Genomic DNA, 50,177 nt, shown 5'->3' with positions numbered 1-50,177 from the left:
TCCTATAACTTCTGATGGAGGGGGAACTCCTCCTTCCGTTATATCTATATAGATTTATTAGATTGGACTTTGTAACTGTTAACCAGTAGTCGTTCTTGACTACACCATTATTATACTAGGAGGAAAAGGTTCTATGAAGAAAAAAATGTTGGCCTTGCTGTTATCCGCATGTATGGTAATAAGCATGGCAGGATGTTCATCCGGGGGGGAAGAAACCGCTGCAGGCAATACCGGAGGAGGCGGAGGGGAAGGCTCAAATGCAGCATCTGCTGAGGCGGGGGATACCTCCTTACCGGAAGGCTTTAACGCTACCGGCATGCCGATCATGAATGAGAAAATCACACTGAAGGTATGGATTGAAGGCGGGGCGGATATTGATTGGGAACAAAACCGGTTTGTAAAAGAGATCGAAGAAAAATCTAATATCAAGCTTCAGATTATTTCAACTCCTCTTTCCGATGCGCTCCAGAAGAGAAATCTGATGCTGGCCAGCGGAGATTATCCGGATCTTATTCTGACTGACTGGCCGACAGTATTTACAAAGTCGGATATTATGCAGTATGGGGTGAAGGAAGGGGTTCTGCTTCCCATTACGGATTATATTGATAAGTATGGCAACAATATGAAGCGTATTTTTGAGTATAATCCCAGCTACAGGGACAGATGTGTTGCACCGGATGGAGAAATTTATGGATTTGCACGTTTCTCAGAGTGCTACCACTGCAGCGCATATCCCAAGATTTATCTGCGTCAGGACTGGATGGATAAGCTGGGGCTGAAAATGCCTGAAACTACCGAAGAGCTGAGAGAAGTATTAAGGGCTTTCGTAAATGATGATCCCAATGGAAACGGAAAGAAAGACGAAATCGGAATGCTCGGTGCAACTACCTGGAATACGATGGTTGAATACGCATTGATGGGTATGTCTTTCCAGACAGTAAAACCTGATTTCTGGCTCAGCCTGGGCGCTGATGGAAAATCTGTGGAATTTTCTCCTTCTACAGATGCTTACCGTGAAGGTCTGCGTTATATTAAGAGCCTTTATGATGAAGGACTGATTGATGGCGCTTCCTTTACCCAGAAGGAGGATCAGCTGGCACAGACAGTCAGGACAGAACCCCATGTGGTTGGAATGTATGTCTGCGATCATGCAGGTATGGGTTATGACAATAATGATCCTGTAGAAGCAGAAAATTATCAGATTCTGATTCCTGTGGCAGGGCCGGACGGCTTCAGACGTCAGGGACAGAATGCGAATGAAGGTGAAGTACAGGGATTCCATGCGGTAATTACAGATGTCTGTAAGTATCCGGAAGCAGCTTTCCGTTTGATCGATGAGTTCTTCTATGATGATGATTATAATATGGAACGTAAGTATGGGGAAAGAGGTCTTGGCTGGGATTATTGTCCTGAAGGAACCAAGAACGTATTTGGCGGTGATGCCAGGTATATTGTAAACTCTCTTACAGAAGATCAGAATGCAGAGATTGGTAAGGGCACGATGATGGTAGGACCGCAGGCTGACCTGGCTCCTTTCCGTCTTTCCATGCTTCCCGAGGTGGATGATATTTATCAGCCCGGAAACTATGAACAGCGTATTACTCTTGATACCCAGAAGGTAGAACAGTATATTCCTAAGGAAAGGCTTGATTATACGGTATTTATTCCTCTGGACATGGCAGATGACTATGCTGAGATTCAGACGAACTTGAATAGCTTTGTCCGTATGGCTACCGTTCAGTTTATTACAGGTGAGCGTGACATCGAAACCGGTTGGGATCAGTATCTGAGTGAACTCGATTCTTACAGAGTTGATCGCTATATTGAAATATATAAGGCGGCTGCCGGCAGATAAAAACGGATAAAACGGTCAGGCTTCCGGGAAACTTCGGAGCCTGGCTGTTTTTTAGTTACGGATATTTGTTCTTAGATTTAGGGAAGGAAGGGACATAGATTATGGAATTATGGTACAAAGAACCGGCGTCTTATTGGGAGGAAGCTCTTCCGCTGGGAAATGGAAGACTGGGGGCAATGGTATGGTCAGGGGCAAAGCAGGAGAAAATTTCGTTAAATGAGGATTCCCTGTGGTCAGGTTATCCCCAGAACCACGATATTCCCGGAGCAAGGGAATACTACAGGCAGGCACGCCGGCTGGCCATGGAAAAGAAATATGAAGAGGCGCAGGCGCTCCTTGAACAGAATGTGCTTGGGGAATTCACACAGAGCTATCTGCCGTTGGGTGAACTGACCTTGGATATGGTCCATCCTGAGGGTGAGATCCAAAACTACCGTCGGTTATTGGATCTTGGGAAGGCGCTTTCCAGACTGCAGTATTCGGCAGGGAAGGTAAATTACGTTCGGGAAATGTTCGTCAGTGCGCCGGATCAGGTTATGGTGATGCGCATTTCAGCCGACAGGCCCGGCATGGTTTCCCTGAAAGCAGGTTTTTCCTGCCAGCTTCGGGCAGAAGTATCCACGGAAGAAAACAGAATGATCCTGGACGGAATCGCTCCCTCGCAGGTGGATCCATCCTATGTTGATTCTCCGGATCCGGTTATTTATGAGGAAGCTCCGGAAAAGAAAGGAATGCTGTTTTGTGCGGTATTAGCGATTGAGCCTGTGGGCGGGGAAGTAAAAAGGCTGCCGGAGGGACTGGAAGTAAGCAATGCGGACAGCGTTACACTGTTTCTGGCCGCCCGGACAAGCTTTAACGGTCCGTTCAGGCATCCGTTCCTGGAGGGAAAACCTTATAAAGAACCTTGTTTCAGGGAACTGCTTGCCGCACAGAAGTCAGGGTATGACAGGCTTCTGGAACGGCATGTGAAGGAATACCAGCAGTATTTTAACAGAGTCTGCCTTGACCTGGGGCCGGGAAGAGAGGACCTGCCGATTCCACAACGGCTCGCCGACTGGGAAAAGGATGTGGATCCCGGGCGATATGCCCTGCTTTTCCAGTATGGGCGTTACCTTTTGATTTCAAGTTCCCGGCCGGGAACGCAGCCGGCAAATCTCCAGGGAATCTGGAATCAGCATATGCGCGCCCCATGGAGTTCCAATTATACAATTAATATCAATACGGAAATGAACTATTGGGGAGCGGAAACGGTGAATCTGCCGGAAATGCATGAGCCTTTAATGGATCTGATTAATAACCTGAGGGTCAGCGGAGGAAAAACAGCCGAAATCCATTATAATGCCAGAGGGTTTGTATCGCATCATAACAGTGATATATGGTGTCTTTCCACTCCGGTGGGAAACCGGGGAAAGGGTACGGCAGTGTATGCCTTCTGGCCTCTGTCGGCAGGCTGGTTAAGCGCGCATGTTTACGATCATTACCTTTTTTCGGGAGATTTGGATTTCCTGCGCCAGACAGGTTATCCCATCATCCGGGATGCGGCGCGGTTTTTCCTGGATGTCCTTGTTGAAAATGAGGATGGTAAACTGATTTTTGCACCTTCCACCTCGCCGGAGAATCAGTTTATCTATCATGGCAAACCATGCGCGGTCAGTCAGACGACCACGATGACGATGGCAATTATCCGGGAAACATTGGGGAATGCTGCGGCCTGCTGCCGGTTATTGGGGACAGATCAGGAATTTCTTGCAGAAATGGAAGCGGCGCTTGAACGTCTTCCGGAGTATCGGATAGGATCACGCGGCGAATTACTTGAATGGAATGAAGAGTTGGAGGAAAACGAGCCGACACACAGGCATTCTTCCCATCTTTACCCTCTTTATCCCGGCAGGCAGATTTCCGTGGAGAAAACGCCTGAACTGGCAGAGGCCTGCCGCCGGACGCTTGAACTGAGAGGGGATGAAAGCACCGGATGGGCGCTGGCCTGGAGGGTGGCGCTGTGGGCCCATCTGCACAATGGGGAAAAGGCTTACAGTATACTGAAAAAGCAATTGCGTCCTGTGGACGGAAGCGATCCCATGAATTACCGGCAGGGGGGAGGGTGTTATCCCAATATGTTCGGCGCACATCCTCCGTTCCAGATTGATTCCAATTTCGGTTCCTGCGCAGGCATTGCGGAAATGCTGATGCAAAGCACAGAAAATGAAATTGCTCTGCTTCCGGCGCTTCCCAGGGCTTTGGGAACAGGCATGGTTTCCGGACTGCGTACGCGCGCCGGGGTAACTGTTGCCGTAAACTTCAGGGAGGGCAGGCTTGAAAAAGCAGAGCTGAAGGGAACAAGACCGAAGGAAAGGGAGATGACTGTCTGTTATAAGGGCAGGAAGAAAAAAGTCATCCTCAAAGAGGGAATGTCAGTCAGTTTAACGGAGGCGGATTTTTGACAAATATGCGTAAGGTTTTTATATGCTTCTTTTCCATGCTTTTGTGGTTTGGCCTTTCCGGATGTGAAGAAGCTGAACCTGAACAGCCGGAAAATGTGGAAATACATTTTTTTTATAATCAGCCCTGTGCTTCCTGCGACGGAACAAAAGAGCTTTTTGAAATAGTATCGGAGGAACTGGATGATGTTTCCGAACTGTATCCTTATATGGTGTCCGTTTATAATGTATTTCGCAAAGAAGATGCGCAGATAAGGGATTCTGAACTTAAAAAACTGGGGTTTCAGGAAGAACTTGCAGGATCTCTCACTTACCCGATTATGACTGTAAATGGAAATATTTATTTTGGAACAGATTCCATTCGTTCATCCATCCGGGAAGCCTATCTGACTGCGGGCGAGGATTTATTTGTTTATGGCAGAGGCGTCTATGATCCCACCAAAAATGAGACGTTAAAACAGCAGCTTGAGGATTATAAGCTGGAAAAAGGCAGTTCGTCTGTTGTCTATTTCTATCGGACCGTATGTGAGGAGTGTATCAGGACCAGCGGGGAGGTTCTGGATTTATTTCCGGAAACTGTTGTGGTGGACGGCGTTTCCTATCCGCAGCAGATAATCAGGATCAACACCAGGTCGGGAAGAAATACGGAAATCCTTCAGGCATTTTTTGAAATGTATGAGGTGCCTTTGGAGGATCAGATGGTTCCGATTGTTTTTACCGCCCGGGGATATTTGGCAGGCTATGAAGCGATTTCTTCCGGGCTGTATACGGAAATGGAACAAGGGGCCGGGCTTGGGATGAAATATCCGTCGGAAAAAGGTATTTTTAAATGATTGTGTAATGTAAGGCGCTGCGGTGAAGAAATTCCGCAAGTATGTTTGAGAACAAAAGATCGCAGTTTCTGTCCGTTAATGTTATAATTTTTTTCAGCGGGTGTACCATATTGTTTCTTATCAGCCAATTATACAGTGTTTTGCAGGTATCATTAATTATGAAGGGGGCCGGTTCCGTATTGTTGCTAAGCTCGGTAATGACTGCAATGGTGGTGCCGAGGATTTTTCTGCTGCCGGTTGCGGGATTTTTGACGGATAAGGCGGGGGTATCCAGGACGCTTACGGGCGGGACCGGGATATTGGGAATTTTGCTGGTTTCCCTGGTTGTTGTGAATCAGGTAAATGCGGTAAATAAATATACTGTTTTTATATATGCGGTTTTGTTTGGAGGAATCAGCGCGGCTATCCTGCCGACGCTTTATTCTGCGGTTCCAGGGCTGGTAAGCGGGGAAAATCTGCAGAAGGCAAATTCAGTGATGCAGTTCATCAGCCAGGGGTCATTGCTGGCCGGGCCTCTTTTTGCCGGAATTGTGATTGGAAAAATGAGCGATCTTATATCAGGGGGAAGCATTATTCTTATTACAATAGTTATATTAGAGTAAGGAAGAGATCTTTTTCGGGCTGGCGGAGCATTGGGATGAGCTGACGGAGAATCCTTCTCTTAAGGATGCGCTGAGCCGGGTTATTACCGATAATATGTCTTTGGCGGAAAAATTAATCTGTGTCTGGGATGAAAGTGTAAAGCAATGGACGCAGGAGGATCTGGTTTTTGCGCGGATTAATTCATATTTTGCCGCCGGAGAGGGAAATGGCGGGGATCAGGGATATTATACTGCATATGTGCAGATATTTTGATGAGCAGGATTAAAAAAGTATGAAAAACTGCGCGGCCGGGAACGGAGCGTATAAATAAAAACAGGAAGCGCCGTATATTGTAAAAAAATACGGCGCTTCCTGTGATACAGGGCTTTACGGTATACAGGCTTTCAGTATAAAATCTCCGGCTTCTTTAAAAGCCCCTGTTCGTAGAGGACGTAGGAATCGGTCCAGCAGGGAGGTTCTGTAATGAAGGAGGCGGGGGAGTAGGAGTATTGGCACTTTTCAGGGTGGTGCAGGAGGCGAAGGTATTCCGGCGGGTGAGTAACAGCCGGATGGCGTTCAGGTCCCGGATGAGAGCCTTGTGAGGGGGAAAGGCCAGGGGCACTTCTTCTTTTCCGGAAAGCTTCAGGAGGGCGCCTTACCTGATACCAGGGCTGGAGCATTTCTCCGCCGCGGTAGGGCGGCGCGGTCGGCTTTGAGCACTTCCATGGGGGCAGGCTGAGGCCGGTTTTGCCGGTGACGGCTGCCATGTCTAGGACGCAGATGTTTGGTTCGGACAGGGTGTAGCGGAAGATGTCGGGGAGGGGGAAGGTTCTGGTTCCCCGAAAGGCTTCCTGTTTCGGCAGGCTGCGTTTCCTTGCGGGAATGCGGTAGAGGCGCTCCCCTCCGGCTTCCGGATCAATGGTGAGATGGCCGTTGATCACCTGGTATTCGGGTTCGGTGATTTTACCGGTACGGGGATCCCATTGTTCCAGGTATTTTCCGGTCCCCAGACAGAGGGCTGCGTTGGCGCGGCCTTTTTTTCGATCCGTATTTAAGAGCAGGATCATGCGGCCGCCTTCTGTCCGGTAGGAGCGGGCGAACAGCAGGGAGGCGTTTTCAGTATCTATTTTTATTTCCCGGCCGTTTGAGCAGGCTTCTGTCAGCGCTTTTTCCTCCAGCGGGATGGTGGTGCAGGCGGAGGCGAGGGCTTTGGCCTCCCCAGAGGGGAGAGCGTCTACGAAGGAGGGGGGATTTCCTGCAAAAATCAGGGCGCCTCCCTGGGCGGCATAGTCTGTCAGGAGCCGTAGGGTGCTGCTGCGCAGGGTATCCACGCCGGCGACCAGGACTTTGCCGTAGGCGCAGCTTCCGATGTGGAGGGTTCCGTTTTCCGCGTGTGCGTGGCGGGCCATGATATCTTCTTCCCCGTAGTCGAAGTCGATGCGGTTTCCGGTGAGCATGTGGAAGACGGAGGCATATTGCTCTTCCAGACGCCGTATTTCGGGATCGGTTCCCGTAAGGCCGTCAAAAGCGCCGCTGTAGGCTCTGGCCCATACGCTTTCGATAGGGCTGATGACCAGCAGGGCGGCGTCCGCTTTTGCTCCGTGCAGGAGCGTTTTTCAAATTCTTCGAAAAGGCCGGGGGTGTAGGGGGCGGCGTTTACCTCTCCTTCCGCGAAGCTGGTGAAAACACCTCCGCGGTGGGGCTCGTCCGTAAAAATCCCCTGGATTTTGTATGCGGCGCGTCTGAACCTGAATGCCGTCCGCTTCTGGATGTCCCAGGAGGAATGGGAAAAGAATCCGGAGGCCTATGAGAAAATGCTGTTTGATTTTACAGACAGCTGTGAGGAAAAGGGAATCGGCATCATGCCTATTTTTTGGAACGGCAATTTTATTGAGGATTATACGGAAGCCGGCGAAGAGGAATGGAAGAAAAAAAGAAGCTATGCTGAAGCGATTATTCGTCTGTTAAAGCCAAAGAAAGGGCTCCTGATGTGGGATGTTTTCAATGAACCGTTTTGCAATACCTATCTGGGAAGCGCCTCCCCGGAGGACTATCCCCGGAAAAAGGAAAAACTTACAAAGGACTTAAGGAAGCACTGTGAACTGATCAGAGAATTGGATCCGGACACACCGATTACGGTAGGCCACGAACTGTCATCCCATATGGATTCCACGTCCGATCTGGTTGACGTACTCAGCTTCCATGACTACATGCCTACCAGAAGCAGGATGGAGCCGCTTATCAGACTGCCGTTCAGTTATCGGAAGCAGAAGGCGGCAAGCCGATCCTGAACACGGAAACCGGCTGTATCGGCAGGGCCAACCCCTATGACCTGGAGCTGGAAGAGGATATCCGTTTAAAGGGCGGCCATTTTACCGGAGGGGATGTGGGGCATCCTTATATCCTGCATGTGAATTCTAAATTTAAAAATACAAAAAGGCATGGCGCCGGAGTCATGCCTTTTTATATGGAACTTTCAATTGCCTCCTATCCCTTTACCCCGGAAGCCACAATACTCTGCTTCAGCTGCTTTGAAAACAGGATAGATAACAGGATAACAGGCGCTATGGTCACCACGGAAAGCCCCATGATGGCGTTCTGCTTCGTGCCCATGTTATTGGAAATATTGTAAAGCGCCACGTTCAGCGTCCACAGCTTCTGGTCCTCCGTAACCAGCCAGGCCCAGAAGAAATCGTTCCAGTTGCCGATGAAGGTCTGCAGGGCGATGAGGGAAATGATGGGCTTGGACAGCGGCATGCAGATTTTGCTGTACAGATAAAGGTTGCTTGCGCCGTCAATGGAAGCCGCTTCAAAATAACTGCCAGGTATCTGGTCGAAAAAGCCCTTGTACAGATACACATAAAAGCCGTAAGGATAAAGGAAAGGCAGCAGCAGGGCGGCGTAATTGTTGTAAGCGCCCAGCTGGCGGTACATGATCAGCTGCGGCAGCATGATGCTGGCGAAGGGCACCATCATGGCACCCATGAAGAACAGCAGCACGAAATTCCCGGCCTTCCTTGTGAGCAGGCGGCTGATGACATAGGCGCAGATGGAGCAGAGAATCACCTGGGAAATCATGGCGAAGCCGATGACGATGATACTGTTCATGACAAAGGTCATGAAGCCGAACCGGACGATCATCTGGCTTTCCGGGTAAATATAGCTTGGCATCTGCAGATAATATTTGAAGCTTTCCAGGTTCAGCAGATTATTGACCTTATGGCTGACGCCGGTCAGCGTGCCGGTAAGGGCATATTTTTCTGCCAGGATGCCGGATACCTGATCGAACAGGCCAGGTTCCTGTGCGGGGACGATCTCGGTTCCGATGCCGTCCGCCCGGAAGGTATAGCCGATGGAATCACAGGCCCGTATGTAACGATCCCCGTGGAGAAGCACTTCTTTTTTTACAGCGGAGCTTTTGTAGATACCATAGTCTCGCTCCATCTGCAGCTTCATCTGGTGTGCCCTGGAATGGAAAATGGTCTTTCCGTCCCGTGTGGCATAGACATGGATTTCCATAATGGACTGATCCGCCATCTTGTAGTTGATGCCGAACATTGCGAGAATGCTGTCCTGCATTACCGCATCCTTCAGCGCGGCCTCATCTGCAAAATCCATGCCGGTATAGTCAATGGTCAGGGTCAGGCTGTTGGCACGGTTGGGGAGCAGCCTGGGCGGAATTTCATAAATCTGGCTGTTGTCCTTCATGGAGCTGGAAATGGAAAAAACCAGCGGATAGAGCATGAGGACCGTGAACAGCAGTGATATCACAACAGCGCATATTTTCAGACGGCGTTCGGAGCCGCTTACTTGGATTTTTCTTTTTCTGTCGGACTTGTTTTTCTTCATATCTGTTTCACACTCCTATTCTTTTTCCGCTTTTTCAAAATGCATCTGAAGCATGGTCAGGGCTGCGATGACAAGCAGCAGGATGACGGAAGCGGCGGAGCCTCTGCCGTAATTGAGATCCTGGTTGAAGGAATTATAAATGAATATGCCCTGGGTGGTGGAAGCGCCGCTGGGGCCTCCTGACGCATACATATATGGGGCGTCCAGAAGCTGCATCGTGGTGATGACGGCCATGATGAGCTGGATAAAAATCATAAAGGAGATGTTGGGCAGGATAATATGAAGTATTTTTCCAAAACCGGTGCAACCGTCCAGGGAGGCGGATTCCATGATGTCCGGGGAAACGCCCTGGATGGCTGAGAGGTACAAAAGCACGGTAAGCCCACCGCCGAGGACGCCGGGGAAGATAATGCAGAATTTTACCAGCGCCGGGTCGCTCAGCCATGCCTGCGGCTGTCCGCCGAAAAACTTTACGATTTGATTTGCCACGCCGTAATCGGGATGCCAGATCCATTTCCATATAATTACATTTACCGAGGTGGGAATCAGGGCGGGCAGGATATATAATGTAGTCAGACACTTCTGCAGCCGGATCAGTTCATTTAGCAAAAGCGCCTGGATGAGCGGGATGAAAAAGCACATGGAAATCTGCAGAAGAAGGAAGATAAACGTATTCTTCCAGGCATCCCAGTAATGCTGCATGCCGAACATGCCGATATAGTTCTGCAGCCCTGCAAACTGTCCCGGCGGATTGATGGGATCATAACGGAACAGGGAAATAAAAAAGGCGCTGAAGATAGGATAGTACTTCAGCCATATGGTAAAAGCCATGGGCAGTGCAAGGATACACCAGGGAGTTATTTTCTTCCGGAACATATAACCGCCCGGTATTTTAAGGGAACTGTTCTTTTTCATGGGAAACCTCCGGTTCTATATATTTGCAATAGCGTCAGTTTCATTATAAAAAAGAAGCCTGCCGCTGGAAATAAGCGTATTACACCGTAAGTTCACTTTTCTTAAGATAGTTGGAAAAAAGAAATTATACCTTAAAAAAGGTGACCTTCCTGTTTGAAACCCGTTAGTTTTGGATCATTTTCAGCAAAGAATGAATTTGTTATGATAACTGTAACGAAAACAAGTCATATTTATTGACAAGAAGGAGGGCTTCATGAAAAAGAAAATAATTGCAGCTTTTATTTGTCTGTGCATGGGCGCATCGGCGCTGGCCGGCTGCGGCAGCAGTCCCGCAGCAACGGAAAATACGGCGCCGGCCGTAAAGGAATCGCAGGAACAGACGACGCCGGCGGAAGAAAGCAAGACGCAGGAAACCACGGCAAAGGAAACCACATCAGAGGAAAAGGAGCCGGTGGAGCTGACACTGTGGGTGACAAGCCGTAATTCAGACGACTGGTCTACGGAAATGGAAAACAAGTTCCTAGAGGAGCATCCATGGATTACCTTAAATAAGGTAGTAAAGGAAGGGGATCCCGGAAATGAATTCTATCAGGCAGTGGCGGCGGGCACCGCTCCGGATCTGGTAAACTGTTCCTTCACCATGATGAATTCCTTTATGGCGGCGGGCATTCTGGAGCCGCTGAACCAGTACACTGACAACTGGGATGAATGGGGAAATTTCACTAAAGAGTATACCGATATGTTTACCAAAGACGGAACACTGTATGGTCTGCCTTCATCAGTAGCGCCCATGCTTTTTGGTTATAACAAGGCTCTGTTTAAGGAAGCCGGCATCAGCGAACCTCCCAAAACCTGGGACGAAGCAATCGAAGACGCCAAGCTTATAAATAATCCCGACAAACAGATTACCGGTTATGCAACACTGGCGGCGGAATGGACGGAATGGTTCTTCCAGTATTATGTATGGCAGGCGGGCGGCGATCTCACCAAGGAAAATGAAGACGGCACCGCAGAACTGACATTTACTGACCCGGCAGTAATTGAAGCGGCAAAATATTACCAGAGACTGAGGAGCGAAGGCGTTCTCCAGAGCGACCTTACCCTGAAATTCAGCGACCTTGTAACCAACTTCGGCCTTGGCAAAATCGGTATGATGCCGTTTGCAGGAGACTGGGTGTCCGAGGCTGCGGCTAACGGCATCGACCCGGATGATATCGGGCTGTCTCTGCCTCCGGCAGGACCTTCCGAAGACCGTACCACAGCAATTGCAGGAATCTGTTATGTCATCAATGCGAAAATAGACCAGGCGAAAAAGGATGCTGCCTGGGAGTACATCAAATATTACTGCAGCAAGGAATACCTGTCCTCTTACTTTGAAAACCTGGCAACCAAGGGCGCTCCCAACCCGGTTATCATTCCCAGGGATGATATGAGCGTTACCGATTTCTATGATTTCCCGGAGGAATACAAAACCGTCCTGGAAGAAGCAAAATCCGTGGGACGCCTGGAATTCTACGGAAAAGCAGACTTCGGCTCTTATGTAGACCGTGCGGTACAGAAGATACTGGTTGACCCCAATGCTGACCCTGAAAAGGAATTTGCGGAAGCACAGAAACAGTGCGAAAGCGAAGCGCTGCCGGCCTTTAACGAAGCAAATAAAAGATAATGGACAGCTTTTAGCGCAGTCCCTCTGGAAAAGTGCAGGAATTTATTCTTGCGCTTTTCCTGTTTGAAGGGGATATGCTATAATCATTCCATAACAGGCAGGGGAGGGAATCTATGAAGATACTGCAGGGTATCCGGGCCGGTAAGAGGCGCTGCGATAACGGGATCAAAATAATACTGCGCAGGGTGAGCATTTTTAAAAGGCTTAATTTCTCCTTTCTGCTGCTGATTCTCACAACAGCTATTTTTCTCACGTTCTTCAGCTTCTATAAATATTCGGATGAAATCAGCGATAATATAGACCGTTATGCCTCCCTTCTCGTACAAAATGTGAAGATGAAAATTCAGGACAGCCTTGAGGCGTATGAAACCGAAGCTCTTGCCTTTTATGATAATTCCCAGGTGATTGCGGCGCTGCAGGAAAATGCCGTGCTTGCACGGGAGGGCGTCGATCCGGAAAATGACCGGTATGCCAGAAACCGGTACAGCGTTGAAAACCGGCTTTATAACATGCGCAGGAATCAGAGATATATTGTGAATATCCAGTTTGTTTCCCCGACGGAGCAGTATCGTATGGTGGAGGGCAGCGGTTTTACCCGGGGCGGGCTCATCAAAGACATGGAGAAATTCTATCAGTCCGATTTTTATCTGCTTCCACAGGAGAAGAAGGGGTATCCTGTCTGGATTGATTCCCAGGAACAGACCTGGACTTTTTATAAAAATGAGCAGAGCATCTATGGGCTGGGCAATATCGTTACATTATGTGTGGCGGTCTATGGTCCGATTGATAAGGATTTTCTGGGTGTTCTTATTATGAATATCGACCTGAAGGCGTTTTCCGGGGCAATGGAAGGGTACGAGTCCTACCGGGATGGGAATGCGTTCCTGGTTGGAAGGGACGGCGTGCTGCTAAGCTACAATCCCAGTATTCAGGCGCCCGCCTTTCCGAAGGAAAGCCATCTGTATGAATTGATGGAAAAGGAGAAGAGCGGTATCACAGAGGAAAAAATTGACGGGAAAAAGGTGCTGATTGCTTTTGAACGGGTATCAGGCACCGGGATGTTTGTTACCTATTTTGCGGACATGGATGTTTTGTTTGCGGGAACACATCATATCAGGAACCTTTGTATCCTTGTACTGCTGATTACTGTGGTTGCCTGTTTTGTAATTTCCTATTATGTGACAGTCAGCATATCCGATCCGGTGAAGGAGCTGGTGGAGGTCATGCAGGAAACGGGAGGCGGGAAATGGACGGCCCGGTATCCCAATTCCGGAAATGACGAGCTTACGGTACTGGGAGAACGGTTTAACGAAATGACCGATAAAACGGATCAGCTGATAGAGCAGGTATACCGGTCGGAAATCCGCAGGCAGGAGATTTCGATCAGCTGGAAGAATGCGCAGCTGAGCGCGCTGCTGATGCAGATCAATCCTCATTTTCTGTATAATACGCTGGACATCATCCGCTGGGAGGCGATGTACGAGGCGGGCGGAGAGAGCCGGGTGACACAGATGATAGAGAAGTTCAGCCAGCTGTGCAGGATGGGCATGTGCGCCGGGGGCAATACCATCACCCTGAAGGAGGGGATTGAGCACGCGAAAACCTATTTGGAGGTGCTTAATTTCAGGCATACCGAAAAGATTGGGCTGGAAATCGAGTGTGAGGCGCAGGAGAACAGGCTTTATATGCCCCAGTTTATACTGCAGCCTATTATGGAAAACTCGGTAATCCATGGTTTTGAGGATGGAAGCCATGGTTTTTCCATCCGCATCCGCGCCTTCTGCAGGGAAGGGAAGCTGCTCCTTTATGTGCAGGACAACGGAAAGGGAATGGATGAACAGGAGCTGGAGCTGCTGCGGGAATCTATGGAGCGGACAGAAACGGAGGAGGGCAGTATCGGCCTGGCCAACGTACATCAGAGGATCCGTCTGTTTTACGGAGAGGAGTACGGGCTGCGCATCAACAGCAGGGCGGAATTCGGTACAGAGGTGGAAATTTCCCTGCCGGTAAGATATCAATCGGAAAATATGGAAGGAAACAGAGAAGAATGACTGAGGCCTATGAGGTTTTAATTATAGACGATGAGGAAATTGTGTGCAGGGGGCTTGCCCAGTTCGTAAAATGGGAGGCTCATGGCTTTCAGGTGGCGGGCACCGCTTATAGTGTGGATGAAGGCCTGGCTTTCCTGGAACGCCATCCGGTGGACGTAGTCTTCCTTGACATCCGTATGCCGAAAAAGACGGGACTGGATATGCTTAAGGTAATGCACAGTGTGTATCCGGAAACAAAGGCCGTGATTCTCAGCGGTTTCAGCGAATTTTCCTATGCACAGGAGGCTGTCCGTTACGGGGCGGCGGATTATCTGACCAAGCCTGTCAATCTGAAGGAGGTGGAGGGGCTTCTGGACAGGCTCAGGGAGGAATTCATGAAGCGGCGACAGGACAATGCGGTGAGAAGCAGCCGGGTGGAGGGGCTTCTTTTGTCCGCGGCCAGGGGATACGGGGATGTGAAGGCGGAGGATTACGGGATTACCATGCCGGATCAATGGTACGGGCTGGCTGTGCGCCTTTTGGATCAAGATCTTCCGGAACAGGAAATCTGTGAAAAGAAGGAATGGCTTAAACAGATGACGGAGGGCGTTGTTCCGGGGGCGATTGTGCTTAATAATGAGGGTTACGGCCTTTTTGCCGTCATTCCCTGCCGCGGGGAGGAGGAAGCGGAGTATTTCATTGAAATCCTGGAACAGAGCGTTGATATGAAAAGGGAATGGGCCTGCGGCGTGAGCAAAATCAAACACGGCTTCGGGGATCTCAGGGAGGCTTATCAGGAAGCGGGGCAGGCCCTGCGCTATCACCGGGCCAGTGAGAAGGAGGGCGTCATCTGGTATAAAAATATTGAAGCCCTGTTTTCCCAGAGCATTCCGGAGGTGACGGAGCTGATTACCCGGCTTTACGGCCGGATTACCGGTCCCAGTGAGCGGGCGGAGGCTGTCCCCGAGCTTATGGAGGCACTGGAGCGGTTGGAGAAAAAGCCGCTGACGCTGGCCCAGATGCAGACGCTGTGTATCCGCTGTCTGATTGAGCTGAACGGCCTGCTGCAGGGACTGAAGCTGCAGGATGTGGATCTGCACGGTCAGCTGAACCGGACACTTGAAAAAATCCTTTTATGCAGCGATATCAACAGCGTTTCCGGCTGTGTGGGCGATTACGTTAACTGGCTGGTAGAGCAGATGGGCGCTGCGGACGACCAGCAGCTGGGGAAGGGTGTGATCCGGGAGATGCAGCTTTATATCCGCAAACATTACCAGGAAAATCTGTCCCTGAATGCACTGGCGGAACAGTTTTTCCTTCATCCCAACTATTTAAGCCGCCTGTTTAAGGAAAAGACGGGAAAAAATTTCGTGGAATACCTGACAGAGGTACGGATGGAAAAGGTGATGGAGCTGCTGGACGGGACGGAGGATAAAATCGCGGATATCTGTGCTATGGCGGGGTATGATAATCCCAGGTATTTCAGCAAGGTTTTCAAGCAGTATACGGGGATGACGCCCAGCGAATACCGGGAGCGGAATGGGGGGAATGTGTGATTTTCTGCTGCCGGGTAATAAAAATAATAAATTCAGGCACACATTTTTTGATTTTTGCATTATGATATTTATAAAGAGTTAGAATAGTGGAAGCGGACCGGGTGCGGCGCGCGGATGGGAGCGGATATGAAGAAAGTGATTTTCAGGGGAGTGGGGACGGCGATTATTACGCCGATGAAGGAAAATGGGGAGATTAATTATCCGGTGTTCAAAAAGCTTCTTGACAGGCAGGCGGACGGCGGGGCGGATGCTGTGGTGGTAGCCGGGACAACGGGGGAAAATGCCACGCTGGATGATGATGAGCATCTGGAGCTTGTGGAGTTTGCGGTGAAGGAGATTGCCGGAAGAATTCCGGTGATTGCCGGGGCTGGCAGCAATAATACGGCCCATGCTGTCTGGATGTCGCAGGAGTGTGAGAAAATCGGGGTGGATGGGCTGCTTCATGTGACGCCATACTATAATAAGACGTCCCAGGAGGGGCTGTACCGTCATTTCAGGGCCTGTGCACAGGCCACGGGACTGCCGGTGATTCTGTATAATGTACCTTCCAGGACAGGGGTGAATATTCTGCCGGAGACGTACCGGAGGCTGAGTGAGATTGACAGTATTGCGGGTTGTAAGGAGGCAAGCGGTAATTTCTCGCAGATAGCCGGGATAGCGGCGCTTTGCGGGGAGAACCTTACGATTTATACGGGAAATGACGATCAGATAACCACTGCGCTGGCTCTGGGGGCGCAGGGGGTGATTTCGGTGGTGGGAAATCTGCTGCCCCGGGAAACCCATGACATCTGTCAGGCTTATTTTGACGGGAACTGTGAGGAGAGCAAAAGGCTGCAGCTGAAATATCTGGAACTGATGCAGGCCCTGTTTATGGATGTGAATCCGATTCCTGTGAAGCAGGCCATGCGCGCTATGGGGTATGATGTGGGAGAATGCAGGCTGCCTTTGTGTGATATGGATAGTGTTAAGACGGAAAGGTTGCTGCAGGTGCTTAGGGATTATGGGCTGGTTGAAGAGAGTGTGAAGGAGTGAAGGAGGGCGCCAAAAGAGGTGTCCGGCTGCGGAAGGATTAATTATACTCATAAAAAAGCTGGAAAGTTCAAGTAAAACAGCAAAAAAAAGCCTGAGAAACTCAGGCTTTTTTACAGGAGCAGTAGGAATCGAACCCACATCGATGGTTTTGGAGACCACTGTTCTACCTTTGAACTATGCTCCTACAATCAGCTCTTACCGAACCGACGAATTGTATTATAGCATAGCATACAGGGGAAAAGCAAGCCCCTTTTTAAGAAAATTTTACAAAAAAATACTATGGGAAATCCTATAAATATAGTAGAATATTAGATAACTGTGAAGGAACTGAACAGTTAATTAAGCAGGAAAGATTAGCAATATCCGTTTCCTGCCTGCAATAATAAGAAGGGAAAAATATGACAGACAATATACGAGTGATCGCAAGTGACTTTGACGGCACGATTTTAAAGGACGGCGCGCAGCATGTGGACGAGGTGGATCCCCGCTTCCCGGTTCTCCTGCGGGAAAAGGTAAAAAATCAGGTGACTGTCCTGGAAAATTTCGAAGAAATGCCCGTTCCCATGATTAAGATTTCAATTTTCTTTCCGCAGGGAATCCCTGCCGATAAGGAGGCCTGGTTCCATGAAAAATATGATCAGTATCTGAATGTGGTGGACGGCGGAAACGGCTGGCTGGATTTTACCAACAAAGGAGTGGATAAGGGCAGCGCCCTGAAGCTTTTGGCCGCAAAGGAGGAATTTTTCCTGGAAGAGGTGCTTGCCTTTGGGGACAGTGAAAACGATATGGCCATGCTGAAGAAAGCGGGCCTGAGCTATGCCATGAATATGGAAAAAAATGCCGCGGCAGATGCTGACAGAGAATAGAAAGAGGAGGACGCATTATGAAAGAAATTATCACCAAATATCCCCATCTCCTTCATGGCGGGGATTACAATCCGGAGCAGTGGATTGACTGCCCCCAGGTGCTGGAGGAGGATATCCGGCTGATGAAGGAGGCCCACGTAAACTGCGTTTCCCTGGGGATTTTTTCCTGGGCGAAGCTGGAGCCGGAGGAAGGGGAATTCCATTTCGGCTGGCTGCGCAGAATCATTGACCGTTTGTTTGAAAACGGTATTTACACCATCCTGGCCACACCCACAGGAGCAATGCCCCACTGGATGACGGCCAAATATGAAGAGGTAAGGCAGATGGGGCCGGACGGCGTGAGGAATCTGCCGGGCAGGAGACACAATTTCTGTTATACCTCCCCTGTGATGCGCAAAAAGATGAAGAAAATCAACCACGAGCTGTCCCGCCATCTGGGAAACCATCCCGGCGTGATCCTGTGGCATATTTCCAATGAATACGGCGGCAACGGATCCGACGCGTCCTGTCACTGCCCGCATTGCCAGCAGGCTTTCCGCGAGTGGCTGAAGGAAAAATATAAAACCCTGGACAACTTAAACCATGCCTGGTGGACCACCTTCTGGAGCCATACCTACACCGACTGGTCCCAGATCCACAGCCCTGTGCCCAACGGAGAAAACGGCCTGCACGGCCTGAATCTGGACTGGAAGCGTTTCGTCAGCCATCAGATCCAGGATTTCTGTAAGGAAGAAATCCATGCCGTCCTCAAATACAGCGTGCTGCCCGTCACCATCAATATGATGGAATTTTTCAAGCCTCTGGATTACTTCAAGTTCGCGCCCCAACTGGATATTATTTCCTGGGACTCTTATCCGGAATGGCACAGTAAAAAGGATGAGGTGGATATCGCAGTGCGGGCGGCGGCCTGCCATACGCTGATGCGCAGTCTGAAAAAGGCGCCTTTCCTTTTAATGGAAAGCACGCCGTCCATTGTGAACTGGAAGCCGGTGAATACCCAGAAGCGTCCCGGCCTGCATGAGCTTTCTTCCCTCCAGGCCGTTGCCTGCGGCAGCAACAGCGTCCAGTATTTCCAGTGGCGGAAGAGCCGGGGAAGCTCGGAAAAATTCCACGGCGCGGTGGTGGATCACAGAAATGGAAGCAATACCCGTGTTTTCCGCGAGGTGTCTGCCCTGGGACAGCGTATGGAGCAGATTTCGGACGCCGTTTATCCCACCTGCAACCGGCCTGAGGCAGCCATTGTTTTTGACTGGGAAAACTGGTGGGCGCTGGAGGATATCCAGGGGCCGAGAAGAGATATGGCCTATTTGGATACGGTGCTGGCCCATTTCAAGCCCTTCTGGGAAATGGGAATCGATGTGGATTTTGTGGATGAGGACAGCGATCTGAGCGGCTACCGTCTTGTAACGGCCCCTCTGAATTATTTGTATAAAAAAGGCTATGCGGCTAAAGTGAAAGCCTACGTGGAGGCCGGCGGCTGCTATGTATCCACCTATTTCAGCGGCGTGGTGGATGAAACTGACCTGTGCATTCTCGACAGGCACCCGCTGGAGGAGGTGCTGGGAATTTGCACCGAGGAAATGGATGCGGCCAACGAATATCATCCCAACAGTATTTATTTCGGGGGAAAATCCTATCAGACAGGCTGTCTGCGCGAGGTATCCCATGTGGTGCCCGGATCCGGCACGGAGGTGCTTGCATCCTATGAGGCCGATTATTACGCAGGGCTTCCCGCGCTGACCTGTAAAAGGTACGGAAATGGCAAGGCATATTATTTGGCCTGCGAAACGGAAGCGGATTTCCTACGGGCTTTTTACGCACAGCTGGCAGGGGAAAACAATGTGGACGGCGCGTTTACCGGAAAGCTGCCCTACGGCGTCACCGCGTCCCGCAGAGAGGGGGAAAGGAACCTCTGGTTCCTTCAGAATTTCAACGCTTCGGAAGCGGAGGCGGAGCTCCCCGATACCTATACGAGAGTGGCCGATGGAGCCAGGGTGGAGGGCAAGGTCGTGCTGAAGCCCTATGAATGCCTGATTCTTGCTGAAAAGCAGGCAGACGGTCTGTGACAGTACAGCTGATGTAAGTGTATAAAAAAGGAAGGCTGCGGCCCGATTCCGTTTTCTGATCTGCAGAAACGGAATGGGCGCAGCCTTTTTATCGGAAACTATTTGTATAAATTACCGGGAATCGCCTCGCGCAGGGCCTGTTGTTTGTCTTCCCTGCTGTAAAGATGGTACAGGGGGCCTAACAGCAATGTAACCTTCTTTTCATTCCCGTTTTCCCGTAGGAAAATACGTAAACGCCGCGAAATCAGTAAAAACAGTAAAAACCGTAAAGCCCCTGCATTCAGGAACCTGCATTTTATCTTGCCATTTATTTTACGATAGGAAGCTCACCTGTATAACGATGGGTATATGCGGGCTCCACCCCCCCCCGTTTGCCCCTGTCCGGGAGAGGTTTTCTGTAATCCCGTCTTTCCCGGAAGGAATCCTCCCCATCGTCCTGCCGTTCCTCTTCCTCCTGCCTTCCATCCATGGAAAGCGGCCTGAAAATGGTCTTTCGCCCAATAAAGCAGATCAGCCGTGTCAGTTCAATCCCGGCAAAGATACCGATGCTGTCGATAGCCACATCCCTTGGAGAGGGAGAACGGCCCGGCACAAAGGACTGATGCCATTCGTCCAGACCGGCGAAGCACACGCAGAACAGCCCGGCGGCAAGCACCAGCCGCCAGCCCCGCAGACGGTATACATACAGTGGGAAGGATACGGCGACGGCAAGCAGGAAATATTCCGTCACATGCGCCAGCTTGCGTACATAATGTTCAATCCGTTCCGCATAATGTGCGATCTGCGCATCGGTCCATCCCCTGTCCAGGGCTCTGTCACACACCTGGACGAACCGTACGCTCACCGTACTGCTCACTGAACTGGAGGCTGTCCCGTCCTGGGCGGAAAAATTAAATATCACAAACATCATCATAAGCGCCGGCAGAAAGGACAGCGGTTTTAAAACATAACGCAGCAGCTTCTTTAAAAACATTTTAAAATATTTCATAGGCATTTCCTTAAGCTTTCTTTTCCTGTGGCTGGCAGCCCTGCATTAATGGTCCGGACGGCCATAAAAAATCTACTCTTAAATAATGTGAACATAATAGCACACAAAAATACCGAAAAAAAGCAATTACATTAAAAATTAAATAAATATTTAGAAATTTTGCTATAATTTAAGATATCGGCACAAAACGTCAGGATGCCTTTAAATGATTGATTACAGAAACATGCCGGCGTATGGAAATCGGTGACAAAGGAGGAGGTCAGGCCGAAGGGCTTCCATATTTTCTGGCTGAAGCTGCTGTCAGCGGTTCTGGGTTTTACTTTTGTGGTGAAGCGCATGCAGAAGGACGAGCAGATCAGCGGTGAAATTTATGAAAACATGAAGTCCGAAATACCCCAGGCGGCCATGATGCTGGAGGAGGAAAGGCGTCATGAATAAGAGCTTTACGGCATGCTGGACGAAGAGCGCAGGTTTGGGAAAATGGCGGACGCCCTGGAGGGCGGCAATGGAATTTCCGGTATATGCTGGCATCCTGCACAGTTTCGCACCGCCTGTTCCTGGTTTTCTGTGACTTTCGCCGTGGGACGGATATAAAAAGCACCCGGCGGCAGGCAAAGCCTGGCCTGACTTACAAACTTCACTTAATTTCAACAATTTGCATTGAAAAAACCCGCGGATTTTGTATAATAAGAAGAGAATGCCCGCCTGCAGGACAGCGCCAGGATTTGCCAGGGAAGGAAAAAGGCTGCTGTCAGCAGGGTGGAGCGTGTAACGGAATTCATTTCCGCAGGACTGATATATATTGCGGAGGACAGTTTTTTGCATGCTCCAAGCAGCCGGCGCTTGGGAAAAAAGAAAAGCCGGCCACAAACATTTGGAGGAGCCATTCATGGGAAATGTAAGACGTATCTATGTAGAGAAGAAAGCCCCTTTTGCCGTGAAAGCGAAGGAACTGAAAGGCGATCTGAAGAACTATCTGAACCTGAAGGAAGTAGAGGATGTGAGGATGTTCATCCGCTACGATGTGGAGCATATCAGCGACGAGGTTTTTGAAAAGGCCTGCACCACGGTGTTTTCCGAACCGCCGGTAGATATTCTTTACAGAGAACAGATTGAGGTTCCGGAGAACGGAAGAGTTTTTTCCGTGGAATTTCTGCCCGGACAGTTTGACCAGAGAGCGGATTCTGCCCTGCAGTGCGTGAAGTTTTTGAACGAAGAGGAAGAGCCTATCATCAGGACGGCGGTAACCTATCTGATTACCGGAAAGCTGACGGATGATAAGTTTGACAGAATAAAGGCATACTGCATCAACCCTGTGGATTCCAGGGAAACGGATATGATAAAGCCGGAAACGCTGGAAACCGTGTTTGAAGAACCCGCGGATGTGAAAATTTTTGACGGCTTCAAGGATCTGCCCGAGGAGGAGCTGAAGGCTCTGTATTCTTCTCTGGGCCTGGCAATGACCTTCAAGGATTTCAAGCATATCCAGAACTATTTTGCCGGGGAAGAAAAAAGAAATCCTTCCATGACGGAAATCCGCGTGCTGGATACCTACTGGTCGGATCACTGCCGCCACACCACCTTCTCCACCGAGCTGAAGAACGTGGAATTCGGCGAGGGCTATTACAGGACGCCCATGGAAAGCACCTACCAGAGCTATCAGGATACCAGGGAGGAGATTTTTAAGGGCAGGGATGACAAGTTCATCTGCCTTATGGATCTGGCCCTCATGGGAATGCGCAAGCTGAAAAAAGAAGGAAAGCTCCAGGATATGGAGGAATCCGATGAAATCAACGCCTGCTCCGTCATCGTGCCCGTGGAGATGGATTACGGCGACGGCCCGGTGACCGAGGAATGGCTTGTTTTCTTCAAGAATGAAACGCATAACCATCCGACCGAAATCGAACCCTTCGGCGGTGCGGCCACCTGCCTGGGCGGCGCCATCCGCGATCCCCTTTCCGGACGCGGCTATGTATACCAGGCCATGCGTGTGACCGGCGCAGCCGACCCTACGGTTCCTGTTGCGGATACCCTGAAGGGCAAGCTGTCCCAGAAAAAACTGGTGCGCGGCGCAGCCGACGGCTATTCCTCCTACGGCAACCAGATCGGCCTGGCTACCGGCTATGTAAAGGAAATTTATCATCCCAACTATGTGGCGAAGCGTATGGAAATCGGCGCTGTCATGGGCGCTGCCCCCAGAAAAAATGTCATCCGTGAAACCTCCGACCCCGGCGATATCATCATCCTCCTGGGCGGACGCACCGGCAGGGACGGCTGCGGCGGCGCAACCGGATCCTCCAAGGTACATACGGAGGAAAGCATTGAAACCTGCGGCGCTGAGGTGCAGAAGGGCAATGCTCCCACAGAACGTAAAATACAGAGACTGTTCCGCAGGGCAGAGGTCAGCAGGCTGATAAAGAAATGCAACGACTTCGGCGCAGGCGGCGTATCCGTTGCCATCGGCGAGCTGGCTGACGGCCTTCGCGTGGATCTGGACAAGGTGCCCAAGAAATACGCGGGCCTGGACGGCACTGAGCTTGCTATTTCCGAATCCCAGGAAAGAATGGCCGTGGTAGTGGCTCCCGAAGATGTGGATACCTTCTTAGGCTATGCCGTGGAAGAAAACCTGGAAGCCGTAAGCGTGGCTGTGGTTACGAAGGAACCCCGCCTGGTTCTTACCTGGAGAGGCAAAGAGATAGTAAATATTTCAAGAGCCTTCCTGGATACCAACGGCGCGCATCAGGAAACCAATGTTTATGTGGATATCCCGGCGGAAGGAAGCAGCTATTTTGACAAATATGCGGTGCCCGAGGCAGGAGAAGCGCTGGAGGCGGGCGACGTAAAGAAAGCATGGCTGACCCTGCTTTCCAACCTGAATGTATGCTCCCAGAAGGGGCTGGTTGAAATGTTCGACTCCTCCATCGGCGCAGGCAGCGTGCTGATGCCCTACGGCGGCAAATACCAGCTGACGGAAACCCAGGCCATGGTGGCCAAGCTGCCGGTACTGAAGGGAAAGACCGATACCGTGACCATGATGAGCTACGGCTTTGATCCCTACCTGTCCTCCTGGAGCCCTTACCACGGCGCAATCTACGCGGTAACGGAATCCATGGCGAAAATCGTGGCTGCAGGCGGAGATTTCCATAAGATCCGTTTCACCTTCCAGGAGTATTTCCGCAGGATGACAGAGGATCCGGAAAGATGGAGCCAGCCCTTCGCGGCGCTGCTGGGCGCTTTTGACGCACAGGTAGGCTACGGCCTTCCTTCCATCGGCGGCAAGGATTCCATGTCGGGAACCTTCAACGATATCGACGTACCGCCCACACTGGTGTCCTTTGCAGTGGATGTGGCTAAAGAAAAGAATATTATCACTCCGGAATTTAAGACCCCCGGCAGCAAAATAGTCCGTTTCTGCCTGGAAAGAGATGATTTTGACATTCCTGTTTATGAAAGCGTTATGGAACTCTATGACAGGATCAGCGAAATGATCCGCGACGGCGTGATCGTTTCCGCCTATGCCCTTGACAGCAAGGGCGCCGCGGCAGCGCTTCCCAAGATGGCCTTCGGCAATCATCTGGGCGTGGAGCTGAGCGAGGAAGCGGATCTGAAGGAGCTGTTTGAAAACTCCCTGGGCGACATTATCGCGGAAGTCCCCGCTGATAAATTCAACCTGATTGACACCGCTTACGAACTGATCGGTACGATTACCAAAGAGCCTGCCGTTACCTTCGGAGAGGTGAAGATCGCTCTGGACGACATGCTTGCTGCATGGAAGGGAACCCTGGAAAAAGTATTCCCCACCAGGGCAAGCCAGGAAACAGATCCTGTAAATACCGGTCTGTATCAGGCTGACAGCATCTATATTTGCAAAAACAAGGTGACAAAGCCCACCGTATTCATCCCCGTATTCCCGGGAACCAACTGTGAATACGACAGCGCCAGAGCCTTTGAACGCGCCGGCGCCAGCGTGGTGACCAAGGTATTTAAGAACCTGAGCGCCGAAGACATCAGGGATTCCGTGGGAGAATTTGAAAAAGCCATCAATGAAGCCCAGATCATCATGTTCCCCGGCGGCTTCTCCGCAGGCGACGAACCTGACGGCAGCGCCAAATTCTTTGCCACCGCTTTCCAGAATGCGAAGATTAAGGAAGCGGTCATGAAGCTGGTGAACGAACGCGACGGTCTCTGCCTTGGAATCTGCAACGGCTTCCAGGCCCTGATCAAGCTGGGGCTTGTGCCCTTCGGTGAAATTGCCGGACAGACGGTGGATTCCCCGACCCTGACCTTCAACACCGTCAACCGCCACATTTCCAAGATGGTATACACCAAGGTGGTTTCCAACAAATCACCCTGGCTGGCAGGCGCGCAGCTGGGCAAGACCTATGTAACCCCGGCCTCCCATGGCGAAGGCCGCTTCGTGGCAAGCGAAGACTGGATCCGCAGACTCTTTGAAAACGGCCAGGTGGCAACCCAGTACGCCGATCCGGAAGGCAATATTTCCATGGATGAGGAGTGGAATGTAAACGGCTCCTATGCCGCTATTGAGGGCATTACCTCCCCCGACGGCCGTATCCTCGGAAAGATGGCCCATGTGGAAAGAAGAGGCGACAGCGTAGCCATTAATATTTATGGCGAACAGGATCTGAAGATTTTTGAATCAGGCGTAGCTTACTTTAAATAAACAGATGTATTTTGAAATCCCACGGCTGCTGCTGTGGGATTTCTTTAGTAACAGTTCAGGCAGGTTTGCGCATTCACTGCGCAAACCGTGAGAAAACGTAGTGGCAGCAGGCATCCGCCCCTCGCCGAAGGCGACTTATCATGGGCGGATGCAGTAACAGTTCGGCCGAAGGCTGAACTGTTACTTTTTTTATCTGCCGGAAAAATAAAATGATTGCCCGTCTTTTGCATTTGTGATACAATTAATCGATTATGGGAAAGGATGTGCAGATGAAAATGAAGGCATTTTTGATACTGGAAGACGGCACGGTATTTAAAGGAATTCATATCGGGGCTGAAAAAGAGATAATCAGTGAAATCGTATTTAACACGTCGATGGCCGGTTATCTGGAAGTGTTGACAGATCCCTCTTATGCAGGACAGGCCGTATGTATGACGTACCCGCTGATTGGTAATTACGGCATATGCGGGGAAGATTGCGAATCAAGAAGACCCTGGCCGGACGGCTTTATCGTAAGAGAACTGTCCAGAATGCCAAGTAATTTCCGCTCCGACTGTACGATTCAGGAATACCTGGAGATACACGGCGTGCCTGGAATTGCAGGCATTGACACCAGAGCGCTGACGAAAATCCTGAGAGAAAAAGGAACCATGAACGGCATGATAACCACCAACGCAGATTATTGCCTGGAAAAAATCCTGCCGCGGCTGGCAGAATACACCACTGGCAAGGTGGTGGAAAAGGTAACCTGCGAGGCCAAATACGAAATCAGGGGCGTGAAGGATCTGGCTGATAACGGCCCGCTTTCCGGAAGCGCCGTATTTAATAAGGAAGACTTCCTTTCCGGGAAGAAAGAAAAGAAGCCCTCCCTGGTAAAAGAGCTGAGCGGAGCCGGAAAAAGGGTGGCCCTGCTGGATCTGGGAGCCAAGGATAACATCGCCCGCTCCCTCGCCATGAGAGGCTGCGACGTCACCGTGTATCCGGCGCTTACAAGCGCGGAGGAAATCATTGCGGACCGGCCGGACGGCATCATGCTTTCCAACGGCCCCGGAGACCCCAAAGAATGTGAAAGCATCATCGCTGAAATCAGAAAGCTGTATGAAACGGACATCCCGATCTTTGCCATCTGCCTGGGACACCAGCTCATGGCCCTGGCTACGGGAGCCGATACCTTTAAGATGAAATACGGCCACAGAGGCGGCAACCATCCGGTAAAGGATCTGTCCACCGGAAGAGTGTATATCTCCTCCCAGAACCACGGCTATGTTGTGGATATGGACAAGCTTGACAGCAAAGTGGCAGTTCCTGCTTTTATCAATGTCAACGACGGAACAAACGAGGGCTTAAGCTATACGGGAAAAAATATTTTCACCGTGCAGTTCCATCCCGAGGCTTGCCCGGGGCCTCAGGATTCCGGCTACCTGTTTGACCGGTTTTTTACGATGATGAATGGAGGAATGTAAGATGCCAAAGGATCCTAATGTAAAAAAAGTAATGGTCATCGGTTCCGGCCCTATCGTTATCGGCCAGGCCGCTGAATTTGACTATGCAGGCACTCAGGCCTGCCGTTCCCTGAAGGAAGAGGGCGTAGAGGTGGTGCTTGTCAACTCCAACCCCGCAACCATCATGACGGACAGGGATATCGCGGACAGGGTTTATATCGAGCCTCTGACCGTAAAAGTTCTGGAACAGCTCATTGAAAAAGAAAAGCCGGACAGCCTTCTTCCCACACTGGGCGGCCAGGCCGGCCTGAATCTGGGAATGGAACTGGACGAATCCGGCTTCCTGGCGGCTCACAATGTGAAGCTGCTGGGCACCACCTCCCAGACCATCCGCAAGGCGGAGGACAGACAGGAATTCAAGGACACCATGGAAAAAATCGGTGAGCCCTGCGCTCCCTCCCTGGTGGTAAGAAATATCGAAGACGGCGTGGCTTTTGCCAGGAAAATCGGCTATCCCGTAGTGCTTCGCCCGGCCTATACCCTGGGCGGTTCCGGCGGCGGCATCGCCCACAGCCAGATGGAGCTGGAAGAGATTCTGGCAAACGGCCTGCGGCTTTCCCGCGTGGGCGAGGTTTTAGTGGAACGCTGCATTGCCGGCTGGAAGGAAATCGAATACGAGGTAATGCGTGACAGCGCCGGAAACTGCATCACCGTCTGCAACATGGAAAACATCGATCCGGTAGGCGTGCATACCGGCGACAGTATCGTTGTCGCCCCTTCCCAGACCCTGAGCGACAAGGAATACCAGATGCTCAGAAGCGCCGCTTTGAATATTATTGATGAGCTGCAGATCACAGGTGGCTGCAACGTCCAGTTTGCCCTGCATCCTGTGAGCTTTGAATACTGCGTGATCGAGGTCAACCCCCGTGTCAGCCGTTCTTCCGCGCTGGCAAGCAAGGCTACCGGTTATCCTATCGCCAAGGTGGCGGCCAAGATCGCCCTGGGCTACACGCTGGATGAAATCAAAAACGCAATTACCGGAAAGACCTACGCAAGCTTTGAACCCGCACTGGACTACTGTGTGGTGAAGCTGCCCCGTCTGCCCTTTGATAAGTTTATTACGGCAAAAAGGACGCTGACCACCCAGATGAAGGCGACCGGAGAGGTTATGAGTATTGCAAATAACTTTGAAGGCGCCCTGATGAAGGCCATTCGTTCCCTGGAACAGCATGTGGACTGCCTGCTGAGCTATGATTTTTCAGAGCTTACGGCGGAAGAGCTGAAGGAACGCCTGAAAAAAGTGGATGATCAGAGAATTTATGTCATTGCCGAAGCCATCCGCAAGGGTATCGACTATGATACGATTCATGAAATCACCATGGTGGATCACTGGTTCATCGATAAAATAGCCATACTTGTGGAAATGGAGCAGGCCCTTCAAACGCAGCCGCTCACGGTACAGCTGCTGCGCGAAGCGAAGCGCATTGAATTCCCGGATAATGTAATCAGCCGCCTCACCGGCCTGCCGGAAGCCGAAATCAAGCAGCTGCGCTATGACAACGGCATCGTCGCTTCCTATAAAATGGTGGATACCTGCGCCGCGGAATTTGCAGCCAGCACACCCTACTACTATTCCGTTTACGGCGGGGAAAATGAAGCGGTGGAAACAAAGCCCCTGAAAAAGGTCCTGGTCCTGGGCTCCGGCCCGATACGAATCGGACAGGGCATCGAGTTCGATTACTGCTCCGTACATGCCACCTGGGCTTTTTCCAGGGAAGGCTATGAAACCGTGATTATCAACAACAACCCGGAGACGGTCAGCACCGACTTCGATATTGCGGACAAGCTGTATTTTGAACCCCTCACACCGGAGGATGTGGAAAATGTGGTAAACATCGAGCATCCCGACGGCGCGGTGGTGCAGTTCGGCGGACAGACCGCCATCAAGCTCACGGAAAGCCTGATGAAAATGGGAGTGCCCATTCTGGGAACCAGCGCGGAAAATGTGGACGCCGCAGAGGACAGGGAGCTGTTTGACAAGATCCTGGAGGAATGCGAAATCCCCAGGCCCTCCGGGGGTACCGTGTATACGGCGGAGGAAGCCAAGGCTGTTGCCAACAAGCTGGGCTATCCGGTTCTGGTGCGCCCTTCCTATGTACTGGGCGGACAGGGCATGCAGATTGCCATTTCCGATACGGAAATTGAAGAATTTATGGAAATCATCAACCGGATTGCCCAGGATCATCCCATCCTTGTGGATAAGTATCTGCAGGGCAAGGAGCTGGAGGTGGATGCGGTCTGCGACGGCACCGACATCCTGATCCCCGGCATCATGGAGCATATCGAACGCGCAGGCGTCCACTCCGGCGACAGTATTTCCGTATACCCGGCCCAGACCATCAGTGAAAAGGTAAAAGCCACTATTGCCGAATATACAAGAAGGCTGGCAAAATCCCTTCATGTAATCGGCCTGATTAACATCCAGTTCATCGTGGTGGGCGAAGATGTTTACGTGATTGAAGTGAATCCCCGTTCTTCCAGGACGGTGCCCTATATCAGCAAGGTGACGGGAATTCCCATCGTGGATCTGACTACCGAGGTCATTATTGGCAAGAAAATCCGTGACCTGGGCTATGAACCCGGGCTCCAGCGGTCGGCGGGCTATGTGGCAATCAAGATGCCCGTATTCTCCTTTGAAAAAATCCGTGGCGCGGAAATCAGCCTTGGGCCGGAAATGAAATCCACAGGCGAATGCCTTGGCATTGCCAAAACCTTTAACGAAGCGCTTTACAAAGCCTTCCTGGGCGCGGGCGTGGATCTGCCCAGGCATAAGCAGATGATTATTACGGTAAAGGATGCGGACAAGGGAGAGGCAATCGAAATCGCCCGCCGTTTTGAAAAGCTGGGCTACATCATCTACGCCACCAGAAGCACTGCCGCGGCGCTGAGAGAAGCCGGCGTCAAGGCCCGTCAGGTCAATAAGATCAACCAGGAATCCCCTACGGTGATGGACCTTATCCTTGGACACCGAATCGACCTGGTTATCGACACGCCCACCCAGGGCCGGGATAAATCCAGGGACGGCTTCCTGATCAGAAGAACCGCCATAGAAACGGGCGTCAACTGCCTGACCAGCCTGGATACCGCAAGGGCGCTTGTGGGAAGCCTGGAAACAAAGAGCAATGAATTATCGTTGATAGATATCGCAAAACTATAAAACAGGTGAAATGAATAAAGTAAATTATCAGAAGCAGCTGGATGAGCTCCTCTGGCAGCTTCCGGAAAAAGAATCGAAAAAAAAGCTTCTTCTGCACAGCTGCTGCGCCCCCTGCAGCAGCTATGTGCTGGAATATTTAAGACAATATTTCGACATCACCGTCCTGTACTATAATCCCAATATTACGGAGCGTGAGGAATATGAAAAGCGCGCGGCGGAACAGAAGCGCCTGATTCGGGAAATGAATGAAGAAGCGGACGGAGACTGCAAAAACCGTATTCTGTCGGAAGAGGGCCGTTACGATCCGGAGCGTTTTTTCGCGGCGGCAAAAGGCCTGGAGCTGGTGCCGGAGGGCGGGGAGCGCTGCTTTAAGTGTTATGAAATCCGCCTGCGGGAGGCTGCACGGATTGCCAGAGAGCAGGGCTTTGACTATTTTACAACCACCCTTACCATCAGTCCTTTAAAAAATGCGGACAAGCTCAATGAGATTGGAAACAGATTGGCAGAAGAGTACGGCGTCGCCTTCCTTCCCTCGGATTTCAAGAAAAAGAACGGATATAAACGCTCCGTGGAGCTTTCGGAAAAATACGGATTGTACCGCCAGGACTACTGCGGGTGTGTTTTTTCAAAGGCGGAGCGTGAAAGAAGCAAAGGATCGGGTTCCTGAGCTGTTTTAGAAGAAGTCAAGGATCAGGTGCATGGGCTGCTATGGAAAAGAGTAAAGATTCAGTGTCTGAATTACTATGAAAATGCAGCGGTTCAGGTGTCTGGGCTATTATTAAAATGAAAAGCAACTGTGAAGAAGCGGAACAGTTGCAAAGATAAATGTGCAGAGGAGATCAGCCATGAAAAAGATTTTGGATGCCATTTCAGAGGAAATGAGAAAGGCGTTTGCGGAGGCCGGCTATGACGAGGAACTGGGAAAGGTAAGCCTTTCCAACCGTCCGGACCTTTGTGAATACCAGTGCAACGGCGCTATGGCAGGCGCCAAGAAATATCGCAAAGCGCCGATTATGATAGCCGGCGAGGTGGCCGAAAAGCTGAAGGACAGCGCCGTATTTTCAGAAGTGAACGCGGTGGCGCCGGGCTTTCTGAACCTGAAGGTTTCCGACGTATTTTTATGTGACTACCTTAAAGGGATGGAAGCGGCGGATAAATTCGGCCTGGAAACTCCTGAGGAAGAAAAGACCGTTATCGTGGATTACGGCGGACCGAATGTGGCAAAGCCCCTCCATGTGGGACATCTTCGTTCCGCGGTAATCGGGGAAAGCGTCAAGAGAATTGCCCGTTATGCAGGCTACAAGGTTATCGGAGACATCCACCTGGGAGACTGGGGACTGCAGATGGGGCTTATCATAACGGAGCTGCAGGAGAGAAAGCCGGAGCTGCCTTATTTTGACGAAAGCTTCACCGGGGAATATCCCAAGGAGGCTCCCTTTACCATTTCCGAGCTGGAGGAAATTTATCCTACGGCCAGCGGCAAATCCAAAGAGGATCCCGCTTATAAGGAAAAAGCCATGGAGAATACATTTAAGCTGCAGAACGGCGTAAGGGGACATCGCGCTCTGTGGGATCATATCATCAGCGTATCCGTGGCGGATATGAAGCGCAATTATGAAAAGCTGAATGTGGAATTCGATCTCTGGAATGGGGAATCTACCGTACAGTATCTGCTTGCGGATATGGTGGAGGAAATGAAGAAGGGCGGCTATGCATACGAAAGCGAAGGCGCTCTTGTGGTTGATGTGAAGGAAGAAAGCGATACGAAGGAAATCCCTCCCTGCATCATCTTAAAATCCGACGGCGCCGCCCTCTACAGCACCACGGATTTGGCCACCATCAGCGAGCGTGTGACGAAATACAATCCTGATATCATGATTTATATCACCGATAAACGCCAGGCCATGCATTTTGAGCAGGTATTCCGCTGCGCCCGCAAGACGAAGCTTGTGGGAGACGATACAAAGCTGGTGCACATCGGTTTCGGCACGGTAAACGGCAAGGATGGGAAGCCCTTTAAGACAAGGGACGGCGGCGTGCCGCGCCTGGAAAACCTGATTCATGACATCGATGAGGAAATGTTCCGCAAAATCGTGGAAAGCCGTCAGGAAATGCCGGAAGAAGAAGCGAGGAATATTGCGGAAATCGTCGGACTGGCCGCCATCAAATACGGCGATCTTTCCAACCAGGCCGCCAAGGACTACAGCTTCGACGTGGATCGTTTCACCTCCTTTGAAGGCGATACCGGCCCGTATATCCTTTACACCATCGTGCGTATCAAATCCATTCTGGCAAAATACCAGGATCAGGGCGGCAGCCTTGAAAATCTGGAGCTTGCCCCTGCCATCAGCCCGGATGAAAAGGCGCTGATGATGGAAATCGCCAAATTCAATACCATGATGGAAACTGCATTCGCCGAATGCGCGCCCCATAAAATCTGTGCGTATATTTATGATCTGGCTAATGCCTTTAACCGGTTCTATCATGAAACGAAGATTATTTCGGAAGAAGATGAGGTGAAGAAGGCCGGACTGATTGCACTGCTGGTGCTGACGAAGGAGATTCTGGAGACTTGTATTGATCTGCTGGGATTTTCGGCGCCTGACAGGATGTAAGAAATAGAGAAAAAATAAGTAAGATGCTCTGAACCGGATTAATGTTCAGAGCATCTTTTTTGATGCCGGCAAATTGGCAGGCGGTGGTATTATCAGCCAATCACTTACAGCTTTCCTTCCTCTGCCTGAAAAGTGTGGAGCCGTTTCAGCATTATCAATAGGTCTCCAGCCAAAGCTGTCCGCATATTCCCATGGGGTGCAGCGGTGTATTTACCGATGGATTATCCTTGACATAAGGGAAAACCGTCGTTACATTTTCTATGCTCAGATGATTGCGTCCATTCTCAAGAAGTTTTCCGACAGCAAAACGGTATGGTGTACCAAGCCGCACGCCAGCCTCTTTTCCGTTTAATTTTACGGTTACAATTTCATTTGCCCCGTCAAAAAAGAGACTCTCATTTTCAGGTGCTCCTGCAGGGCGGTGGTATGTAAAATCCAGTTCATAGCGGAGTACGCCATGGAAGCCCTTTTGGTAACAGCTACGGAAGCTGTCAAGCATAGACAGATCCTGCAGCTTATCAAGAATGGTAATGAAACGGAAATCTCCCTGCATTTCTGTGAAGCATGCGGAAAGACGGATGCTTTCCCCAAGCTCTGTTTTGTCCGATGGCTGATTCCGGCAGGGATTTAAACCGTCCTTCGCAATGGGAATTTCTGATATGTATATCCGGGATTCCCCTGGCTCTAAATGCAGCATCAGCGTGTTATTCTGTATTTCGGCCTTGCAAAGCTTGTTTTCAAACGCGTCATATTCGGCAAAAGGTTGAAATGCCTGGAAACAAATTACTTCATGTACAGGCTTCGCGATATGTTCATTCATCAGCATGACGCATTCGAAACCGTCGCCGGCGTAATGATAAGCACGCAGGTCCTTATATTCATTGCCGGAAAGGATGCTGAATACCGGAAGAGAATGGCTTCGGATATAGGACCTTAATTCTGATAAAGTGAAAACCAGCGCCTTTTTGCTGCACACATCCAGACTGTCCCGGCAGTCTGTCCCTTCACAGGAAGCAGTGGGAAGTGCATCGATAAAAACGATTGGAAAGCCCTGTCTGCATAGTTGTGCAAGCTTTTCCAGCAATCTGAAAGGCAGCTTTTGTGAATAAGGGATGATGAGCAGCTTCAGGAAAAGTGAGCCTGTACGGAGAAGAAGGCTTCCGGGGATATCCTTATCTGTGATTAATTCAGCTTCCATAATACGATCTGCGGAAATGACATCATAGTCAGCCTGGCTTTCCATGCAGACACGTCCGGGCTTTTGGAAGAGCATGGCCTCACCGGCCCATTCCGCTTCTGCGTGATACAAAATCCCTATGGAGGATAAGCTCCTGCCGTTGCTGAGAATATGGGAAACCCGGTTCATGTATTCAAATAAATACCGCAGATATGCAGACTGCATGTTGATTCCGTGGGCATAAAAATGGGGAGGACAGTCTGGGTCAGGAAAGGCTTTGGGGGAGAACGCATGGGGAACAAAAATATTGATTCCCCTTACCAGCATGAAATCGGCAAGCCATTTCATTGTCTGTGCGCCTTCTGCCCAGCCGTAATTACCGAAAATCTCACACATGGCGCGCCCCTGTTTCTTGACATCCGTATGAGCATCTCCTGCACCCAGCTTAGCCAGGGCATAATGATAGAATTCCCCGTCGGATTTGGAGTTCAGAGCAGCATTTGTGGTATGCAGGTTTTTGCGGCCGGGCAGTATCTGCGAGGTGACCACATCGATGCCGGACATATCCTGTCCAGTCATAGCCCGGAAGTAATGGCCTGCACTGGGACCCAGACGGGAGGAAGAGTTATTGTCCTCCAGTATGTGTCCGATATACTCCACGCCATGTTGCCGACACCAGTCGCCCAGCTGTACCGAGAAATTTTTTTCATACAGTCTGGTCACAGCCTCCATATAACGACTGCGGTATCGGGAATCTTTTTTTGGATCAGTGGCGTACCAAAGACTTACTAAATCCGGATAAGAAAAATCATCCTTCAGTAGTATGGATTCCAGCTCGGATGACCAGGGAAGGGGCATAATTTCTCTGCCAATGATGGCGTTGAAGTTAAACAATGTATCAATACAGTTGTAAAAACCGGGTTCATCGGAAAAGAAACCGGCGATTGTTTTACCGAAATCTTCTTTATATCTTTCATAGTGCGGTTCGTAGACTGCATCCAAAAGCATGGAAACAGATTCCTTTTGCAGAAGATTGACGTAAAAGTTGTTGGCTATTCCTGCATTTGCCGATTTGTATATAAGAAAAAGACGGTAAAAGCCTTCAGATACGGACAGCGGGAGAAGTCCATTTTGTATGGAACCGGTAACATCAATATACTGCGGACAGAGTTCTTCCGAAGACTCTTCCTTCCTTTGATAAAGTACGGCGCATAAAAGCTCCTTTTCACGGGAAAGCGGGCTTTCGGGGGACAGTGGAAATCCAATGCCCAGACCTGACAGAAGGGCATCCACGTCAACCCTGACTTCAGCCGGGCCGGCGATGTCCACCATAAGATGAAAGACCGTCCATTTTTGCAGGGAAGCATCGGCTTCCCGCATTACTCCGTTGGCAAAACCGGTGGGAAAGTGACAGTCATCCAGTATCCATACCTTCATATTCCGCTGCCGGGCTTCCGAAAGAATTACATCCATATCCTCCCACCACTTAGGACCTGCGAAATCCGGGTGCGGACGGGATTCAAGGCATACGGCCTGAATTCCCATATCCTGTATGACACCCATGTATTCGCGCAGGGTTTGCTCATCCTCACCATGCTGCCAGAAAAAAGGAAGAATATAATTCTCCTGTTTTCCTACCAGCGCTTCATGAATTCTTGTGTTCATAGCTCCTCCTCTTTAAGATTTTATTATTTCCTTCCGGTATTCACCGGGAGTCATATCCGTATATTTTTTGAACTGTGTATTAAAATATTTGTCATTTCCATAGCCAACCTTTTCAGCGATTTGTTTCGCCGACAGGTCCGTGTGGGACAATAATTCCTGCGCCCTGTCAATGCGCAGCCGGTTGATATAATCCGTAAAGCTGCAGCCGGTTTCCAGCTTCAGAATTCTTCCCAGGTATAAGGCGTTCAGATGAAAGGTATCGGCTATTGTTTTCAGATTGATGTCGCAGGCATAATTCTCATCCAGATAACGTATGATTTTCTTTATGTTTGCAGTGCCGGATAAGGTTTTATCGCCTTCCATTGAAAAAATCCGGTCGATCATCCTGTGGGCCCAGGAGTGGAGGGAATCATAATCGGTAAGTGTATAGGCATCCTCCAGCTCTTTTTCTATTTTTGTGCACTCCGTATCCGGTGAGGAACCATAAAGCCTGACATTGGAATATACCTTTGAAACAATCATATATGTCAGCATCTGAAGGCCATCCGTGGGGATATATCTGTTTGTATGAAAGATATCGTCGGTAATACTTACAATTTCCTCTTTATTATTATAATGGAATTTTTCATTGAGCTGCATGAGCTGGTCAAATTCCACATGGGGCAGCAGAAGCGCTTCATTTTCCACGGTTTCTTCAGCCCAGCGTATGGCGACGGAGCTGTTATAGCCGGCGGTGTTAATCAGGGCGGAGGCTTTTACATAGCTGTCAGGGATTGTATCAATGGTCTCCGCCATAAAACCGATGGAAGCATAGGCATAAAAGAGCGAGGTGGCGGAGACATAGTTTATAATATTGTCAAGATCTGCCTGTATTTCGCTTTTTCTGTCTGCACAGCCGCAAAATAACAGATACAGCATCCGTCCGCTGAAATCAGTGACCGTATTAATGTAGTCTTTTTCCTCCAGATGCCTTCGGATGGATTGAATGGGGGGCCTGTGGGAGACGGACAGGATTTCAGCCGGATCCTTGGGAAGAAATTTAAGGATGGCAACCCTGTAACCGCTGCTGCGCAGAGGAATGTGGATATAATCCTTTCGTTCCTCGATTTCTTCATAGGAAATCTTTCCCGTCATCAAACGGTAAAGCAGGTTGTTCCTGAGAATACGAAGTCCCTCCTCCAGCATCACCCTGTCCTGTCTCAGAGCCTGTATTTTATGGCGGACCTGATGAAGGGTCTGAGACATTTCCTGGGTATCCACAGGCTTGAGCAGATAATTCTCGATTCCCAGGCGGGCAGCAGTTTTAACGTATTCAAAATCGGAATAGCCGCTTAAGACGATGAATTTTGATTCATACTTTCTTTTGAGGCATTCCTGCATTAATTCGATGCCATTCATCACAGGCATTTTTATATCAGTGATAATCAGATCCACAGGCTGTTTTTCCAGATATTCCAGAGCAAGGGAGCCATTGGAAAAAACGGCCCTGACCTGCATTTGAAAATCTTCCCATCGGAACAGCTTAACCAGCCCTTCGCGAATCAGCGGCTCATCATCCACAATAATTACGTCAATCATTTCCCGATCTCTCCTTTTCGTATGAATGAAAAGATGATTTCTGTTCCTTTTCCATATTCTGAAAGGATTTGTAAATCACAGTCTTCGCCATAAAGCAGCTTCATTCGATGATAGATGTTATTTAAACCAATGCGTTCTGCGGTATTCATGGCAGGCTCCTGGAAGGAGCGCTGAAGTCTGACAAGGTCTGCTGGTGTAATACCAAAGCCGTTGTCCCGGATACGGAATACGGCAAAACCGTTTTCATCCTCTCCGGTTATCAGAAGGGTATTATCATTCCGGTTGCTGTCAAAGCCGTGCATAATATAATTTTCTATCATAACCAGCAGAGCATGCTGGATAATAGGTTCATCATAAAGCTCATTTTCAATCTGAAAGCTATAGCTGAAAAGATTTTTATATTCTATATCACATAGGCGCAGATAATTTTTGCAGTTCTCTATTTCCTGACGGACGGGAAGAATTCCTTCGGTTTTAATGGAATTGCGGAATATCCGGGATAAAATATAAACCATTTCCGCAATTTCAGGCTCTTCGCGAAGAACCGCTTTCATACGGATTGCTTCCAGCGTATTGTACAGAAAATGCGGATTGATTTGGGACTGCAGCGCTTTCAGCTGGTAACGCTGATTCTCAATTTCTGTTTTATAAACCTTGTCAATGTAGAGATTGAGATCACGGAGCATGTCATTAAAGGAAACGGAGATATCATTCAGCTCGTTTTTATGCTTTTTGTCGATGGGGATATAGGTATCAAGCTCGCCATTCTGTATATGAAGCATGGTATTGTATATACGGTTGAGCTGCCGTGAACTGCTGTTGAGGTAAATGTAGATGCCGATGCAGGTAAGGAGCGTGAGAGTTCCGGTAGCGGAAAGCATCAGTAAAATATTTTTGCGAATATCCGCTGACAGGGTTTTCTGGGATACCATGCCCAGAATTCTGATGCCGGGATAGGAAATGGATTCCATATTGACAAAGTATTTGCCGTGTTCCATCTGTATCGGGGACTTTGTCAGGGAGGAACAGGAAATAAACTGATCCGCCCATGGAAAGGTCTGATCATACCAACGGCCTGAGGTGTCAAACAGGACATTTCCCTGCAGATCTATAATAAGAAAGTCTCCCTTTACCCCCGGGTAATTGGCAGAAAGATACGCATTTACAGCTTCAACGCTGTAATCAGCCTGAATTGCCCCGATATTTGTTATGGTTATTACATCCCGCAGACAATATATAAAGCTGTAGCTTCTTGAAGTGCCAAGTTTACTGTATGAGACAGATGGTATGACCTTCAGAACAGTAAGAGGGTTTCCATAGCATTCTATCAGAGGATAGAATTCGGAAATATTGCCTGGATAATTTTTTCGGACCTGCTTGGTAACAGAATAAATCTGATCGTCAGCCGCGGCGTAAAGTGTAAGAGAACTTAATTCTGAGCCTGAAGGAAAAGCTTCATAAAGAAAACGGTAAATTTCCTGCCGGGAGGAATAGGAATCCGCATGAGAAGAATTCAGGTGGGAAAAAAGTCCTTCTTTATATGCATAGTAGGATTCATAGGTATTATTCAGAAGCTGAAGAAAGTAGCCCTCCTGATCGGTTAGCAGCTCTGTCAATCCCTTCACTGCGGACATATTGTAGTCGAGACTGTATTGTTTGTTCTGTCTGGAAAAATTATAGTTTATAAGCAGAATCAGTACGGTAAAAATAAGAAGGATCAATATGATAATAAAACGGTATACGTTTGATATAAAATGCATTTTATGGTACGGCTTTGTATCTTTTGTCATCAAGTCTCCCCTGTTGTTAAGTGAATACATTATAGCTGTTCAGTAGCCTTACAGTTACAATAGATTTTACTATACATTCATGTATTTAAATATAACATTAATCACATTGGAAATGAATTACAAAAAGGATATGTCCGATTATAGAAAGTATATTTAATTGTATAAAATAAACTAAATATGATGAGGGTATAATAAAAAAGTTATGATTTTTATAATTTGAATATGCTTTTTGAAATAGATATTGTGTATTGTGCATGTAATAATGGCATCAAGACAGTAATAAATAATAAATTTTCAGATTGCAGGGAGGAGATAAAGAATGCGGGAAATGAAGCGGAAGCATAAGAAAATACATTTAACCAGAGGGAAAATAACATTGTTATGTATGACGATTCCTTCTATTATGTTTATTTTGGTATTTTCCTATTTTCCCATTTCGGGATGGATTTATTCTTTTTTTGATTACAGGATAGGGTATAAGCTTTCCAGGTGTGAATTTGTAGGGCTGAGTAATTTTGCCTATGCTTTCGGGGATCCTTACATAATAACCGTTATTTTAAATACGCTGGTTATCAGTGTGCTGGGACTGGCGGGACTTCCGCTGGCAGGGATGATTGCCATTTTGCTTTCAGAGGTGAAGGGCAGACGATTTAAAAAGACGGTGCAGACAGCAATCACTATTCCTAATTTTATCAGCTGGATTATTATATATTCCATTATGTTTTCATTGTTTTCAAATGACGGGCTGCTTACAACAATTATCCGCGGACTGACAGGAAACAGGGATTCCACGGTAACGCTGCTTACGAATCCGGGAACGGCAAAGCTTTTCATGGTACTGACAAATATTTGGAAGACGGTTGGTTATAATTCCATTATTTTTTTCGCAGCTGTAACGGGAATTGATTCGCAGCTGTACGATGCGGCATCGGTGGACGGCGCCGGCAGGTGGCAGAAGATTTTACATATAACGATACCGGGAATCCTGCCTACATTTATAACATTGCTCATCATATCTGTGGGAGCTATCTTGAATAATGGATTCGAGCAGTACTATGTATTCGTCAATCCCATGATTCAAAAAAACATTGAAGTGCTTGATTATTATGTTTACAGGATTGGAATGCTGAATAATGATATACCGGCATCTACGGCGGTCAGTATGATAAAGACCTTTATCAGTGTAATTTTGGTATTCGGCGTTAATAAGCTGTCGAAAAAAACATTAGGTCAATCAATTTTATAGGAACGATTAATACAGTATCGCAGTCAAGCCTGCGATATGCAGGAGGTATAAGATGAATAGGAAGAAACTTCCCGGAAAAGAAATTGCATTTCAGTCTATTATGATAATATTGTTTACTTTGCTATTTTTAAGCTGTATTTATCCTTTTTACTATATTTTTATAGCTTCCATCAGCAGTCCGGATGCAGTGAAAAAAACGATGATAACCTGGTATCCGCTGGAACCGACTTTTGCCAATTATCTGCAGGTTTTTAAGCTGAACGGTATCTTCAATGCCTTTATTGTGTCGGTCTCCAGAACCTTTGCAGGTACGGCGGTCACTCTGTTTTTCACGAGTATCCTCGCTTATACGCTGACTAAAAATGAACTGCCCTGCCGGAAGTTTTTTTACTCAATAGCTATTGTTTCCATGTACATAAATGCAGGATTGATTCCATGGTATCTGACCATGAGGACGATAGGACTGAAGGACAGTTTTCTTGTGTATATTCTGCCGACAGCAGTGTCGGCCTACAGTATGATACTGATTAAAACATATATGGAATCAATTACAGCGGGAATCGAAGAATCCGCCATGATAGACGGCGCCGGATATTTCACCATTTACTGGAGAATAGTCATGCCGATTTGTAAACCGGTGCTGGCGGCTATTATAGTATTCACCGCAGTGGGGCAATGGAATTCATGGACGGATAATCTGCTTCTGGTAAATAATATGAACTTAAAGACGCTGCAGATGACATTGCTGGAATATCTGAATCAGGCCACAAATGTAGCAAATATGGCCAGGACAGGAGGTGCGGGTGCAGTTTCAGGAGCAGCAATCAGTCCATTTACTCTGCGAATGACGATTACCATGGTAGTAACAGTTCCTATATTGGTGGTATATCCGTTTATGCAGAAATATTTTATTAATGGAATTATGATAGGAGCCGTAAAGGGCTGACAACAAGGAGGGTTATAATGAGAAAAGTATTAGGAAAAAGTGGAAAGAGGATTATGGCGGCGGCATTGGCAGCAGTTCTCGGATTGAGTCTGACTGCATGCCAAAGCAGCGCAAACCAGACTGCTGAAAACAATGCTGGGCAGGAAGAAAATGTTCAGGCAGGAGAAGAAGGTATTGAGCAGGTTACCATAGATATTTTTATGGATTCCGCAGGTGAAAATCCAATTACGGCAGGAATCCAGGATGATCCGGTTGCCCAGTATATTAAGGAGCAGACAGGAGTCACCCTGAATGTGGTTCTGTTCAGCAATGAAAAACAGCAGGCGATGGCAGCCAGCGGGGATTTATATGATGTGAACAGAATGGGGCTGCAGTATATCACCCCTTTGATTCAGGCGGGAGCGGTACAGAGTCTGGATGAGTATCTTTCCTATGCGCCCAGTATGGCAGAGGGATTCCCGGAGATGGTCAATTACAGCAAGGGTTATCTGGGCAATGGGGAAAATAAGATGTATGCCATTTGTGCCAGAGGCAAAAATCAGGCATCGCCGCTTGCTACCTCCAGATATGGAAATTTTATCCGCTGGGAATGGTATAAAGAGGCTGGAAGCCCGGAAATCAAATCCATTGATGATTTCCTGAACCTGCTGAAGACAATTCAGGACAAGCACCCGCAGACGGAATCAGGGAAAAAGACCTATGGCATTTCAAGATTTAATGACTGGGGACTGAACCATACGCTTTCGGATCCTGTGATTTGGAAATACTGTGCACAATATGGACTGAATGATTTATGCTCCTTCCATATTCCGGATTTGGAATATATTGATTTATATAATGAAAATCATATGTACTGGATTGCGGCGGACATGTATTTTAAGGCCAATCAGATGGGATTGCTGGACCCGGAAACCTATACGCAGAAAAATGAGGATTACAGCCAGAAAATCAATGAAGGACAGGTGTTTTACAGCTCCATGGAATGGGATTTTGACGCCGGTAATGCAGAACTGAGTAAGGCGGGAGGAAAAGATAAGTTTGTTGATATTCCATGGGCTGATACCGCGGAATTCCCTGCATGGATATCCAGGGCATCGGAATTCGGGATGGCTGCAAGAACCTTTGTTGTATCCTCCAAATGTGATGAGACTAAGATGAAGGCTATCATGAGGCTGTTTGATTTCCTGTTTTCTGAGGATGGTTCCCGGACAATAATGAACGGACCCAAGGGTATAACCTGGGACTATGATGAAAATGGGGTTGCAGTGCTGACTGAGGACTGCAAACAGAAACTGAAGGAAAACCCGGATTACCTGCTGGAACAGGGTGCAAACCGTTATCTGGGACTGGTAGGACAGGATTACGACGCTCTGTCGGCAACCCAGGCCAATGAAGGAAAATATATTGATTTACGGCTGAATAAGGAATATGTGGAAGAAAACATGACGGATGCGGATAAGGATTACTGTGATTTCTACGGTGTGGATGTTCCGCTGGAGGTATCAACCAAAAGAGAAAACCAGTCCACAATTCATGAAGGCTATATCAATCTTATGCCGGCAGAAAATCCTACGGATATTCAGAGAAGCATAACAAAAATCAGCGATTATCTGCAGCAGGCTGTTCCTGATATGGTATTCTCCGAAACACAGGAGGAGTATGATCAGAAGTATGCGCAGATACAGGCAGAGCTTAAGAATATGGGGTATGATGATGTAACCGCGTATTTTAAAGAAGCATGGGAAAATGCAATTTCAAACTATAAGGAATTAACCGCTAAATAAGGTTTTAATCCGGGGAAAAACCGCTGTAAGGCAGAAGATAGCTGCCTTACAGCGGTTTCCCTTTTTCAGAATGTGGCCCCGTGACCACATTTTCCGCTATTGCAACCTTTTTTCATAAAAGCTAAGATACAATCATACCCCCATATGTTACAATAACCTCATATCCTGTCAGGTTCCGGGCAGAAAAAGACGGCGGACGGCAGGAACAGCCTGAAACCTTATTGCTGAAAAGGGGAGAGAGAATGGTCACCAGAAAAAAGGTTGCGCTCAGAGCCGGCGTATCGGTTTCCGTGGTATCCAGGGCGATGAACAACAGCGGATACGTGGAGGCGGAGAAGAAAAAAAGAATACTGGCCATAGCGGAGGAGCTTGGCTACTATCCCCATCCTGTGGCGGAGGCGCTGCAGAAGAGGAGGACGAAGCAGATTCTTTTTTTCTGCAAGGATCTGAAGAATTCTTTTTATATAGATATGTACAGAGGGATGGTGGAGGCGGCCGGGAAGAGGGATTATATGGTGGTCTTCAACGGCAGCATGGATTTTGAGAAAATCAGGAATGCCATGATTGACGGAATTATCATGCCAAATGAAGGCATTACCCAGCATTACCTGGATACGGTGGGGAGGAATTACCGCCTTCCGGTGGTGAGCGCTTCTTACGGAAATGCGGAGGGCTTTTCCAGGGCGGTGCCACGGGTGGAAATCGATATGGTCAGGGTGATGGAGCTTGCGGTCCGCGCGCTGCGTGAAAACGGGCACAGGAGGATTGCGCTGGGCATGCCATATCCTTTCAGCTCCATGGATGCCAGGAGACTTTCCTTCTGCTCGCTGATGAAGGAAGTTTACGGAGACAGGCTGAAGGAGTATTATATCGGCGTCCACAGGGAAGATATGGCGGGAGACAGCAGAATTTTATCCTTTCTGGAGGATGAGAGGCGGGAGGACGGCATGCAGCTGATGGAGGAGGATTTTTTCGGGAAAGGGGAGCTGGCGGCAAGGCTGTTTGCGGAAAGAAGGCTGGATGCCACGGCGGTGGTGGCCTTTAACGATGAATTTGCGCTGGGGATGTGCAAGGCCTTTCATTCCATGGGGCTGCGGGTGCCGGAGGATATTTCTATCATAGGGATCGATGGAAGCTCCGCCAGGAAGTATATGGATCCGCTGCTCACCTCGGTGGGCCTGTTTCCGGAAAAACAGGGAGCGAAATGCGCGGATATCCTGCTGGATATGCTGGAGGGGAAAAAAGTAAAGTATGTGTCAGGCTCGCCGGTACAGCTGGTAAAGGGCGCTTCGGTGAGAAAAATCAGATAGTGCCGTAAAGTGCCGTAATTATTTTGGGCGGATGCGGTAAAAAGAAGGGAATTAAGCAGCTGTAAAGATATTGGACGGCTGGAAAAATAAAATGTGCAGCCCCAGGGGGGCGGAAGGAGAGGAATTATGGAACGGAGTATGAACCTGGAAAAAATCACGCTGGGCACCTGCTATTATCCGGAGCATTGGCCGGAGGGCATGTGGGAAGAGGATCTGCGGCGGATGCTGGAGAATGGGATTGAAGTGGTCCGTGTGGCGGAGTTTGCCTGGAGCAAAATCGAACCCAGGGAAGGGGAATTTACCTATGATTTTTTTGACCGGTTTCTGGAAATAGCGGAACGCACGGGCATGAAGGTCATTTTCTGTACGCCAAGCGCCACGCCGCCGGCATGGCTTACCAACAGATACCCGGAGGTGCTCAATGCCAGACAGGACGGCGTGCTTTACCGTCACGGCTGCCGGAGGCATTACAACTACAATTCTCCGAAATATCAGGAGCTGGTGAAACGGATCGTGGAGAAATCCGCCGCCCATTATGCGGCGCATCCTGCCATCATCGGCTGGCAGATTGACAATGAGCTTAACTGTGAGGTGAATGAGTTTTATTCCGAAAGCGATACGGCGGCTTTCCGTGTGTTCCTTCAGGAAAAATACGGTACGCTGGACCGACTGAACGAAGCCTGGGGGACAGTTTTCTGGAATCAGACCTATACGGAGTGGGAGGAAATCTATGTGCCCCGGCCGACGCCCAGTAATTCCACCAATCCTCATGAGGTACTGGATTATATACGTTTTATTTCCGACAGTACCTGTCGTTTTGCAAGAATGCAGAGCGATATTCTGAAAAAATATGTAAAGCCTGGGGATTTCATTACCACAAACGGACTGTTCGGGAATCTGGATAACCACCGTATGACGGAGGAAAGCCTTGATTTTATCACCTATGACTCCTACCCGAATTTTGCTTATTGCCTGGATTCCTATGAGCCGGACGATAAAAGTATGCGGGACAGAAAGTGGAGCCGCAATCTGGCGGAGGCCAGAGCGATTTCCCCCAATTTTGGCATTATGGAGCAGCAGTCGGGAGCAAATGGCTGGAACAGCCGGATGGAAGCACCCACGCCAAAGCCGGGGCAGATGACGCTGTGGACGATGCAGAGTATTGCCCACGGGGCGGATTATGTGAGTTATTTCCGGTGGCGTACCTGCACTATGGGGACGGAGATTTACTGGCACGGCATTTTGGACTATTCGGGAAGGGACAACAGGCGGCTTTCCGAGCTGAAGGAAATTCATGAGAAAGCAGGACGTATGGCCTGTGTAGCGGGAAGCCGTTATCAGGCGAAGGTGGGGCTTGTAAGAGATTACGATAATCTGTGGGACAGCGTAGTGGACGCCTGGCATGGAAGAGTGGAGAGGGAAAGCGACAAAGGGCTTTTTGAGGCTTGCCAGAGAAAGCATACGCCCTTTGACTTCTGCTATCTGGATCATATGGAGGCGGAAGAACTGTCAAAATATCAGGTTCTGTTCTATCCTCATGCAACCATGCTGACACAGCAGATGACGGATAAGCTGACGGCATATGTGGAGCAGGGCGGCTGTCTGGTGCTGGGCTGCCGCACCGGGTATAAGGATGAGACGGGAAAATGTGTGATGAGTAAATTGCCAGGCCTGCTTGCGCCGCTGACAGGGACGGATATTCCGGAATATACCTTTGTTTCCCCGGCGGACGGAACGGTTTATGCGGACTGGGACGGCACCCGGATCGAAGCGGCGGTATTTAACGATCTGCTTGCGCCGCTGACAGAGGATGCGAAGGTGGAGGCAAGGTTTTCTTCCAGCTATTACGCGGGGACACCGGCGCTTATCAGCAGGGAGCAGGGAAAAGGAAGGGTGTATTATTTTGGCGGCGCTTTTTCTGAGCATACGGCGGAGGTTTTCCTGGAAAAGCTGGGCGTTGCAGAGCCTTACGCAGATACAGTAGTATTGCCGGAGGGCTGTGAGCTGGCGGTCAGGGAAGGGGAACAGACGTATCTGTTTGTTTTGAATTACCTGGATGAATGCGCTGTTGTGGAACTGAAAAAGGAATGCGTGGATCTGTTCACGGGAGAAACGGTTTCCGAAAGCGTGGAGCTGAAGCCATTTGAGGCAAAGGTGCTGGCTGTGGGGAAATAAATTTTGCCGGAATGATGAATCAATTTTCTGGAAATTGGATAAATCCGTTCTGTCTTATGGCAGGGCGGATTTTTCCATGTGAATTATGCGGCGGGGTGCTTGACTTTGTTTTTGCCTGGGGAACAAGCTGGCAGCAGTTAAAATGAACCGCCGCCGGGCGCTTCTATTTGGCCGGATTGAAAGATAAAGTGAGGAGACAGGAGGTAGCATATGAAACGAGCATTGGCCTGTACGCTGGCATTTTTGCTGACATTTACGACCGTGCTTCCGGCAAACGCTTCCGCGGCAGGAGTACATGCGTAGACGCAGGCGGAAACGGTGGCTGTCATGCAGGAAAACGGCGGCGTGGACAGCATGGAGAATTCATCGGGAGCTTCCGCGGCATCGGAAGCCGGCGGTTCTGCGTCCGGAAGGAAGAATGAGAACCTCGGCGGAGCCGGAAACGCATCGGACAACGGAGCGGGGACGGAGTCAGGGAATAAACCGGAATCTGCAGCGGAATCGGAATCCGTACCCGGAAGTGAAGCACCGTCTGGGAATGGCTCAGCGGCCGGTACAGAAACGGGATCCCCGGCAGAAACAGGATCCGCGGCAGAAACGGGCGCTACAGCAGAAACAGGATCCGCAGCAGAAACAGGTACTGAAAATGGTTCTCAGGATAGGACACAGCTCCCGTCAGAAACGGAGAGCAGTTCAGAGACAGAAAGCAATTCAGGAACGGAAACGGGAACCGAGATGGAAACAGAAACCGAACTGGAGACGCAGACCGAAACGGAACTGGAAACGGAGACAGAAACCGAGACAGAAACAGAAACCGAGGATGCGCTTCTGAAAGGATCCAAGCAGAGAAAACCGGCGGTGACTGGAATAACGCAGCGCCGTCGGAAAACCGCAGGGGCGGCATTGAGCTGCAAATCGGTAATGTGCTGGACCAGGAAATTCCCCTTAGAATCTGGCTTACCAGGGACGGGGAAGAGAAGCAGTCCCGGGAGGTATCTCTTGGAACCCAGAATCGGGAGTAGGTATCCTTTGACGGGCTGGAATCCGGGACCTGGGAGCTGCATCTGTCGGCAAAAGGCTTCCTGGAGTACAGGCAGATCATAGAGTTGGACGGTGAAATTAAAAGCGGGGAAATTTACACTGGATTTCTGAAGCTTTCCAAGGGCGCTTATGAATCCGGCAGCAGCCATCCGGGAGTCCTTGTGATCGGGGATGTAAATGGTGACGGCAGGCTGGATGATGAGGATAAAAATGCCATTATCAGCAACGCTTATGGATTTACAGCATTTTGCCGACAGCCTGGAACGCCGGAAAAGGGGTGCGGATACACAGGCGGTTCTGACCAGCAGGCTTTCCAAAGAAAGTGTGGCTGTTAATCTGAATCAGGAAGGCGGGACTGCGCTGAAGGATGGAAATCCGGAGGACTTGTTAAGCGGAAACAAAACTGTGACATTTTCCAGGAATGACGGGGAAGAAATTTCCGATGAAAATCCCGTTGAATTCGGTTTTATCTTGTCCCTGATGAAAAACAGGAAGACGGAGAAGCCGTAATTCTGGAAACCATTGAAGTAACCATGGGTGACCATCAGGTTGAAAACGGTGAAGTCCATGTGATAACCGCTGAAAACGAAGAAGGAATCATCCTTCCCATAGGAAAAGAAACATCACGGGCAAGGCTGTTCAGCTCTTCATCAGACATGTATGTCAAGCTGGAAGATGGCAAGATAACTGTTGACCTGGGCGGATAGGTAGCGGTAAAGAAGGTAACTTTCAGGATAACGAAAACGACTAACGGCGGCACCCTTGCGGATATCTCCAGGGTAGAGTTCCTCAACGACATGGCAAACCGCATACCGAAGCCTGAAATGGACATTCCCCAGGAGGTGCTGGCCGTAGGAGCGGACAAATCCTTTACGGTAACCTGGAAGCCATGTGTGAATGTAACAAAAGGCGGAAAGCTGAAGAATGGAGATACGTACGGCGTGCCCGTCCAGTCGGTGAACGGCACCTGGTCCAGCGGCTACAGCACGGGTGTGGCGGTAACGCCTGAAACGGCCAAAAAGCCGGATCCCCCGGAAAATATCAAGGCAGCCGGAGGTTACCGCCGTATATTCATCAGCTAGAAAAATATGAAGGATACGGAAAGCTACCGTATTTTTTATAAGGAAGAAGGAACGGATAAGTATATTGTCATTGATAATATTGAAGGCACGAACGGACGGCAGCAAATGGACTACGGTAAAGATCGGTACCTTTGAAAATAAAAAGGGCAGCCAGACGGTTTACTTTGAAAATGAACAGAAGGATCCCTGGATCTGCACCTATGACGCAGCTTATGTCCGGATTAAGACGAATAGCCCTGAAATGACGGTTACGGAACTGGATTTACTGGATCGCGCCTGATGAACAGGGTGAGCTTCCGAAGATCACAGGAAAGGTACGCGCAGAGCTTTACCGGGTGGACAATGCCATGACCAATGAGGGGCAGAGACTGGTCAGCGATACGCTGCCGCTGGAAATGCCTGATAAGCTGGATTCCATTATATTAAAGGGCGGCCAGGAAACTGAGTAAGATACGGGCGTGCCAGGGCGGGCGGTGCTTATTATAAAAAGCGCCGTACTGCCCCGGCAGTCAGGATCAGAATGAAGGGCAGGGAAGCAATCAGAGTCAAGGCGGCGGCCAGTCCGAAAATACGCAGGAAAACTCCGCCAATAACAGCAGCACAGGCCTGTATGATGAAACGACCCAGCTGGTGAATGATCCCAATGCCGCGCTGTCGATACCCTCCTATATCATCAGAGACAACGGCGCGGGTGAAGGTCTGGCAGACTTAAACCAGGGAAAGAAGACCACAGCCGCTCCCATAAAGGCAAAGACATCCTCCGGAGAAAAAAATGGAGTAGAGGATAGTAAGGTGACGGTAATAAATCCTGCGGATGGTCCCGATGGCATCCTGGTGGCGGAAAATGAGGCGGACGGCGAAATTGGTGCTGCGGGCGGCGCAGCGGCTTCCGGTTCCGGAGCTGCGGCGGAGGGACAAGACGGCGGCAGCGAAGGTGCCGCAGTGGGGGAAGAAATCCTTCTGGACAAGGAAAATGGCGGCGTTCAGGGGCAGAAGCAGCAGGCTGGTTCAGGGAAACATATGGCTCTCATTGTTGTTCTGGCGGCAGCAGGCTTATGTATCATTGCGGCAGCCGTGTTCTTCCTTTGCAGCAAAGGCCGCAAAAACAGCCCCGGCAGAAGAAAAAAAGGCCGTAAATAATACTCGGATAAATGATGAAAAAAACTCGAAAAACGCTTTGAAAAAGTTGTAAAAAAATTTAAAAAAATGTGTTGACAAGTTGTCCCATTTTTTGTATACTAATCAAGCAGGTTGCGAGTGCGGTAAACAAAGCACCTCAGAGACTTGTTTGATTATGGGATCTTAGCTCAGCTGGGAGAGCATCTGCCTTACAAGCAGAGGGTCATAGGTTCGAGCCCTATAGGTCCCATATAATCTGGCGAGATAGCTCAGCTGGCTAGAGCACACGGTTCATACCCGTGGTGTCGAGGGTTCAAGTCCCCCTCTCGCTACTCGAATATGGTTAGCGGAAATGTTTATTAGAACATTTCCGCTATTTTTTGGTGTGCCCGGTGGGCACACGTTCTAACGGGTGAAAGTCCCCAATCCGCCCGGCAGTGGGAAGGATACAGCCGAAGCCAAGGGTGTCCGCCGTGAGACGGAATCTGAAGAAAGGATTAGGCAACACTCTGGCTTGCTACATCTGAGGCTAAATGCAGGGATAAGGTTGCCAAACAAACCAAAGTCCGATAACTGCACGGAACTGCATTTAGTAGTTATGAAGTGAGTATAAGAGGGAAAGAGCGTGTGAGT

The 50,177-nt window shown here is 49.4% G+C and carries 36 protein-coding genes, 3 tRNA genes and 1 pseudogene; 31 read left to right on the top strand and 9 right to left on the bottom strand.

From position 1 onward, the window contains the following. Nucleotides 1–133 precede the first annotated feature (133 nt). From FYJ45_RS20715 to FYJ45_RS20700, 4 genes are all read left to right on the top strand, one after another. Nucleotides 134–1,855 carry an extracellular solute-binding protein gene (locus FYJ45_RS20715; protein ID WP_154467062.1) on the top strand — a complete coding sequence of 574 codons (1,722 nt, stop codon included), beginning with the start codon at nt 134–136 and terminating at the stop codon, nt 1,853–1,855. 101 nt (nt 1,856–1,956) lie between these two features. Continuing rightward, the gene (locus FYJ45_RS20710) at nt 1,957–4,296 is read left to right on the top strand and encodes a glycoside hydrolase family 95 protein (protein ID WP_154467061.1); all 2,340 of its coding nucleotides are present in this window, start codon (nt 1,957–1,959) and stop codon (nt 4,294–4,296) included. Then, nucleotides 4,293–5,126 (top strand): hypothetical protein, encoded by an 834-nt coding sequence (locus FYJ45_RS20705; RefSeq protein ID WP_154467060.1) that lies wholly within the window; start codon nt 4,293–4,295, stop codon nt 5,124–5,126. Before FYJ45_RS20710 ends, FYJ45_RS20705 begins: the two co-directional genes overlap by 4 nt. 41 nt (nt 5,127–5,167) lie before the next feature. Continuing rightward, nucleotides 5,168–5,728, top strand: a complete 561-nt coding sequence (locus FYJ45_RS20700) for an MFS transporter (RefSeq protein WP_154467059.1) — start codon at nt 5,168–5,170, stop codon at nt 5,726–5,728. A 384-nt stretch (nt 5,729–6,112) separates the two neighbouring features. Here the strand turns inward: FYJ45_RS20700 and FYJ45_RS20695 are convergent, their stop codons facing one another. Continuing rightward, nucleotides 6,113–7,117, bottom strand: coding sequence for a hypothetical protein (locus FYJ45_RS20695; RefSeq protein ID WP_154467058.1), 1,005 nt, complete (start codon nt 7,115–7,117; stop codon nt 6,113–6,115). Between the two features lie 270 nt (nt 7,118–7,387). Here FYJ45_RS20695 and FYJ45_RS20690 point away from each other — a divergent pair, with 270 nt between their 5' ends. Continuing rightward, the gene (locus tag FYJ45_RS20690; RefSeq protein ID WP_154467057.1) at nt 7,388–7,999 is read left to right on the top strand and encodes a glycoside hydrolase 5 family protein; all 612 of its coding nucleotides are present in this window, start codon (nt 7,388–7,390) and stop codon (nt 7,997–7,999) included. 196 nt (nt 8,000–8,195) lie between these two features. On the opposite strand, the gene FYJ45_RS20685 is transcribed toward FYJ45_RS20690, so the two are convergent. Further along, nucleotides 8,196–9,557: a carbohydrate ABC transporter permease gene (locus tag FYJ45_RS20685; protein WP_154467056.1), complete on the bottom strand. Its 1,362-nt coding sequence runs from the start codon at nt 9,555–9,557 to the stop codon at nt 8,196–8,198. 15 nt (nt 9,558–9,572) lie between these two features. Further along, nucleotides 9,573–10,472: a carbohydrate ABC transporter permease gene (locus FYJ45_RS20680; RefSeq protein ID WP_025489014.1), complete on the bottom strand. Its 900-nt coding sequence runs from the start codon at nt 10,470–10,472 to the stop codon at nt 9,573–9,575. 253 nt (nt 10,473–10,725) lie between these two features. On the opposite strand from FYJ45_RS20680, the gene FYJ45_RS20675 reads away from it, so the two are divergent. The 4 genes from FYJ45_RS20675 to dapA all read left to right on the top strand — a co-directional run bounded on the left by FYJ45_RS20675 (nt 10,726) and on the right by dapA (nt 16,756). Further along, on the top strand, nt 10,726–12,138 hold the full coding sequence (locus FYJ45_RS20675; RefSeq protein ID WP_154467055.1) for an extracellular solute-binding protein: 1,413 nt from the start codon (nt 10,726–10,728) through the stop codon (nt 12,136–12,138). Between the two features lie 113 nt (nt 12,139–12,251). Then, nucleotides 12,252–14,189, top strand: coding sequence for a cache domain-containing sensor histidine kinase (locus FYJ45_RS20670; RefSeq protein WP_154467054.1), 1,938 nt, complete (start codon nt 12,252–12,254; stop codon nt 14,187–14,189). Continuing rightward, nucleotides 14,186–15,724 carry a response regulator transcription factor gene (locus FYJ45_RS20665; protein ID WP_154467053.1) on the top strand — a complete coding sequence of 513 codons (1,539 nt, stop codon included), beginning with the start codon at nt 14,186–14,188 and terminating at the stop codon, nt 15,722–15,724. Before FYJ45_RS20670 ends, FYJ45_RS20665 begins: the two co-directional genes overlap by 4 nt. A gap of 126 nt (nt 15,725–15,850) precedes the next feature. Continuing rightward, nucleotides 15,851–16,756, top strand: coding sequence for a 4-hydroxy-tetrahydrodipicolinate synthase (dapA, locus tag FYJ45_RS20660; RefSeq protein WP_154467052.1), 906 nt, complete (start codon nt 15,851–15,853; stop codon nt 16,754–16,756). A gap of 113 nt (nt 16,757–16,869) precedes the next feature. On the opposite strand, the gene FYJ45_RS20655 is transcribed toward dapA, so the two are convergent. Next, nucleotides 16,870–16,940: transfer RNA gene (locus tag FYJ45_RS20655), tRNA-Trp, on the bottom strand. 214 nt (nt 16,941–17,154) lie between these two features. On the opposite strand from FYJ45_RS20655, the gene FYJ45_RS20650 reads away from it, so the two are divergent. Beyond that, entirely contained in the window at nt 17,155–17,622 is a 468-nt protein-coding gene (locus tag FYJ45_RS20650) for an HAD-IIB family hydrolase (protein ID WP_154467051.1), read from the top strand. Between the two features lie 17 nt (nt 17,623–17,639). Further along, nucleotides 17,640–19,688 carry a beta-galactosidase gene (locus tag FYJ45_RS20645; RefSeq protein WP_154467050.1) on the top strand — a complete coding sequence of 683 codons (2,049 nt, stop codon included), beginning with the start codon at nt 17,640–17,642 and terminating at the stop codon, nt 19,686–19,688. A 119-nt stretch (nt 19,689–19,807) separates the two neighbouring features. On the opposite strand, the pseudogene FYJ45_RS32805 reads toward FYJ45_RS20645, so the two are convergent. Together FYJ45_RS32805 and FYJ45_RS20635 are read right to left on the bottom strand one after the other, a co-directional pair. Beyond that, nucleotides 19,808–19,894, bottom strand: a pseudogene (locus FYJ45_RS32805) (SAM-dependent methyltransferase); the annotation flags it as partial. Between the two features lie 101 nt (nt 19,895–19,995). After that, on the bottom strand, nt 19,996–20,676 hold the full coding sequence (locus FYJ45_RS20635) for a VanZ family protein (RefSeq protein WP_154467049.1): 681 nt from the start codon (nt 20,674–20,676) through the stop codon (nt 19,996–19,998). Nucleotides 20,677–20,919: 243 nt separating this feature from the next. Here FYJ45_RS20635 and FYJ45_RS20630 point away from each other — a divergent pair, with 243 nt between their 5' ends. The 7 genes from FYJ45_RS20630 (at nt 20,920) to argS (ending at nt 32,631) form a co-directional block, all read left to right on the top strand. Then, nucleotides 20,920–21,114 carry a ferritin family protein gene (locus tag FYJ45_RS20630; protein ID WP_154467048.1) on the top strand — a complete coding sequence of 65 codons (195 nt, stop codon included), beginning with the start codon at nt 20,920–20,922 and terminating at the stop codon, nt 21,112–21,114. Between the two features lie 12 nt (nt 21,115–21,126). Beyond that, entirely contained in the window at nt 21,127–21,270 is a 144-nt protein-coding gene (locus FYJ45_RS20625) for a hypothetical protein (protein WP_154467047.1), read from the top strand. Between the two features lie 295 nt (nt 21,271–21,565). Continuing rightward, the gene (locus FYJ45_RS20620; RefSeq protein ID WP_154467046.1) at nt 21,566–25,357 is read left to right on the top strand and encodes a phosphoribosylformylglycinamidine synthase; all 3,792 of its coding nucleotides are present in this window, start codon (nt 21,566–21,568) and stop codon (nt 25,355–25,357) included. A 275-nt stretch (nt 25,358–25,632) separates the two neighbouring features. Next, nucleotides 25,633–26,820 carry a carbamoyl phosphate synthase small subunit gene (locus FYJ45_RS20615; RefSeq protein WP_154467064.1) on the top strand — a complete coding sequence of 396 codons (1,188 nt, stop codon included), beginning with the start codon at nt 25,633–25,635 and terminating at the stop codon, nt 26,818–26,820. Between the two features lies 1 nt (nt 26,821). Next, nucleotides 26,822–30,016, top strand: a complete 3,195-nt coding sequence (gene carB, locus FYJ45_RS20610; RefSeq protein ID WP_154467045.1) for a carbamoyl-phosphate synthase large subunit — start codon at nt 26,822–26,824, stop codon at nt 30,014–30,016. Between the two features lie 10 nt (nt 30,017–30,026). Next, complete coding sequence (locus tag FYJ45_RS20605; protein ID WP_154467044.1) at nt 30,027–30,683, top strand: epoxyqueuosine reductase QueH; 657 nt, start codon at nt 30,027–30,029, stop codon at nt 30,681–30,683. 178 nt (nt 30,684–30,861) lie between these two features. Next, nucleotides 30,862–32,631 (top strand): arginine--tRNA ligase, encoded by a 1,770-nt coding sequence (gene argS / locus FYJ45_RS20600; protein ID WP_154467043.1) that lies wholly within the window; start codon nt 30,862–30,864, stop codon nt 32,629–32,631. 154 nt (nt 32,632–32,785) lie between these two features. On the opposite strand, the gene FYJ45_RS20595 is transcribed toward argS, so the two are convergent. Genes FYJ45_RS20595 through FYJ45_RS20585 form a run of 3 tightly spaced genes read right to left on the bottom strand, consistent with a single transcriptional unit; the run spans nt 32,786 to nt 38,841 of the window. Then, nucleotides 32,786–35,473, bottom strand: coding sequence for a glycosyl hydrolase (locus tag FYJ45_RS20595; RefSeq protein WP_154467042.1), 2,688 nt, complete (start codon nt 35,471–35,473; stop codon nt 32,786–32,788). Nucleotides 35,474–35,485: 12 nt separating this feature from the next. Continuing rightward, nucleotides 35,486–37,051 (bottom strand): response regulator transcription factor, encoded by a 1,566-nt coding sequence (locus FYJ45_RS20590; RefSeq protein WP_154467041.1) that lies wholly within the window; start codon nt 37,049–37,051, stop codon nt 35,486–35,488. Then, nucleotides 37,048–38,841, bottom strand: a complete 1,794-nt coding sequence (locus FYJ45_RS20585) for a sensor histidine kinase (protein WP_195841915.1) — start codon at nt 38,839–38,841, stop codon at nt 37,048–37,050. The genes FYJ45_RS20590 and FYJ45_RS20585 overlap by 4 nt, the downstream gene beginning before the upstream one ends. Before the next feature lie 319 nt (nt 38,842–39,160). Here FYJ45_RS20585 and FYJ45_RS20580 point away from each other — a divergent pair, with 319 nt between their 5' ends. The 13 genes from FYJ45_RS20580 (at nt 39,161) to FYJ45_RS20520 (ending at nt 49,876) form a co-directional block, all read left to right on the top strand. Next, nucleotides 39,161–40,087, top strand: a complete 927-nt coding sequence (locus FYJ45_RS20580) for an ABC transporter permease (RefSeq protein WP_235930925.1) — start codon at nt 39,161–39,163, stop codon at nt 40,085–40,087. Nucleotides 40,088–40,139: 52 nt separating this feature from the next. Continuing rightward, nucleotides 40,140–41,033 carry a carbohydrate ABC transporter permease gene (locus FYJ45_RS20575; protein ID WP_154467039.1) on the top strand — a complete coding sequence of 298 codons (894 nt, stop codon included), beginning with the start codon at nt 40,140–40,142 and terminating at the stop codon, nt 41,031–41,033. Between the two features lie 17 nt (nt 41,034–41,050). Further along, nucleotides 41,051–42,817 (top strand): type 2 periplasmic-binding domain-containing protein, encoded by a 1,767-nt coding sequence (locus FYJ45_RS20570; RefSeq protein WP_154467038.1) that lies wholly within the window; start codon nt 41,051–41,053, stop codon nt 42,815–42,817. A gap of 242 nt (nt 42,818–43,059) precedes the next feature. Then, nucleotides 43,060–44,127 carry a LacI family DNA-binding transcriptional regulator gene (locus FYJ45_RS20565; protein ID WP_154467037.1) on the top strand — a complete coding sequence of 356 codons (1,068 nt, stop codon included), beginning with the start codon at nt 43,060–43,062 and terminating at the stop codon, nt 44,125–44,127. A gap of 126 nt (nt 44,128–44,253) precedes the next feature. Continuing rightward, nucleotides 44,254–46,302, top strand: coding sequence for a beta-galactosidase (locus tag FYJ45_RS20560; protein ID WP_154467036.1), 2,049 nt, complete (start codon nt 44,254–44,256; stop codon nt 46,300–46,302). 318 nt (nt 46,303–46,620) lie between these two features. Then, entirely contained in the window at nt 46,621–47,406 is a 786-nt protein-coding gene (locus tag FYJ45_RS29745; RefSeq protein WP_195841914.1) for a hypothetical protein, read from the top strand. Nucleotides 47,407–47,553: 147 nt separating this feature from the next. Continuing rightward, the gene (locus FYJ45_RS20550; RefSeq protein ID WP_154467035.1) at nt 47,554–47,853 is read left to right on the top strand and encodes a hypothetical protein; all 300 of its coding nucleotides are present in this window, start codon (nt 47,554–47,556) and stop codon (nt 47,851–47,853) included. Nucleotides 47,854–47,876: 23 nt separating this feature from the next. Next, entirely contained in the window at nt 47,877–48,050 is a 174-nt protein-coding gene (locus tag FYJ45_RS20545) for a hypothetical protein (protein ID WP_154467034.1), read from the top strand. Nucleotides 48,051–48,140: 90 nt separating this feature from the next. Continuing rightward, complete coding sequence (locus tag FYJ45_RS20540) at nt 48,141–48,425, top strand: hypothetical protein (RefSeq protein ID WP_154467033.1); 285 nt, start codon at nt 48,141–48,143, stop codon at nt 48,423–48,425. A gap of 64 nt (nt 48,426–48,489) precedes the next feature. After that, nucleotides 48,490–48,705, top strand: a complete 216-nt coding sequence (locus FYJ45_RS20535) for a hypothetical protein (protein WP_154467032.1) — start codon at nt 48,490–48,492, stop codon at nt 48,703–48,705. 350 nt (nt 48,706–49,055) lie between these two features. Continuing rightward, nucleotides 49,056–49,565, top strand: a complete 510-nt coding sequence (locus FYJ45_RS20530) for a hypothetical protein (protein WP_154467031.1) — start codon at nt 49,056–49,058, stop codon at nt 49,563–49,565. Between the two features lie 156 nt (nt 49,566–49,721). Next, nucleotides 49,722–49,794, top strand: a tRNA-Val gene (locus FYJ45_RS20525). Nucleotides 49,795–49,802: 8 nt separating this feature from the next. Continuing rightward, nucleotides 49,803–49,876 (top strand) — tRNA-Met (locus FYJ45_RS20520). Nucleotides 49,877–50,177 lie beyond the last annotated feature (301 nt).

The organism is Eisenbergiella porci, from assembly GCF_009696275.1.
GTDB lineage: Bacteria > Bacillota > Clostridia > Lachnospirales > Lachnospiraceae > Eisenbergiella > Eisenbergiella porci.
This window is presented reverse-complemented; position numbering and strand designations above follow the sequence as displayed.

What these genes read in the sequence shown, in the direction of transcription:
- FYJ45_RS20580 (WP_235930925.1), top strand. Translation starts at nt 39,161, where the DNA reads ATGCGGGAAATGAAGCGGAAGCATAAGAAAATACATTTAACCAGAGGG.
- FYJ45_RS20650 (WP_154467051.1), top strand. Translation starts at nt 17,155, where the DNA reads ATGACAGACAATATACGAGTGATCGCAAGTGACTTTGACGGCACGATT.
- FYJ45_RS20695 (WP_154467058.1), bottom strand. Translation starts at nt 7,117, where the DNA reads ATGGCCCGCCACGCACACGCGGAAAACGGAACCCTCCACATCGGAAGC.
- FYJ45_RS20540 (WP_154467033.1), top strand. Translation starts at nt 48,141, where the DNA reads ATGGCAAACCGCATACCGAAGCCTGAAATGGACATTCCCCAGGAGGTG.
- carB (WP_154467045.1), top strand. Translation starts at nt 26,822, where the DNA reads ATGCCAAAGGATCCTAATGTAAAAAAAGTAATGGTCATCGGTTCCGGC.
- FYJ45_RS20635 (WP_154467049.1), bottom strand. Translation starts at nt 20,676, where the DNA reads ATGAAATATTTTAAAATGTTTTTAAAGAAGCTGCTGCGTTATGTTTTA.
- FYJ45_RS20565 (WP_154467037.1), top strand. Translation starts at nt 43,060, where the DNA reads ATGGTCACCAGAAAAAAGGTTGCGCTCAGAGCCGGCGTATCGGTTTCC.
- FYJ45_RS20590 (WP_154467041.1), bottom strand. Translation starts at nt 37,051, where the DNA reads ATGATTGACGTAATTATTGTGGATGATGAGCCGCTGATTCGCGAAGGG.
- FYJ45_RS20715 (WP_154467062.1), top strand. Translation starts at nt 134, where the DNA reads ATGAAGAAAAAAATGTTGGCCTTGCTGTTATCCGCATGTATGGTAATA.
- FYJ45_RS20550 (WP_154467035.1), top strand. Translation starts at nt 47,554, where the DNA reads ATGCCATTATCAGCAACGCTTATGGATTTACAGCATTTTGCCGACAGC.
- FYJ45_RS20670 (WP_154467054.1), top strand. Translation starts at nt 12,252, where the DNA reads ATGAAGATACTGCAGGGTATCCGGGCCGGTAAGAGGCGCTGCGATAAC.
- FYJ45_RS20575 (WP_154467039.1), top strand. Translation starts at nt 40,140, where the DNA reads ATGAATAGGAAGAAACTTCCCGGAAAAGAAATTGCATTTCAGTCTATT.
- FYJ45_RS20665 (WP_154467053.1), top strand. Translation starts at nt 14,186, where the DNA reads ATGACTGAGGCCTATGAGGTTTTAATTATAGACGATGAGGAAATTGTG.
- FYJ45_RS20625 (WP_154467047.1), top strand. Translation starts at nt 21,127, where the DNA reads ATGCTGGACGAAGAGCGCAGGTTTGGGAAAATGGCGGACGCCCTGGAG.
- FYJ45_RS20545 (WP_154467034.1), top strand. Translation starts at nt 47,877, where the DNA reads ATGGGTGACCATCAGGTTGAAAACGGTGAAGTCCATGTGATAACCGCT.
- FYJ45_RS20570 (WP_154467038.1), top strand. Translation starts at nt 41,051, where the DNA reads ATGAGAAAAGTATTAGGAAAAAGTGGAAAGAGGATTATGGCGGCGGCA.
- FYJ45_RS20615 (WP_154467064.1), top strand. Translation starts at nt 25,633, where the DNA reads ATGAAGGCATTTTTGATACTGGAAGACGGCACGGTATTTAAAGGAATT.
- FYJ45_RS20585 (WP_195841915.1), bottom strand. Translation starts at nt 38,841, where the DNA reads ATGACAAAAGATACAAAGCCGTACCATAAAATGCATTTTATATCAAAC.
- FYJ45_RS20595 (WP_154467042.1), bottom strand. Translation starts at nt 35,473, where the DNA reads ATGAACACAAGAATTCATGAAGCGCTGGTAGGAAAACAGGAGAATTAT.
- FYJ45_RS20685 (WP_154467056.1), bottom strand. Translation starts at nt 9,557, where the DNA reads ATGAAGAAAAACAAGTCCGACAGAAAAAGAAAAATCCAAGTAAGCGGC.
- FYJ45_RS20710 (WP_154467061.1), top strand. Translation starts at nt 1,957, where the DNA reads ATGGAATTATGGTACAAAGAACCGGCGTCTTATTGGGAGGAAGCTCTT.
- FYJ45_RS20700 (WP_154467059.1), top strand. Translation starts at nt 5,168, where the DNA reads ATGTTTGAGAACAAAAGATCGCAGTTTCTGTCCGTTAATGTTATAATT.
- FYJ45_RS20645 (WP_154467050.1), top strand. Translation starts at nt 17,640, where the DNA reads ATGAAAGAAATTATCACCAAATATCCCCATCTCCTTCATGGCGGGGAT.
- dapA (WP_154467052.1), top strand. Translation starts at nt 15,851, where the DNA reads ATGAAGAAAGTGATTTTCAGGGGAGTGGGGACGGCGATTATTACGCCG.
- FYJ45_RS20620 (WP_154467046.1), top strand. Translation starts at nt 21,566, where the DNA reads ATGGGAAATGTAAGACGTATCTATGTAGAGAAGAAAGCCCCTTTTGCC.
- argS (WP_154467043.1), top strand. Translation starts at nt 30,862, where the DNA reads ATGAAAAAGATTTTGGATGCCATTTCAGAGGAAATGAGAAAGGCGTTT.
- FYJ45_RS20675 (WP_154467055.1), top strand. Translation starts at nt 10,726, where the DNA reads ATGAAAAAGAAAATAATTGCAGCTTTTATTTGTCTGTGCATGGGCGCA.
- FYJ45_RS20680 (WP_025489014.1), bottom strand. Translation starts at nt 10,472, where the DNA reads ATGAAAAAGAACAGTTCCCTTAAAATACCGGGCGGTTATATGTTCCGG.
- FYJ45_RS20560 (WP_154467036.1), top strand. Translation starts at nt 44,254, where the DNA reads ATGGAACGGAGTATGAACCTGGAAAAAATCACGCTGGGCACCTGCTAT.
- FYJ45_RS20605 (WP_154467044.1), top strand. Translation starts at nt 30,027, where the DNA reads ATGAATAAAGTAAATTATCAGAAGCAGCTGGATGAGCTCCTCTGGCAG.